40 protein-coding genes and 1 pseudogene are annotated in these 49,889 nt (G+C 45.7%); 15 read left to right on the top strand and 26 right to left on the bottom strand.

Annotation, left to right across the window (positions count from 1 at the left end):
• The 8 genes and pseudogenes from BM082_RS19755 to BM082_RS19725 all read right to left on the bottom strand — a co-directional run.
• Positions 1-224 (bottom strand): transposase (locus BM082_RS19755; RefSeq protein WP_244276057.1); only part of this gene is annotated, 224 nt, incomplete at its 3' end.
• An 84-nt stretch (positions 225-308) separates the two neighbouring features.
• A complete protein-coding gene (locus BM082_RS19750) occupies positions 309-2,183 on the bottom strand; it encodes a hypothetical protein (RefSeq protein ID WP_074928328.1) in 1,875 nt (624 codons plus the stop codon).
• A gap of 37 nt (positions 2,184-2,220) precedes the next feature.
• Positions 2,221-2,661, bottom strand: coding sequence for a hypothetical protein (locus BM082_RS19745; protein WP_074928326.1), 441 nt, complete (start codon positions 2,659-2,661; stop codon positions 2,221-2,223).
• 133 nt (positions 2,662-2,794) lie between these two features.
• Positions 2,795-3,271: a hypothetical protein gene (locus tag BM082_RS19740; protein ID WP_074928324.1), complete on the bottom strand. Its 477-nt coding sequence runs from the start codon at positions 3,269-3,271 to the stop codon at positions 2,795-2,797.
• Between the two features lie 117 nt (positions 3,272-3,388).
• Positions 3,389-3,862: pseudogene (locus BM082_RS19735) on the bottom strand (Shedu anti-phage system protein SduA domain-containing protein); the annotation flags it as partial.
• A 477-nt stretch (positions 3,863-4,339) separates the two neighbouring features.
• A complete protein-coding gene (locus BM082_RS24830; protein ID WP_139218808.1) occupies positions 4,340-4,720 on the bottom strand; it encodes a hypothetical protein in 381 nt (126 codons plus the stop codon).
• Positions 4,721-4,989: 269 nt separating this feature from the next.
• Positions 4,990-5,268: a hypothetical protein gene (locus tag BM082_RS19730; RefSeq protein WP_074928322.1), complete on the bottom strand. Its 279-nt coding sequence runs from the start codon at positions 5,266-5,268 to the stop codon at positions 4,990-4,992.
• A 34-nt stretch (positions 5,269-5,302) separates the two neighbouring features.
• The gene (locus BM082_RS19725; protein WP_074928320.1) at positions 5,303-6,028 is read right to left on the bottom strand and encodes a hypothetical protein; all 726 of its coding nucleotides are present in this window, start codon (positions 6,026-6,028) and stop codon (positions 5,303-5,305) included.
• A gap of 1,006 nt (positions 6,029-7,034) precedes the next feature.
• Here BM082_RS19725 and umuD point away from each other — a divergent pair.
• Together umuD and BM082_RS19710 are read left to right on the top strand one after the other, a co-directional pair.
• Positions 7,035-7,442 carry a translesion error-prone DNA polymerase V autoproteolytic subunit gene (gene umuD / locus BM082_RS19715; protein WP_074928316.1) on the top strand — a complete coding sequence of 136 codons (408 nt, stop codon included), beginning with the start codon at positions 7,035-7,037 and terminating at the stop codon, positions 7,440-7,442.
• Positions 7,430-8,683: a Y-family DNA polymerase gene (locus BM082_RS19710; RefSeq protein ID WP_074928314.1), complete on the top strand. Its 1,254-nt coding sequence runs from the start codon at positions 7,430-7,432 to the stop codon at positions 8,681-8,683. The genes umuD and BM082_RS19710 overlap by 13 nt, the downstream gene beginning before the upstream one ends.
• A 558-nt stretch (positions 8,684-9,241) precedes the next feature.
• On the opposite strand, the gene BM082_RS19705 is transcribed toward BM082_RS19710, so the two are convergent.
• The 4 genes from BM082_RS19705 to cra form a co-directional block, all read right to left on the bottom strand.
• A complete protein-coding gene (locus tag BM082_RS19705; RefSeq protein WP_074928312.1) occupies positions 9,242-10,594 on the bottom strand; it encodes a DUF4397 domain-containing protein in 1,353 nt (450 codons plus the stop codon).
• A gap of 679 nt (positions 10,595-11,273) precedes the next feature.
• Positions 11,274-11,489, bottom strand: a complete 216-nt coding sequence (locus tag BM082_RS19700; protein ID WP_074928310.1) for a TIGR02450 family Trp-rich protein — start codon at positions 11,487-11,489, stop codon at positions 11,274-11,276.
• Between the two features lie 144 nt (positions 11,490-11,633).
• Positions 11,634-12,134 (bottom strand): opioid growth factor receptor-related protein, encoded by a 501-nt coding sequence (locus BM082_RS19695; RefSeq protein ID WP_017007789.1) that lies wholly within the window; start codon positions 12,132-12,134, stop codon positions 11,634-11,636.
• A 42-nt stretch (positions 12,135-12,176) separates the two neighbouring features.
• Positions 12,177-13,157, bottom strand: coding sequence for a catabolite repressor/activator (cra, locus tag BM082_RS19690; protein WP_074928308.1), 981 nt, complete (start codon positions 13,155-13,157; stop codon positions 12,177-12,179).
• A gap of 329 nt (positions 13,158-13,486) precedes the next feature.
• On the opposite strand from cra, the gene fruB reads away from it, so the two are divergent.
• From fruB to fruA, 3 genes are read left to right on the top strand one after another with little or no spacing between them, the layout of a single operon-like run.
• Positions 13,487-14,602 carry a fused PTS fructose transporter subunit IIA/HPr protein gene (gene fruB / locus BM082_RS19685; protein ID WP_074928306.1) on the top strand — a complete coding sequence of 372 codons (1,116 nt, stop codon included), beginning with the start codon at positions 13,487-13,489 and terminating at the stop codon, positions 14,600-14,602.
• Between the two features lie 3 nt (positions 14,603-14,605).
• Positions 14,606-15,565, top strand: coding sequence for a 1-phosphofructokinase (pfkB, locus tag BM082_RS19680; RefSeq protein ID WP_074928304.1), 960 nt, complete (start codon positions 14,606-14,608; stop codon positions 15,563-15,565).
• Positions 15,566-15,570: 5 nt separating this feature from the next.
• The gene (gene fruA / locus BM082_RS19675) at positions 15,571-17,304 is read left to right on the top strand and encodes a PTS fructose transporter subunit IIBC (RefSeq protein ID WP_074928332.1); all 1,734 of its coding nucleotides are present in this window, start codon (positions 15,571-15,573) and stop codon (positions 17,302-17,304) included.
• Positions 17,305-17,426: 122 nt separating this feature from the next.
• Here the strand turns inward: fruA and BM082_RS19670 are convergent, their stop codons facing one another.
• From BM082_RS19670 to BM082_RS19660, 3 genes are all read right to left on the bottom strand, one after another.
• Positions 17,427-17,888 (bottom strand): hypothetical protein, encoded by a 462-nt coding sequence (locus BM082_RS19670; RefSeq protein WP_074928302.1) that lies wholly within the window; start codon positions 17,886-17,888, stop codon positions 17,427-17,429.
• A 98-nt stretch (positions 17,889-17,986) separates the two neighbouring features.
• Positions 17,987-18,676 (bottom strand): DUF3334 family protein, encoded by a 690-nt coding sequence (locus BM082_RS19665; protein ID WP_017007782.1) that lies wholly within the window; start codon positions 18,674-18,676, stop codon positions 17,987-17,989.
• A 78-nt stretch (positions 18,677-18,754) separates the two neighbouring features.
• On the bottom strand, positions 18,755-22,138 hold the full coding sequence (locus BM082_RS19660; RefSeq protein WP_074928300.1) for an ATP-binding protein: 3,384 nt from the start codon (positions 22,136-22,138) through the stop codon (positions 18,755-18,757).
• Positions 22,139-22,432: 294 nt separating this feature from the next.
• Between BM082_RS19660 and BM082_RS19655 the strand changes: the two genes are divergently transcribed.
• From BM082_RS19655 to BM082_RS19640, 4 genes are all read left to right on the top strand, one after another.
• Positions 22,433-22,777, top strand: coding sequence for a DUF3802 family protein (locus BM082_RS19655; RefSeq protein WP_017007780.1), 345 nt, complete (start codon positions 22,433-22,435; stop codon positions 22,775-22,777).
• Between the two features lie 158 nt (positions 22,778-22,935).
• Positions 22,936-23,664: a tRNA-uridine aminocarboxypropyltransferase gene (locus BM082_RS19650; protein WP_017013592.1), complete on the top strand. Its 729-nt coding sequence runs from the start codon at positions 22,936-22,938 to the stop codon at positions 23,662-23,664.
• Between the two features lie 176 nt (positions 23,665-23,840).
• Positions 23,841-24,752 carry an N-acetylglucosamine kinase gene (gene nagK / locus BM082_RS19645; protein WP_017007778.1) on the top strand — a complete coding sequence of 304 codons (912 nt, stop codon included), beginning with the start codon at positions 23,841-23,843 and terminating at the stop codon, positions 24,750-24,752.
• A 241-nt stretch (positions 24,753-24,993) separates the two neighbouring features.
• Complete coding sequence (locus BM082_RS19640) at positions 24,994-26,277, top strand: GGDEF domain-containing protein (protein WP_017013594.1); 1,284 nt, start codon at positions 24,994-24,996, stop codon at positions 26,275-26,277.
• Between the two features lie 72 nt (positions 26,278-26,349).
• Here the strand turns inward: BM082_RS19640 and BM082_RS19635 are convergent, their stop codons facing one another.
• The 4 genes from BM082_RS19635 to BM082_RS19620 form a co-directional block, all read right to left on the bottom strand.
• Positions 26,350-27,441, bottom strand: coding sequence for a ketoacyl-ACP synthase III (locus BM082_RS19635; RefSeq protein ID WP_017007775.1), 1,092 nt, complete (start codon positions 27,439-27,441; stop codon positions 26,350-26,352).
• Positions 27,442-27,656: 215 nt separating this feature from the next.
• Entirely contained in the window at positions 27,657-29,027 is a 1,371-nt protein-coding gene (locus BM082_RS19630; protein WP_017013596.1) for an SLC13 family permease, read from the bottom strand.
• A gap of 209 nt (positions 29,028-29,236) precedes the next feature.
• A complete protein-coding gene (locus BM082_RS19625; protein ID WP_074928298.1) occupies positions 29,237-29,983 on the bottom strand; it encodes a SanA/YdcF family protein in 747 nt (248 codons plus the stop codon).
• 111 nt (positions 29,984-30,094) lie between these two features.
• Positions 30,095-31,786, bottom strand: coding sequence for an NAD-dependent malic enzyme (locus tag BM082_RS19620; protein ID WP_017007772.1), 1,692 nt, complete (start codon positions 31,784-31,786; stop codon positions 30,095-30,097).
• 358 nt (positions 31,787-32,144) lie between these two features.
• On the opposite strand from BM082_RS19620, the gene BM082_RS19615 reads away from it, so the two are divergent.
• Positions 32,145-34,535, top strand: coding sequence for a helicase-related protein (locus tag BM082_RS19615; RefSeq protein ID WP_017013598.1), 2,391 nt, complete (start codon positions 32,145-32,147; stop codon positions 34,533-34,535).
• A gap of 44 nt (positions 34,536-34,579) precedes the next feature.
• On the opposite strand, the gene BM082_RS19610 is transcribed toward BM082_RS19615, so the two are convergent.
• The 3 genes from BM082_RS19610 to BM082_RS19600 all read right to left on the bottom strand — a co-directional run bounded on the left by BM082_RS19610 (position 34,580) and on the right by BM082_RS19600 (position 37,708).
• Positions 34,580-35,929, bottom strand: a complete 1,350-nt coding sequence (locus BM082_RS19610; RefSeq protein ID WP_074928295.1) for a DUF7402 domain-containing protein — start codon at positions 35,927-35,929, stop codon at positions 34,580-34,582.
• Between the two features lie 177 nt (positions 35,930-36,106).
• A complete protein-coding gene (locus BM082_RS19605; protein WP_017011918.1) occupies positions 36,107-36,589 on the bottom strand; it encodes a YajQ family cyclic di-GMP-binding protein in 483 nt (160 codons plus the stop codon).
• 54 nt (positions 36,590-36,643) lie between these two features.
• Complete coding sequence (locus tag BM082_RS19600; protein WP_017011919.1) at positions 36,644-37,708, bottom strand: 3-deoxy-7-phosphoheptulonate synthase; 1,065 nt, start codon at positions 37,706-37,708, stop codon at positions 36,644-36,646.
• 336 nt (positions 37,709-38,044) lie between these two features.
• On the opposite strand from BM082_RS19600, the gene BM082_RS19595 reads away from it, so the two are divergent.
• On the top strand, positions 38,045-38,848 hold the full coding sequence (locus tag BM082_RS19595) for a putative PEP-binding protein (protein WP_017013600.1): 804 nt from the start codon (positions 38,045-38,047) through the stop codon (positions 38,846-38,848).
• A gap of 220 nt (positions 38,849-39,068) precedes the next feature.
• Positions 39,069-39,905 (top strand): CvfB family protein, encoded by an 837-nt coding sequence (locus BM082_RS19590; RefSeq protein WP_017013601.1) that lies wholly within the window; start codon positions 39,069-39,071, stop codon positions 39,903-39,905.
• Between the two features lie 375 nt (positions 39,906-40,280).
• On the opposite strand, the gene rsmF is transcribed toward BM082_RS19590, so the two are convergent.
• The 3 genes from rsmF to BM082_RS19575 all read right to left on the bottom strand — a co-directional run bounded on the left by rsmF (position 40,281) and on the right by BM082_RS19575 (position 45,705).
• Entirely contained in the window at positions 40,281-41,714 is a 1,434-nt protein-coding gene (rsmF, locus tag BM082_RS19585; RefSeq protein ID WP_017011922.1) for a 16S rRNA (cytosine(1407)-C(5))-methyltransferase RsmF, read from the bottom strand.
• Positions 41,715-41,876: 162 nt separating this feature from the next.
• Positions 41,877-44,501 (bottom strand): PqiB family protein, encoded by a 2,625-nt coding sequence (locus BM082_RS19580; RefSeq protein WP_017013602.1) that lies wholly within the window; start codon positions 44,499-44,501, stop codon positions 41,877-41,879.
• The gene (locus BM082_RS19575; protein ID WP_026024864.1) at positions 44,488-45,705 is read right to left on the bottom strand and encodes a paraquat-inducible protein A; all 1,218 of its coding nucleotides are present in this window, start codon (positions 45,703-45,705) and stop codon (positions 44,488-44,490) included. Before BM082_RS19575 ends, BM082_RS19580 begins: the two co-directional genes overlap by 14 nt.
• A 434-nt stretch (positions 45,706-46,139) precedes the next feature.
• On the opposite strand from BM082_RS19575, the gene BM082_RS19570 reads away from it, so the two are divergent.
• The 3 genes from BM082_RS19570 (at position 46,140) to prc (ending at position 49,385) form a co-directional block, all read left to right on the top strand.
• Positions 46,140-46,598 (top strand): GAF domain-containing protein, encoded by a 459-nt coding sequence (locus BM082_RS19570; RefSeq protein WP_017007602.1) that lies wholly within the window; start codon positions 46,140-46,142, stop codon positions 46,596-46,598.
• A 114-nt stretch (positions 46,599-46,712) separates the two neighbouring features.
• Complete coding sequence (proQ, locus tag BM082_RS19565; protein WP_017013604.1) at positions 46,713-47,369, top strand: RNA chaperone ProQ; 657 nt, start codon at positions 46,713-46,715, stop codon at positions 47,367-47,369.
• 18 nt (positions 47,370-47,387) lie between these two features.
• Positions 47,388-49,385: a carboxy terminal-processing peptidase gene (prc, locus tag BM082_RS19560; protein WP_017013605.1), complete on the top strand. Its 1,998-nt coding sequence runs from the start codon at positions 47,388-47,390 to the stop codon at positions 49,383-49,385.
• Between the two features lie 91 nt (positions 49,386-49,476).
• On the opposite strand, the gene BM082_RS19555 is transcribed toward prc, so the two are convergent.
• The coding region (locus BM082_RS19555; RefSeq protein WP_139218807.1) for a transposase at positions 49,477-49,889 on the bottom strand (413 nt) is incomplete at its 5' end.

Genomic DNA, 49,889 nt, shown 5'->3' with positions numbered 1-49,889 from the left:
TCGCCCTCTTCGGTTTTGACACGTTTGCTGCTCGTGCCATTCCGACTGTTGTTTGATGGCGACTTTTGATGTTTTTCGTAGCCTAGGTGCTCATCCATTTCAGCATTCAACGCTGCTTCGACGGTGATTTTTTTCAACATCTGGCTAAATTCGTTCAAGTCCTCAGGTGTTTTGATACCTTTGGCTGCTTCCTTTGCGAAAGCTTCGAGTTCTTTCTTGTTCATGCGCATCTGCCTATCCTTAACTCTCATTAGAGTATGGTGTGATAGCCAGTTACACAAAATTAGTTACAGTCTCCCTTAGTAACTTTAACTCGTAACTTCTCTTTCTGGTAAGGGTGGTTTTTCTCTGCCAATCTTTGATTTAAAGTTGAGAGCGTCATTCTTCAAGCCCTTAAATTTATTGCGATCGGAGAATCCAATAACCCCATCTATAAATGTTTCCAAATTCATTGAGTTTGTCCAACGCTCATGCTTCAATATGGTGCCGAACAACAAGTCACTGTCAATAGGGAGATACATTACACCCGTGTAATCATGATAGTTAATATATCTAGCGTTGATTCTTTGCCTATGTGCGAACTGAATTCTGCAATAGTCTCTTAGTATAAGACCGACGGTAGTTGATAGTAGCTCTTTATCCCCATAATCAAAGCGTTCTGCGGTTTCTAGTATGCCTTCTATATGTGCTGACAAAGATGTGAAGTCTTCGCTACTAAAAAAACGCAATGATTCTATTACTAGATTTTTGAAATTCGGCTCCTGATTTTCAACAATACTATTAAGAAGAGCATATAGATCATCGTCATTAAAATTTAGAGTATAGGTCTCACCTAGTGCTTCTTTTAAGATCTCAATAAAATCATCAAATTTCACCCCCAACTCCAATGAAGGATTTTTAATAAGAGCTAGTTCATCAGGGAAGTGATTCAAAGGAAGCAATGTGCTAAGCTTTTTCTTACTTAATGAGTCTATATTATATTCAATATATGCTTCTCTTCTAACCGGTGACTGAGATAATCCCAATAAGAATTTATATGATAGTTCAGGGGATTTAGCGCCTACAACCACGTTTATCATAGAAGACAGAATTCTTTTCTTAGACATTAAATCGAAAAGAGTGTGAGTGACCATATTGGCTAACAAGAACTCAATTGTTGTAACTAATCTGTCACTTTGTCCTGTGAAATATAGGTAATTTATGCCATCAACAATGTTCTGAACAACTTGAGAGCTATTATAGATTGAGGTGTCGTTTGCTATCAACTCCCATGCATGGGAATAGGCGCCAGATATTATTTCAGGGTAATATTTTACTAATGAGAAATCATTTAGATAATTGTAAATCAGGTCATTTTGTTCCCGATCCAAACTGCATCTATTAAGCTCAATTATCCTAGATTTCTTCCAATCTGATAATGACTGTTCAGCTTTTGGGTTATTGCGGTCTCTAAATAATCTAGGAGTGTATAAAGGTAGCTCATTAACTTTAAATCTATCTCCTGTGAAATTAAAAATACTTGGCTGATATAGTTTAACCTCATCGTTGAAATACTCTGTTGATTGCGCAATCACAAAGCCGATGTTGTCATAATGGCTATATGGCTTCCCATTATTACCTGTGTTTGGTTGAGTCCAAGCGGGAAAAACGGACTTTATTTCCTTACCACGATGTTGAATAACTATCTTCATTTTGGATAGAGGATCATCTTTGTTGATGTAACCAACGATTTGGCCTTTCTTCCTTTGTGTAATATCTTCGTTCGCTAAAGCTTCTTCTACGACCTGTATGATTTTTTCGCGATCATAGCCTATAGGAAAAAGAGTCTTCCACAAATAACCTGATTTATAGTAGTCATCAGGGTACATGGTTATGCTTGCCGCTTTTCCCGAAAATAATTCTCTCGGAAGTCTTAAAGTTACAACTCCATTCCCCAACTCTCTGGCATAGTACCAAAATGAATGCTGTGAACTATTATAGAAATGAAGGTGTTCCAGTTTATTTCCATAGCAATTTCTAAAATCAATCCACGCTTCACAGGTATGAAGTCCACCACTAAGAACCTTCATATCTTCTCTATCTTTCATTGGGCGAATAACGAAGTTACCCTTTAAGACATGCTCGAGCGCGTGTTCTGTAAGTTCTAGTTTTTTGCCATCTTCTTGTATGAACTCTAATAACATCCACTTATCCTATACTTGTCGACGAAATTTTTATAACTCAATCACTCTGTTGGAGTATGTGAAGAAGAATGGCTATATTTTTCTCGGTTCTTAACTCTTCATTTGGAATGCACAATTTTATCTCAGCAATACTTTCATTACTTGTGATGTGATACCAGTCGGCGGCAGTGCTTGGACCAGAGAGATGAATCCAATCTGCGGCAGTGCTTGGACCAGACACAAAGATCAAGTCTGCATATGTTGGAGAAGAATCTAGAAGTTGAATTGGACTTTCATGACAATTATCGGTGGTATACACATAAGTAGCTGCTGGTGACGGCCCAGAAAAGTGTATCCAATTAGCAGCTGTCGAAGGGCCAGAGAAGTGAATCCAATCAGCAGTAACAGATGGGGTTTCTGCTATAGCTAGCTGTTTGTCGGCAGCGTAGACTAGACTTGTTGACGCTAATAACAGTGTTATTAACAATATTTTTTTCATAGACGCCTAATCCTCTAAATGCATACGCACAATTGATGTCTGGGTTACACAACTACACCACTCAAAAAATAACGTGGTAGCTATTAATTCTAGTGCCAAAAAACAAGCGTGACTAATCAGCTTAAATGAGTGGTTAGAGGTTTTTTATCGTGTATAAAAGCTTCTTGCCTTGTTCTGTAGGGATATAGAATCCTTTGTTATTTCTTTGTAGTAAGGATAAGTCTTCGAATTTTTCAAGCACTAGGCGCTCTGATGTACACCCCACATAGCCCTCGTCACCCATAGCCCGAGCTACATGCCTCATAAACATGACTTCTTTAGTCGAAAGTTGAGAAACAATACGAGCAAAATTTAATGCTAGAAAATCGTTTTCATGTTGCGTCTCGCCGGCATCCTCAATCTTATGAGATATAGCCGCCTCATTGGCTAGTTTCTCTAGTGCTTTCAATTTTACGCGTTGTCCTAAAACATCTATTTCAAGTTCATGTGACTTAAGTACTTTCTTAAATAGTTCTTGAAATTCTTGCTTGAAGTGAAAAAGTACAACTAAAGTAACCAGTGGCCAAACTAACACATCAAAATATTTAAGGACTAACTCTGCGATTTCCACCAAACCTCCAACGTCATTTTATGGGAAAAAGTACTACACCCAAAGCTCCTGCTTTTACAACTAATACTTAAGCTGAGTTAAATCGCGTACTTGTTCTTTTCATCATCCAAACCTTTGTTAGTCACGGTTTGTAAACACTTTTTCTTTAAGCTTCCTCAATAGTCGAGAATAGGATATTACTTGAACATTTGGATGCATCCGATTCCAAGCAGCTTTAAATTCTCTAATCATTTCTAAATCTGACTCTTCTTCCGTCCCTATCAGGATAATGCCCCTAGGCTCACGAAAACCATTAAGGCCTAACTCATCACGCAGATATGCTTGGGATTTAGATGCATTATCAATGTAGCTAATTAATTGGCAGATCCCCTTGTTAGAATCTGCGGAAAGATAGACTCTTTTACCTTTATGAACAAAAGCTTTTTGCCGAGGACCTTTTAACTCGAGTATAAACCACTGCAAACCATCACTATTTGCGCCAGAAATGACATAATCTGGAATCATTCCGCCTTTTGCATCCCCCGCAGAAGGGCGCAAAACTAATTTAGGGTATATCCAAGTCGCGTGGTGGCCTGTGGAAAAAAGAAAAGCAGTTAAAGCTAATACTTCAGGATTGCTGGAAAAAAACTTTTCAACTTCAGTTTCACTTGCCTTGTTATTTACTAAAGATTCAAATTCAAAGTATTGTTCTTTCGTAACACCATGTTGCGATACATAGTTTTTTTATTCGGCCAATGCTTAGGCCAGTTTTCAAAAATAGAATCTATGCTTGCTGGTCTTATTTTTATCATCCAAAATTCCATTACAGTCAACAGCGTGAAAATTTCACGTTTATTTCAATGCTACCGCCCTCAGCTTCTCGGCATGCAATACGCCATCATTGTCTAATTTTTCTAGCGTGAATGTACGACAGAGTACATAAGGGTAGTCATGATTTAGTTCGCAGTTGTGGTGTGATTTGTGGGAATTTGTTCAATTTAATTAGGTGCTTGCGTGGTTAGAAGGTTGGCTGCACATGGCAGCCAGAAGATTACTATTTCCCCTTGGTCGGAGAAGGGCTCATACGTGTTATAGCAATCCATGTGACAACTGTTCTAACGGAGGATATGACTTCAAGTTATATTCACTTCTAACTGATTGAACATCTCTATATGTATTTGCAACTTGGTCAAGTGATAGTTTTCCTAATGGATTGTACCCGCCAGGTTGGTAATCTTTAGTTTTGTCTGGTAAATACCCTAAAAAGAATTTATCACAGCTTTCCATATGTGAAGTTGTTTCTGAGATTGTTGTGGGAAGACAATAACCAAAATCTGAAATGCCGTTGTAGTTTTGATATTGCTCCTCGGTCATTTCAATTGTTACCTTCAAGTAGATCCGATACCAAACAGGGTATCCTGCAACACCTAAAATAAAACACAAAACCCCAATGCCAAACTTAGTTCCCAAGTTGATACTCCTCGCTGCTATAACGTTCAAATAACGGGTGTTTACTAGCCAAACCTGAGTAATTGCCCAGTTAGGTAAAGCTACCACCCTTCGCTTATCGGCATACAACACGCCATAACTGTCTAAATTATCCGGTGTAAATGTACCACAGAGTGCATAAGGGGAGGCATGGTTTACTTCGCATTTGAGGTGCAAGTGGTGAGGTTTTGTTCAAGGGAATTAGATGGTTGTATGGTGAGAGGGTTGTGTGTGTGGCAGCCCGGTTTAAGTCAGCCAGCTAAAGTAAGATCCGTCACTCTCAATTTATCCCAGTGGATTTGTATAACAGGTTTTGTTTTTTGGCGGAAGTCGTGAGCTGACATATCATTTTGTACTTCGATGATGATGGCTGCACCAACAGGCGTCGCACTAGCAATAACGTCGACTTTTTCTAGGTCCTGAGCAAGAGCGGCAACATACTCTTGGAAGAATTCATTATCAGGCGGGAAGGGACATTCAACATTGATATCCGATTCAGTAATCTCGCGTAATGTTAACTTATATTTCATTTAGTTCCTCTCTTATAAAGCTTCTCAATTGAGCTTACGCTGCGCTTTTTGCATTAAGTCCAAGTTCTCGTAAAGTGTACTCATAGTCTTCACATTGCTTGTCCCACAATAGGTTCAGCTGGCGAAGGACTCTAAAGCAAAAGGCAAAGTCATCAATATTGTCGGCTGCTTTGACTACAAACTGAAACTTGCTTGAGGAAAGTTCATTTCCAATGATTTTGATTTCTGTTGTCTCGCGTACATACTGTATTTTTAAGTCTGCTACTCCAGACTCGACCTCATAGCAATCGAAGTCGCACCCAGCCGCATCGAATGTACCTAACTCAAGTAGTTGTACAATAGCGGTAATTAGATCGAAATAAACCTCTATATCCTCAAAGTCTGGGATTGAATAGTGGTGCTCCACTTTATTTCGAACATTGTTTAGTCGTACTAAATAGCGGGAATTAAAAAAACCTATAGCACCTATAAACTGCAGTTTTTTCTCTATCTTTATGTTGCGTTTCTTAAATAAAGTTCGGAGGTTATAGACTTCAAAAAATGTATCGAGCTGGCAATCAAGTGCTCGTTTTAGATGTGAAACACAGTTGATCAAACTTACAGGAGTATTTCGACTCAACTCATCTTCAGCAAACCTTAGGTATTCTCTGGGCGTTACTTGGAATTCAGTTTTCACACTAAAAGGGTTTTCTTTCCCTGAACCCTCAAAATTATGGATATTCTCTGCAAGGAACTTCTTAAATTCATCGATACTATTCAATCTGTATAAATCCTACAAAAACACATAACAGTGTATTGGATGAAAAATTTTCCGGTTCGTACATGACATTTTATATCTAAATAAAATATAGCTACACCGATCGTCCGGTTAGATATTGATTCAACGCTACCGCCCTTCGCTTCTCGGCAAGCAACACGCCATCACTGTCTAAATTTTACGGCGATAATATAACACATGGTGCATAATGGGGGCATGATTTAGATCGAAGTTGAGGTGCAAGTGTGGGTTTTGTTCAATTGAATTAGATGATTGCAGAGTGAGAGGATCGGTGGCTTTTGCATTAACCATTAAAACTTCGCTCAATTCTTTGAACGACCAATTCCCTCACTTTGGCTGAAAGAAAATGTGAGGGGATGTATCTAAGGCAATAAGAGTGACGCGTTGGTCGAGATGTTTGCTTGATGTAATTCAGAATAGCCTCTGCGTGCTCTTTGTCCCATGCCCACAGCAATTTACCTCGGATTTCCCATTGCCAATATGCATCAATTGGCCAGTTCAACTTATGCTTTCTATTTGAGTGGCAATGAGAACATAGAACTAAACCATTAGTAAGCAGTGGGTAACCGGCATCACCTGAGTCACCGCCACTTCTTAGAAACTGTCTGGAGCTTGATGGAGGCTTCCAGCTTATCTTAGAAGGAAACCTTTCGAGAACCCGCCAGCTACCCCATCTATGAATCGGTCTTGTCTCATCAGGGTGAATCTTACGGCTCGATAAAAACTTAAACGGCTCTTCGAATTTAGCTAGCTCACCACAATCAGGGCACTTTATGTCTATTGGCTTGTCATTCATTTGGTGTTCAAGTTTGAATTATCATTCATGTAGGACAGCTTACGTGAGCAAAGGACGTACATCAAAGGAGGCAGTCCGCGCCGTGACTTGGATTAAACGCTTGCTCAAATTCCCCGCTGTCAGAAAACCTAGATCTTGCTTATGAGACGAAAAACTCTAGAATAAATACTGTATAAATGAACAGTATAAAATATGAACATTATCCCTATGTTTGCCAGTGCCGGTATCACTGGCTTTGAATCTCCAGCCAGCGATTACCGCCAACTTCCTCTAAGCCTGGATGAACTGCTCGTCGAGCATCCAAGCGCGACCTTCATTGGTAAAGCGTCGGGTGAGTCTATGCAAGGTGTGGGGATTTTCGACGGCGATATCTTGGTTGTTGATCGTCACGTTACCGCCAGAGACGGCGATGTGATTGTGGCGAACTTAAACGGGGAGTTTATCTGTAAGCTTCTTGATGTCCCGCGTCGACTTCTGCTTTCAGCCAATGACAAGTATTCCTCTGTCGCTATCACCAAACATGACATCTTCACGATAGAAGGGGTTGTGATCCGCTCAATTCGTTGTCACCGTCAGAGTCCGCTTCTGTGTTCGCGTTAGTCGATGCTAATTCCTTTTACTGCAGTGCTGAACAGGTGTTTAGGCCTGATTGGCGGGGCAAACCGGTCATCGTGCTTTCTAATAACGATGGCTGTGTCGTTGCAGCGAACCGCCAAGCAAAAGAGGCGGGTATCGAGAAGTTCAAACCTTACTTTCAAGTCCGCGCGCGTTGTGAGGCGGCAGGGGTGATCGTCTGTTCATCAAACTATGAGCTTTATGGCGATTTGTCAGAACGCATGATGCAGGTGATAGGGCGCTTTGCACCCGAGCAGCATGTGTATTCCATCGATGAATCGTTCCTGTCATTTCATCGTTGCAGTGCGGTACCTGATTTGCAAAAGCAGGGACAAGCATTGCGCCAAGCGGTATGGAAAGAGTGCCGATTAGCTGTAGGCGTAGGTATGGGCCAAACATTAACCTTAGCGAAGGCGGCAAACCATGCGGCGAAGAAGATAGCAGGATACAAGGGTGTCTGTGTGTTGGATTCAGAAACAGCGCGTATTGAGGCGCTTTCGCACATGGAAGCTGGGGATGTCTGGGGCGTTGGCCGAAAGATTGCTGCACGGTTGAAGTTTCAGGGGGTGAACACGGCGCTGCAGTTATCCAAGATGCCTACGGGTCTTGCGCGTAAGGAATTCAACGTTGAAATGGAACGCACCGTCAGGGAGCTAAATGGCGAGGTGTGCAAAGGGTGGGACGTGGCCCGCGCGGACAAGAAGCAGATCTTCTCAACGCGATCGATGGGTGAGCGAATTCAGGATGAAGAATCGCTACGCCAGGCATTGTGTAAACACGCGGGCATTGCGGCGGCGAAGTTGCGCGCACAAGGGTCACTGTGTTCGGTGTTGATGGTGTTTGCGGGTAACTCACCGTTTGATGAAAGGCCAAAGAGCTTTAAGCAGATGGTGCACTTTGCGTTTCCGGCAGATGACACGGCGGTGATTACGTCGGCAGTAGCGTCAATGGTACCCAAGCTATTTCAAGAAGGGGTGCGGTATTATAAAGTTGGCGTCGGGTTACTGGATTTGGTGAATGCAAAACACGTACAGCCAGATTTGTTTAACTCTCAACCTGGTAATCCAGCGCTGATGCAGGCATTCGATGGGCTAAATCAGCGTTATGGTACCGGCGCGGTGTTTATGGCCGCGCAGGGGATCGATCCGAAGTGGGGCATGCGACGCGAATTCTTGTCACCTCAGTACACCACGCGGTGGGATGATGTGCCGGTGGTGAGGTGTTGAAGATGCTGTTTTCAGTGTGCATCCTCAATACTGACCTCTCTTCGCTTGTTGCTAACGCATTGTGTTTGGTTTCTTTCGATTTATATGCCAGGCGCTTTCAATTCATCCCATCTTGTCTCTGGCCAAGAATGGCATCTGCTTGTTTAGAAGACGTCTTGATTTTCTTCAATGCACCCTCAAGCTTCAGTCTACTGTGTCGACGCTTTTTGCTCGGCGGAAAAAGATCGGCTAATAATTTTTCCCTCTGGGTGATTTAGTTGTCATTTCAACACTTTTCTATTTCAGTAATCACTGGGTAATTAAAGAAAAATCTATTCTAATAGGTTATACCCTTTAGGCTGAGCGCTGGCGCCATAATAAATCTTTATTAAGTTTTTGATGGGGGTAAACGTTGGTGTCGAAAACTTCGATAATCAGATTTTGGGTTTGGTGTCTTTTTTGGAAAAGAAAAGTTATTAATACACAACCTATAAAAATGATGTGAAAAAGCGCTGACGTTTATCAGCGCATGTTGGTCAAATTAATTTAACGGCGAGTAGAAAATATTTTTACTGAGCATTAGTTCAACTCATCAAAACCATTTACTCCTAAAGGTGCACCACCACCACTCGCATCCTGAGCGACTGCACCATAGAGTTTGCCGCCTTCTAAATTAAGTGTGACGGGTCCAATGGCCACTGTTTTTGAACCCGCAGGTGTAATTGATAAAACAGCATTGCCTGGCATAAAACCAACACCTGTTACGGTTTGCTTGTAGGTGAAATTACTGATGTTTGGATCAATGTTTGATATGTCGTTTGTCGGCGTAATATAGACATCTACTGTTCCAGCAGATACTGATCCATGAACTAACGTTATTTTCGCTTCCGTGGCCACTTTTCTTCTATCTTCTTCGAAAGGCAGGAGTTCAATATCAAACGCATCGGAAGCATCCACGGAACCTAGAACCACCGCATTGTAGAATTTGCCTTGTTCCAATGATACGGGCACATCGCTGAGTACATCTGTGCTGAGTGAAGGCACATTAACAGTGATGTTCTGTTGTCCTGATGGCACGGGTAAAAAAGCCGTCTCATTTTCATATGTTAGGTTGCTTACTGCAGGTGGTGTGCTGTTGTTCAGCAGAACATTCACTGCAGGTGCATCAGCGACGGCGTGCACTGCACGCAAATCAGCGCCTGTTGTTTGGTCAAAAAGTACTGATGCACTTTCACCTGAGGCGGTTAGCAAGACAACGGGAGAGGTGGAGTTACCGCCATAGACATTGGGGGCAGCAGTAACAAGAAGGTCGCTACCGGATGTTAATGATAATGTACCACTGTCAAAGACGACATTCTGAGTGCCGGCGGGTGTAATGCGAATTTGATAATCGCCAGCTGGAACGGTGAGTTGATCACTAAACTGTCGGTAATTCAACGTTAATGTAGGGGTTGTCGTGGTGAGATCTTCTGCCGGCGTTGTTATATAAACATCAACTGTTGGGGCTGCGGGCGAACCATGTACAGCTTGCAGTCGAATATAACCCTCAGCGATTGGAGAGTCAGCATTCTCAACGACTAACACTTCTAAAGAATTATCGGCGATGCTTCCGATAGCGATGGCTGAATAGTTACGTTCAGCTTTTAAATCATAATTTTCTGTTAATACTGTCGGTGTGGTGTTATTTGGAAGTTGAGCATTAACATCCACACTGTAGTTTTGTGCAGATACTTTCTTGAATCCACTACTTTCGCCGTAGTCTAATCCTTCAGTTATTGAAGTATTGTTTGCCAATATATTAACTTTTGGCGCATCAGATCCTGCATGAATTATTCTTAGTGAAGATTGATTGTGTGAATTATTGTTGTCGCTACCACAACCATACAAAGCGGTACCAGATAATAGAACAATTAAAGTCATCAAGTTTTTCATCCCGTTACTCCTTCTTTTTTCAACGAGTAGTGATGTAACGTGGTCGATTTTGTTGACGATCACATGGCTCAATTATATGTGTTGGTGTTTTATGTCAACATAAGGACATTATCATGAATGATTGATCTGATTTGATGATTAAATATTTTATTTAAGATGTTGAAAGCTCGGTATTTAATTTAAATTGATGGTGATTAAGGTTTTTTTATATTTGTTTTTTTAATTAATTTTAATTCCCAAAAATGAAACTGGATTCTATTTAATGATTATTGTTTTTATGATATCGAATGCTTATTACTTTTTAAATTGTAAACATGTTGAGGTTATAAAATTGGATGTGAAACATTGGTTTTCTAGACAGTATATCATTACGAAAAGGTAATTAATGGAGATTGGCCAGGAATGGGAGGGAGGAAGAAACATAATCTATGTAGAATGGTTAATGTACCTGTTCATAAGCTAAATAAAAAAGCCACACTGATTACGTTGTATGAGAGTAACAAGTATCGATAGAACTCGAAAGCGTCAGAGGACATAAGAACGGTTTGACCCGATATTCACGCCAAAGTACATAACGCGTGACAATCCAATTACACACTGAGAGAAAAAGCCAGTCTGGTGACGCTAACACGAGCATTAACTGCATTCTTAGCTGATGGGTATCAGAGAAGTGGAAGCATCACTTCCAACCCTGTATCCATTTCTCGTTGTTTTTAAGCTCAGTCCAATCAATGGGATAGTGGTTTTTCGAAAGAACAGCTTCCAATTGACATGAAATCACCACGCCTTCTTCATCAAACTCGATGTCAGAGACGAGAAAATGTTTCTCTCGGTTCCTAGGTGTTACTGCCGTCCATTTGCTGTTGCGAAGCTTGGCTGGGTTAATTCGGTTCACGCTCATTCCTTGATGTTCACGTTGTTGTTGCGAATAGAAGCATACGGCGTTCGCTATGCTTCAGTTCAATAGACTGTGAGTAGGTGATGCTTTTCCCCAGAGGGAAACAGCAGTCATTGAAGGCTTTTTGTGTCACGTGAAGGTTTAACCCCTGAGCGCATTGCGCCAGAAATCGAGGGTTTTGTCTGAAACGGTGCCCAACTCGGTCGCAGCATCAACTACAAACTGGCAAAGGTTGGCAGCAATGCGTTGATTGCCTAACAGGTGAAGGCTTCTGATCGCACGCGTGAGTCTTAGTTGATTATGATCGTGGGGTTTAAGCCAGATATGATGCTTCGGTGAAAACGGCAATTCTGACGTGATGGTTTCCCCAGTTCGCTTCATTCCCCAAAACTCAAGCATCAGGTCTAAGGCTTGCAAGTGAGCGCGTTGGAGCGATTCGCTACTTTCAAATAATGCACTGTCTTCGGGTGTCACCAAAGGTGCGTGTTTATTGAACTTCGTTCCTTCATCAATCGGGAAAAAGACTTGGATGTATTTGTGGTCATGCTCCAACCAGAAATGGTTGTAGGCCAGCAGTGCACTGATGTGCCTGCCAAATGCGTCAGGGATTTCCCCTGAAAGAAAACGCGCGATGTCACTCATTGTTTATCCTAACAAGCGCTTAAAGATGATCCTTAAAACTGTTTATTCACGCCATTTGGGTTTGCGCGGCACGACTTCAACACCACATTGATAGCGTTTTGCAATGGCATTCAACGTCAGTTCGAGTGCGTGCTCGCTGATGAGCTCGAATTGCTGAGGCAAGGAGTGCACTTTCAGTGGGAGGAAGTCCAACATGCGGTTATCACCGAAGGTTGCGAATTTCATCTTCTGACCGATTTCAGGGTGCACCAACAGCGCATCAAGCACGCCTTCAAACAGTGTGTATGACGTCGTGAGAATGGCGTCAGGCAGCAATCCCATTTTGTACCAGTCAATGACGATGCGTTTTCCTTCTTCTTGTGAGAAGTGATCACCGTAAGCGACTTGGGTCAGCACATTGCCTTTTCGTGCAGCGGAGAGAAAGCCTTGCTCACGTTCTTTTGATACGCCTAACTCAGCAACAGCGCCAACCAGCCCGACGGAAGCAACGTCGTGGGTGATGAGCTTTTCGGTCAATGAGAATGCGCCGTCTAAATCCTCGCTGATCACACTGGCAAAGGTTTCGTCATCTAATGCGCGGTCAATGGCAATAACTGGCGTACCTGATGCTTGAATAGATGGATAGAACTGCGTATCGGCGGGCAGGGCAGTAGCGACAATCAGGGCGTCTATTTTTCGACTCACTAAGGTATTCACCACCTGCATTTCGGTGTCAGGATCGTCGTCTGAGCAACTGATGATGAGCTGATAGCCTGCTTGACGAGCATTGCGTTCAAGCAACTTGGCAATTTTGGCGTAACTGGTGTTTTCAAGGTCTGGGATCACCAAACCGAAAGATCGGCTGGTGCCTGCGCGAAGGGCGCTCGCGGCGTGGTCTGGGCGGTAGTTGTGTTGATTCACTACTTCCATGACTTTCTGTTGTGTGCGTTCACTGATGCGATATTTCGCTGACTTTCCATTAATCACATAGCTTGCGGTGGTTCTCGACACACCGGCTAAGCGCGCAATTTCATCTAATTTCATTCGATGACGATCCTTGTTCTGTGCGCATGATCATAAAACGCGTTAAGGAAGATTAAGACTCTTTGCATTATAGGCTGAATGGATTCAGCATTAAAGCTGAAAGGTTTCAGCAAGATTCTAAAATGTGCGAGAAGCCTATTTTTTCGATTAAAAGCTGAAACGATTCAGCTAGATTTCAAGCTACGTTTTCAGCTGAAGATGTCAGATAAAGGTTTTCACTAACGGTGAAAGCAGTATCCGAATCGAAAACACGGTATTGGATACGAATCAGTAAACACGACGATGAATTCGAAAGGGTTGAGATTTCTGCCCAAGGTTGAGGAAAGAACATGTTGGAACTGACCACGCAAGACATCCTTTTAGGAAAGCATGCCAGCAACAAAGAAGAGGCGATAAAGCATATCGCGACCGATCTCGTGTCCAAAGGCCTTGTGGCTGACGGCTACGAACATGGCATGTTGGCGCGGGAACAACAAAACTCGACGTTTTTGGGGAACGGTATTGCGATTCCTCACGGCACGACGGATACCCGTGACTTGGTGAAACAAACGGGTGTGCAAATTCACCACTTCGCCAATGGCGTTGATTGGGGAGACGGTAACACTGCATTTTTGGCCATTGGTATTGCAGCAAAGTCTGGTGAGCACCTTGGCATTTTGAAACAACTGACGCATGTGTTGTCGAGTGACGGTGTTGAAGAATCGCTGAAAAATGCAAAAAGCGCTGAGCAAGTGTTGGCGATATTGACCGGTGAAAACCAGCAAACACTGCTGTTTGATGAAGCCTGCATAACACTGCATTTCCCGGTCACAGACTTAACGTCAATGAGTGCTGTGTGCGCAGGGAAACTGAAGAATGCGAGAGCAGTAAATCATGAGTTTGTCGCAGATCTTGTCGCTAAAGCGCCAACCCATATTGGGCAGGGCATGTGGGTGACATCTTCGTCAAAGGGCGTAAATCAAACCGCGTTGTCTTTGGTCACTGTCGAGAGTGAATTCCATCAATATGGGCACCCAGTGAAAGGTTTGCTGACCGTTGCGGGGAAAGGCACGGAATACATCGAAGCACTGAACAACGTCACCAACTTACTTATTAGCAACAAACTGGGGGATGTGTTCAACGCTTCTGCTGCTGATGCGGTGAAAATGTTGCTTGAAGTGCGTCAATCGGGCTTGAGCGAAACGTTCAAAATCAAAAATGCTCACGGTTTGCATGCGCGTCCTGGTGCGTTGCTGGTGAGTGTGGCGAAGACGTTTGATTCGCAAATCTGGGTAACGAACGTGACCGCTGAAGGTAAACAAGTGAACGCGAAAAGCTTGATGAAAGTGATCGCACTAGGCGTGAAACAAGGTCATGAGTTGGCGTTCGTTGCAGAAGGTGCTGATGCTCAACAGGCGTTAGACGCCATCGGGGTTGCGATTTCAAATGGTTTGGGCGAGGGGTAAGTCATGAGCACATTAAATGTCGTTACCGTGACGTTAAACCCAGCGCTGGATATGACAGGCGCGATGGGAGAGCTCAACGCCGGCAGCGTTAATTTGATTTCATCTTCAAATCTGAACCCTGGCGGCAAGGGCATTAACGTTGCAAAAGTGCTGGCTGACCTCGGTGCAAATGTCACCGTGACAGGGTTCTTGGGGGATGAAAACCAAGATCCGTTTTTGCACCTGTTTGAACAGCAGGCGATCACCGACAAATTTGTCCGCGTTGCCGGCGCGTCTCGCATCAACGTGAAGTTGGTTGAAGAGAGTGGCCGTGTCACTGATCTGAATTTCCCCGGCGTAGAAGTCAGTCAGAAAGACGTTTCTGCCTTTGAAGCAACCTTGTTTTCTTTGGCTGATACGCACGATGTGTTTGTGATTGCAGGCAGTTTACCGCGCGGCATGACGCCAGATACCTTGAAGGGCTGGATCCTCGCTCTGCATGAACAAGGCAAGAAAGTCTTCTTCGATAGCAGCAATGCCGCGTTAACCGAAGGGCTTAAAGCGACCCCTTGGCTCATCAAGCCTAACGATGAAGAGTTGTCGCAGTGGGCGGGCCAAGAACTGACATCACAACACGCGTTGATGCAAACCGGTGAAGCACTTGCTGAAACAGGCATTCAAAACGTGGTGATCTCTCGCGGCGCTGACGGTGTGCTTTGGTTTGCCAACGGTGAATGGCTTCAAAGCCAGCCGCCAAAAATGCAGGTCGTAAGCACGGTTGGCGCGGGCGATACCCTCGTAGCAGGGATGTGCTGGGGCGAATTGAACCAATGGCCGCGTGAGCAAACCCTTGGCTTTGCAACCGCGCTCTCTGCGCTGGCAGTGACACAAGTGAATGTGGGCCTTGAGAACATGAATGACGTTGACGCTCTGAAAGATCAGGTCAGCGTGAAGCAAATTACCAACGAAAAAGAACAGGGATAATGCAGATGAAAGCAGTCATCATTACAGCTTGCCCGAGCGGTATAGCGAATACCATCATTGCAGCAGGTCTGCTTGAGAAAGCCGCCTCAGCGTTACAGTGGCCCGTTTCTATCGAGTGCCAAACGAGCGTTAAAGCCGTTGAAAAGGCGTCGCTGGAAACTATCGACAACGCAGAGTTCATCCTTGCAGTGGGTCCCGTTGCTGATATGGTGCGCTTTGCGGGTAAGAAGATGTATCAGGCATCGCTTGACGCGGTTTATCAAGACGCTGCCGCACTGTTGGAAACTGCCGCATCAAATGCCACACCGTATGTCCACACGGAAGTCAGGACTGAATCTGTTTCTTCTGCACAAAAACGTATTGTGGGTATCACGGCGTGTCCTACGGGTGTTGCTCACACCTTCATGGCAGCAGAAGCGCTGGATGAAGAAGCACGTGCACAAGGCATGTGGGTAAAAATTGAAACCCGTGGTTCTGTGGGGGCGAAAAACCAATTAACCGCAGAAGAGATTGCGGAAGCGGACTTAGTGTTCATCGGCGCTGATATTGAAATCGACATGGCGCGTTTTGACGGCAAACGTGTTTACCGCACTAGCACCGGCGCAGCATTGAAGAAAACCAAGCAAGAACTGGCCGCCGCTTTTGAGCAAGCCGAAGTGTATAAGCATGGCGGCGCGAAATCTGAGCAAGGCAACAAGCAAGAGCGTACAGGCGCATACAAACACCTTATGACGGGCGTTTCCCACATGCTGCCATTGGTTGTTGCGGGTGGTCTGTGTATTGCACTGTCGTTCGTCTTCGGCATCGAAGCGTTTAAAGAAGAAGGTACTTTGGCTGCCGCATTGATGGAAATCGGCGGTGCGAGTGCATTTGCGTTGATGGTCCCTGTGCTGGCGGGCTTTATTGCTTTCTCGATTGCTGATCGTCCGGGCCTTGCGCCAGGTCTTATTGGCGGTATGTTGGCAAGCTCAACGGGTGCAGGTTTCCTTGGTGGTATTGTGGCGGGCTTCCTTGCGGGCTACACCGCGAAGTTCATTGCTGACAAGTTAGTGCTGCCGGATTCCATGTCAGCCTTGAAACCGATTTTGATCATTCCTTTGCTGGCGAGCTTGGTAACAGGTCTGGTGATGATTTTCGTGGTGGGTGGCCCTGTGGCCGACATCATGAACAGCCTCACTGAATTTTTGAACAGCATGGGCTCGACCAATGCCGTATTGTTAGGCGTGATCCTCGGTGCAATGATGTGTTTTGACTTAGGTGGCCCCGTTAACAAAGCTGCTTATACCTTTGGTGTTGGTTTACTGGCTTCTTCTACCTACACACCGATGGCGGCGGTGATGGCGGCTGGCATGGTGCCCGCAATGGGCATGGGCTTGGCAACCTTTTTAGCGCAACGTAAGTTTAACCCTCAAGAGCGAGAAGCAGGTAAAGCCTCGTTTGTTCTTGGCTTATGTTTTATCTCAGAAGGTGCGATTCCTTTTGCCGCACGTGATCCTATGCGTGTTATCCCTGCCTGTATGGCCGGTGGTGCGCTAACAGGTGCGCTGTCTATGCTGATCGGTGCAAAATTGTTGGCACCTCACGGTGGTATGTTTGTGCTCTTCATTCCGAATGCTATTACGCCTGTGTTCTTGTATGTAGGCGCTATTTTGGCGGGTACTTTGGTGACGGGTTTCTTGTACGCGGTATTGAAACGATCGGAAAGTACGACGGAAAGCAAGGTTGTGCAGACCGCATAAGGGCCCAGTGGTGGGAGAGCGATTTCTCGCCTTACGGATGATAAAAAACCGACCTCAGGTCGGTTTTTTTGTGCCGTTTTTGCTCGACGATTTTATACATCGCTAACGTTGGATGGTTAGCGTTAGATACCCTGCGCCAAATGCAGGTTTCGTTCGTTTTGGCCGAGCATGAACGTAATATGAAGCTCGACCAATTGCTCACTTTCTTGAAGCCAACTGTCTTTGCCTTGGTGTTGGCAAAATTCCATCATAGTGACAATGCACTGATCGAGCTTTTTTAGGCTCCATCGTTTTACGTCGCTTTCTGCTTGTGTATCGGATGCCAAGGCTTGAAGTTTGGCATAACAATATTGCATGTAGCTATATGCATCGTCGACACGGTCGATATGTTGGTAGTGACGTTGAAGAAGTTGGCAGGCATCGACAAAGTAAGCGATGGCATCGCTTTTTTCTTGCGTGATTGGCGAAGAGAAAAGGGTGGCTGGAGTAGCAGACAAAAGGTTCGCGAGGGAATCAAACTGTCGCGTTTCTTTGTTTTCGTACCACTGCTGTATGCTCTCAAACCACAAATCAAGACGTTCCATGTTTATGTCTCCTGATCCTGTGTTTGAAATGGCGAATTGCGTGGAAAAATCACTGAGGATGCAAAAGCGGCGGCCGAAACCGCCGTTAAGTCTGTGCCTTATATACCAAGGTCATCCATCAATGAATTGGAGTCAGACGCTGCGGATTTTTTCTTTTTCGATACGTCTTTGCCTTCAAGTTGTTTCAGGATTTCAGTTTCAAGGATCGCATCAGGGTTAACTTCTTCACCTTCTTCGAATTCTTCAAGTTGAATGAACTCTGTGCGTTCCATTGAAAGCTCAAGGTAGAAGATGTTGTTGTCTTCGGTATCAAAGCTTACACGACGCGCTTGAGGGCGTTCTATGTTGCTATCGATGGTGACATTGATGTTCTTATTGATCGCCATCATCTTAGGTTGGTTTTGAGTGATGTTGGTGTGCAGAGAGCGTTTGATCTTACCCGTAAAGTCACCCACGATTTGGTTCATGAGTTCTCCTAACACATCGGCGACTTCATCTGAGGTATGCAGGGTAGCAAGTTCTTCTTTCGGGATTCCCATATGGGACATGTATTTCGTGTATAACTCTAGCGCGGCCTTCGCGTCAAAGTTAATGACAACGAGCCCTGAGAATCCTCCGTCAAAGAGGACAAAACAGCCAAAGTCAGGCTTCAGGCTCGTCTTCGTGATCTTTTGCACCATTGCAGAATGGTGAACTTGAGAGTCGGTTGCTTTTGTTAATACTGCAGTAACGGACTGACAAAGCTTCAGCAGAATATCTTCCGTCGTGACGATTTTTGTTTTTCTCATAGTTAACCCACTTGATTTGTATGCGGAACATCAATACAAGTGTGGCACTAAATTGATAAATCTGCCGAATTCTGGCCGTTATGAGGCCTTAATTTTATCTTGCTGCAACTCCGCAGCCAAAAACTCACGTTTAACGTTAACTGCATCCGTGCAAGCAAGTAATTGTGCGCCCATTTTTTTCACCAGTTCTTCAACGTCGATATTCTGTTCTGATGCCGCAATTTCCAGCGATTTACAGGTGTCAGATAAGTCACGCGCTCCTATGCTTCTGGACGACGTTTTTAGCTTATGTGCTGTGTCTTTGAGCGCGTTGTAATCATAAGGCGGTAAAGCATTTGCCATTTCTTGAAGTTCTGGAATGCAATGCTTCTGGAACTCACCTAGCACTTCGTCGTACGTTGCTTTGTCACCCCAAAACAGTTTTTTCAGCACGCTTGGATCAAGCTCCATCGGCGCAATGTTTTGGGGGGGTGTGTCGCTAGAAGAGATAATGTTTGTTGAGGCAGTGCTTGTGTGATGGTTCGAAGGCATTTGCTGCGTAGCATGCGCTTGCTGTTCAGCTTGATCAGCGTGAGAAGTGTCAGATGGTGTTTGAGTAAGGCCACCATCGACGTAAGAGTCTGAATTGGCCATAGAGAGATGCTCGTCAGTAGGGCGACTTTGAAGACGCCATTTGTTCAGGACTTTTTGAATTACATCCATTTCAACCGGTTTCGCGATGAAATCATTCATGCCGGTTTCGATGCAACGCTCTGCTTCACCCACAAGGGCATTCGCGGTGAGCGCGATAATAGGGACGAATTCGTTGCGTTCTTTTTGAATCACTCGAATCGAACGAGTCAGTTCATACCCATCCATATTGGGCATGTGACAGTCGGTAATCACGAGGGTGAAAGGCTGTTGTCGATAGGCGCGAAGTGCATCTTGACCGTCGGCGGTCATGACGACTTTGTAACCGAGGTACGTTAGCTGCTTTTCTATTACGGTTTGGTTGGTGATGTTGTCTTCTGCGACCAGCACAGTGCCCCGATGTTCTGACACACGCTCTATGAACGCTTCGCGGCCAGAAGTGTCAACAACGGGGTAGTCTGGACTTTCAAGGCCAATACAAATGCGTAATCCGCTTAAAAGCATGGAAAGCTTTATGGGGGACGCGTAAATCGCAAACACGTCTTTCCCTTCGTATCGGTGGACGGGTAACGACATGTCGAGTTCGAGATATCGAATGTTGTTAGATGCTGTGATGAACGGTGCAGTCAATTGCTTGGCCTGCATGTAGTCGCGGCAGATGATCACAAATTTTGTGTCTTTGTTGCTACCAACAAGCTTGTGTTGGTGAAGCACATCAAGCGAGACAGTCTGACTGCGGATATTCATGTTATCTAGGTAGCTATCAATACTGGTTTTTAAAGGACCATTTTCAAGCGTATTGAGACACACAACATTGTTCAATGTTTTCGCCGCTTCTGTGAGAAGCAACATATTGCTGTCATCGGGTACGTTGATGGTATTGGAGTGCGGCAGTTTAATGTCCACATAGAAAGTCGAACCAATCCCTTCTTCACTGCGCGCATCAATGCTGCCGCCGAGCAGTGAAATAATGTTCTTACTGATCGCCAGACCTAAACCGGAACCGCCATATCGGCGAGTGGTAGAGTACTCCGCCTGCGTGAAGGGTTTAAAAATACTTTCCAGTTTATCGGCGCTGATACCAATGCCATTGTCTTTGATTTCAATAGAAATCGGCACAACGCTTTTTCCTTTGTCATTGATAGTGTCTGCGTCGCTCTTGATCCAAACCTGCACTTCACCAACATGAGGTTGACCGCCGGAAAACTTGATGCCGTTACCGATCAAGTTAAACAGTATCTGCTTGATGCGTGTCGGATCACCCAGCAGAGAGCTGGGAACCTGTGGGTCAACAAACAACATCAGTGATACGTTCTTTTCGTTGGCTTCTGTCGTGAGGTTATCCATTACTTGTTCAGTAATATGACGAATAGAAAGGGGTACTTCATCAATCCGCATCTTTCCTGCTTCAATCCGTGAAAAATCGAGAATGTCATTAATTATAGACAGCAATGACAAAGCCGATTCACGAACTGTGTTAGCAACGCCTTTTTGTGTTGAATCGAGGTTTGAACGGCGAAGAATATCAATCATCCCGATCACGCCGTTCATTGGGGTGCGAATCTCATGGCTCATGGCCGCCAAAAACTGTGCTTTGGCCTTAGACGCTGATTCCGCGCGCTCTTTTTGGTACAGCAATTGTTCTCTTGCTTGGTTGCGAGAAATGATGTGATCACGGAAAGAACTGAGTGCATGTGAAATCTGTCCAACCTCATCCGGGCGCTCTTTATAGAGAATAGGAATTTCCGTGTTTCCATCAGACAATTTGAGCATGGTGTCGGCTAAGCGAGCGATAGGCAGCGTAACGCGTTTATAGATGTAGACCGTCAACACGATGCTCACCAATGTCATGACGCCGAACAAGGCAAAGAATGAGAGCTGATTCGTTTTGAGCACTTTGTGTAGGCTTGCCATTGAGTTGGCAGCGCGGAAACTGGTTTCCCGCGAAAATTCTGTGAGGGCGGTTTCGAGTACTTTGTATTCTTCCGTACTGATGATTTTCAAAGATTCGATAGCATGTTGCTTGCTGTAAGGGTTGTAACTATCAAATACGCTTTCTATACGACTATAAAAGGCTTGATAGATGATTGATATATCTTGGAGTTTCTCTTTTTCTCCCGTACTGCCGGCATTGTCTTGCAGCAACGCAAGGTATTCTTGGAAGCTTTGTTTATTACGTTCGAAGCGTTCTCTTTTAAAGGCTTCGCCGCTGAGGTAGAAAAAGAGCGAAGAACGCATATCATCGGTTTGCTCTCGAAGAAGCCACAGGTAATGCTGCCTGTCTTCTTCACTCAAGCCACCATTGGTATCATCCTTAGAGGCGAGGGCGCTGATCTTACGATCAAGTTCCGTCACGATGGTGGTGGAAATATACCGCTTTTCGTCAAGCGCCCATGCTTCTCTCTTGGGGTTATATTGTTCGATGACCTCTGTACGTATTTGCTGATAGAGCGACTGATATACATCTTCAATACGCTGCAAGTTGCCGCTCTTTGTGCCATGGATCTTTTTCAATTCCTCTAGAGACACTTCAAATTGGTTCTTATTGCGGTAGTAGGTATCCAAAGAAGCACTCGACCCCAATGCGTAGCTCAGCATGCTTCTGTTCATTTCACCGGCATAGCGCAACATGGAGACTGAAAGGAGGGCGCTCGGGATTTCTAATCGGCTGGTGTTTGTGGTGTCCGTACTGGCGTTGTCGTGCATAACGTAGGTGGACACGGAAAGAAGCATTGCAGTGAGTGTCATTGCGGCCATGATCAGGCCCACCTTACCCACAATACTTTTTGAAAACGGGAATTGATTGGCCCGTTGGATGTTTTGATCAGTCATCGTTTTTCCTTGGTGGCTAACCTGGCCCTTAGAAGTCTTTTCAGTGCGATTTTTCACCGAAAGGGATGAGAGGGTGGTTGCTCTTTATTGTGTTTACTGACGCGTTGAGTTGCTGCCGGATGGCGACAAGGTCATTCAAAATGATCAACTCTGTTTGGCAACATATACTTTAGTTGTTGCTATGATGCTAAGTGCGTATATGTTCCATAAAAGTGACATGCGACGAAGAAAAGATACTAATGCTTGTGCAAAGACAATAAAATCGCATGAATATTTGTTGTTCTGGGGGAAATGATGGTTGTTGAATCAGATGGGTACGCTGCACTGGTTGAGTATTTCGTAGAAAGTTTAAGCGTGTTTTCTTCCACTGATGACAAGATTGGGTCAGAAACCATTGATGAGCTTGTTCATGAACTCGTCGCTTCCCAAATTATGGTGATTTGTGAGCAAAACAAAGACATGCCGCAGAAGCTTCGCTTCGAGGTTATGTCTGAAGCTGACAAAGTGGTCAGTGATTTGGAAGAAATTCTGAGTTCTGTCTGGCACCAAAAGCCAACGTTTAGCCAAATCAACTTTCTTGATGAGTACGTTGGCTTAGTGAAGAACCTGTTTGATTCCGTCGTCTCTGAATGTGCTTAGCACTGAGCGTTTTTGCGGTTAGAGCGTTGCTCAATGAGCAAACCGTCCGTCAGTGATGTGTGGAAAAGTTACCCTGTTACTAAATAGCTCGTGAGTTAGAGGTTGCACGTCTCAAATCCCCCATTAAAATGCGCCTTTACTCTTTTTAGGCGCATTCAATGAAACTCCACGCAATACACCGACTTTACGATGAACGTTTGGCGCAATCGACCAAACCTTTTCGCGCCCGTGGTGCAAGCGTCGAGCGTTGTCGTCATTGCATGGTGAATGCCCATTTGTGTATCTGCGCGCATAATGTCAGACGTGCATCTCATGCTGGCTTCTTGCTGGTGATGTATGACGATGAAGTGCTTAAACCAAGCAATACTGGCCGCTTGATTGCTGATGCTGTCGAAGACACGTACGCCTACATTTGGTCACGTACTTCTCCCAATGAAGAGATGCTTGCTCTGATTAAGGATCCGATGTGGCAACCCTTTGTGATCTTTCCTGAACAGTATTCAACGCCAGAGCGTGTCGTCAATATACCTGTCGTATCACAAGGTAAAAGACCACTGTTTATTTTAATTGATGGAACTTGGTCGGAAGCTAAGAAGATATTTAGAAAGAGTCCTTGGATTGATAGCTTGCCTGTGTTGAGTATTAAGGCAGATGATGCCTCTCGATATAAAATGCGCGAGGCGTGTGGTGAAGGACAATTGGCAACGGCGGAGGTCGCTGCCAAAGTGCTCGCCTTAGCGGGTGATTTGAAAGCGGCAGATTGTTTGGACGCATGGTTTGATGTGTTCAAAGAGCATTATTTAACCGGCAAAAAACAGCGTCAGTTGCCAATTCCAGGCGCTCTGGATCGTTATAAAGACGTCGTTGCGCGTTGTGAAGTGGCATAATGCGACTATTCGGTTTTTCTGTGCGCAAGGGAATTGCGAGCAGCTTCTCAGTAGTGAATTTTGGAACGCCCGTATCTCGGGGTTATTTTGTTTTTAATCACATTCATAACCCTGTGAAATGGGGATAATTTCCGCCATTACTGCAAAATATAAAATTTGGAACAATGGAGTAAAGGATGTATTACGGCTTTGACGTGGGTGGGACCAAAATTGAGTTTGGCGCTTTTGACAGTGATCTTAAGCGACAGGCAACAGAACGTGTGCCGACGCCGGGTGATGACTATGGACGTTTAATTGAGACGCTCGCTGAGCTGGTGGCTAAGTACGACGCGCAGTTTAATTGTGAAGGGTCGGTTGGCATCGGTATCCCTGGTATCGAAAAAGCAGAAGATGGCACTGTTCTTACTGTTAATGTCCCTGCAGCAAAAGGACGCACGTTGCGTGCTGACCTTGAAGCAAAAATTGGCCGCAAGGTAGCGCTGAACAATGATGCAAACTGTTTTGCACTTTCTGAAGCGTGGGACGAATCTCTTCAAGGCGAAAAAGTGGTGCTGGGTCTTATCTTAGGCACTGGCTTTGGCGGTGGTATCGTCATCGACGGACAAGTCGTTTCAGGCAAAAACAATGTGGCTGGCGAACTTGGCCATATGCGCATGCCGATTGATGCATGGCTTCACCTTGGTGAAAACGCGCCGATTTTTGAATGCGGCTGTGAAAGCAGAGGCTGTATTGATAACTATCTGTCAGGTCGTGGTTTTGAAATGCTATATACGCATTACTACCAGACTGAAAAGAAAGCCATCGACATCATCACTGAGTACCATGCAGGCGAAGAAAAAGCGGTCGCATTTGTCGATCGTTATATGGAAATGCTTGCCATGGTGTTTGCAGGATTGTTTACAGGAATTGATCCAGATGTTGTTGCTTTGGGTGGCGGTTTATCAAACTTCGAACTGATTTACGAAGAAATGCCAAAACGCTTGCCAAAATACCTACTTTCGATCTCTAATCCTCCAAAGATCATCAAAGCGAAACACGGTGACTCTGGTGGCGTTCGTGGTGCTGCGTTCTTAAATATTCAACGCTAACCCGCACAAAGCGTCCTCATTGCATGGGAAAGCACTGGACTGATGTTCGGTGCTTTTTCGTTCGTAAGAAAGCCCATGGTCAAGCCTTCCAACAGACGGGTTTATACTGGGTGTTTGCAGGCTGTTTGGTACCTACAATAAATAGAGCTTCTTACTGTTCACTTCTCGTTTATTTTTCTGTTGCCATTTTAAGAGTAAAAAGCCTGTTTTGAATCGGAAATTCTCGCGAACCATGTTCGCTATGCTCATCCTTTTTTTATTTTCCTTGTCTGCTGTTGTTTGGTTTTATGCGGGTGGCGCATCGTCGCACTACGTCATCTCTAGCGACGAGGTTCAATATCGGTACATTGATGACAAAGGTGTAGGTGGAAACACACTCGGAGCTGTCACCCAAAATGCTGATAAATCGGTCACCTTGGGTTGTCAGTTGGGCGAGAAACACCGCTGGCCGTATTGCGAAGTCGCCATCAGTCTAAGCGATGATATTCGCGATGGCATCGATCTCACTCATTATCATTCGATGGTCATTGAAGGCTCTTACCTTGCGCCGCAGCCTGATCAGCGTCTACGTGTTTACCTGAGAAACTACAACGAGGCGTACTCATCGGTTGATGATCCTGTGTCGTTGAAATTTAATGGTTTGGAATACAACCCGACGTTGGAAAATTCGGAAGTCGCTCTGCCGTTAAAAGCATTCCAAGTGTTGTCATGGTGGATTTCTGATCTGGCCGTGCCGTTGGAGCATGCAGGTTCAGAATTGACCAACGTGTCTGTGATTGAGATTGCCACAGGAAGTGCACCTGTTATTGGGGAGCACAGACTGAATATTGAAAGCATACGTTTTGAAGGTGTGATGATTTCTGAAGCGCAACTGTTCAAAAATCTTACCTTCATGTGGCTTGTCGCTGCTCTCATTGTGCTTTGCGTGAAATATTGGCAAAGCCTCAAAGTCTACAAGGAAGAACGTGTACGCAGTGCTCGTCTTCTTGCCATTAATGAACAGTTAAAACAGCAAAGTGAAACACTGTCCATTATGGCGACGACAGATCCGCTGACGGGGTTGAGAAACCGCATGAATGTCCATCGCGACTTGGAGCAAACCATGTCTCGAAAAGCCCGTCGCGAATGTACGGCGCTGGTTATCGATATCGATCACTTCAAACGCATTAATGACACCTTCGGCCATGAGATGGGCGATCGCATTTTGATTGATGTCGCTGCGCTCTTAAAAAATCGTTCTATGTCGACGGACATTGCTGTTCGTTGGGGAGGCGAAGAGTTCGTGTTTTTCTGTCCTGATAGAAACCTCGCTCAGGCGTCATTCTTGGCGGAAAAAATCCGTTCACGTTTTGAAGATAATGCTTGGCCTCATGGTGAGACGATGACATGCAGCATTGGTGTGGCATTACTCAGGAATGATAGCGTGGCAGGGATGTTGGCAGATGCCGATGATGCGCTTTATCAAGCCAAGCAATCGGGCAGAAACCGTGTAGAAGTCTATTCCGATGTGCTGGTAACCGCTTAGTATTCTTTGACGTTACGGAAGAAAACAAAAAAGCAGCCGAGGCTGCTTTTTTTAGGTCTGAACGTGGCGTTTTTACTGAGCTTTACGCTTTGCGTTTTCTTGGCAGCATGTAATGGCCTCATTCAATAATTCCAGTGCTGTTGCATCAGATTCTGGTAAAGCTGCATCACTGGTATTGATTGGCGTTACACGGTCACCCCAACGTAGCACACCTGCGCCCCACGTTAAGCCCGCCCCAAAGGCAGCCATAAGCAGGGTGCTGTTAGGCGTCACTCGGCCTTCTTCAACGGCTTCACACAGCGCAATCGGAATCGTTGCTGCGGAAGTATTGCCGTATTTATGGATGTTAATGAATGCTTTTTCCAACGGGATCTTGGCATGGTCGCAGAGGGCTTCAATGATGCGCTTATTGGCTTGGTGAGGAATAACAAGGTCAATGCCTTCCGGTGTTTTCCCTGCGCGCGAAAGCACAGCTCCTGCTGCAGAACCCATACCTTTCACGGCGCGTTTGAATATCTCGCGACCCACGAAGTTGAATTCAAAATACCCATTGTCTTGGGCAAAGCGTGGCATACCTGTACCGAACTCTGGAATTGCCAACACATCGCGGCCTGCTGAATCACAACCGAGTTGCGCTTCCAATAGGCCCACTTCTTTGTCGGTTTTGCTAAGAATAACGGCGCCAGCTCCGTCACCGAACAAGACTGCAGTATCGCGTTTGCTCCAATCGAGGTACCAAGTGAGGCGCTCTGCGCCAATCACCAACGCATGCTTATACGCACCAGCTTGGATCATGCGTGTTGCGGTTTCTAATGCGTAAAGGAAACCTGTGCAAGCCGCGTTTAAATCAAAGGCTGCGGCTTTCTTCGCGCCCAACTCAAGTTGCACCTTAGACGCGATGTTTGGAATTAATGTATCTGGCGAGCACGTGGCGACGATAATAAGATCAAGGTCAGAACCTTCAATGCCTGCTGTTGCAAGAGCTTGTTTACCTGCAACCGTTGCTAATTCAGACGTGTTGACGTGGCTGATACGACGAGCACTGATTCCGGTGCGCGACGAAATCCATTCGTCAGAAGTTTCAATGAAAGTGCTTAGATCAGAATTCGTTAGTTCAGCCTGCGGAAGACATTTCCCCCAGCCTGTAATTTCAGCAAATGGCATGATTGTCTCTTGTTTTTATCATTCAAGCATTCAGTGTAACGCTGAAAAATCAATGAAACAATTCAACATGTTGATCAATGTGTGGCTTGCAACACCTCACGCGGGTTGAAGTACGTTAAATTGGACTGGAAAATGAAAAAGTGGCCAGAAAGGCCACTCTGTTTAAATTGTTTAGGCGAAGAATAAAAACACTGCCGCGAAAACAAATGTGATGCTTACCAGAAAATCCACGCGAATATAGCGAGTACGATAATCGACGCAAAATTTAGGTAAAAACCCGCACGCATCATTTCTGACTGTTTGACATGGCCAGATGCAAACACAATGGCATTAGGCGGTGTTGCAACAGGCAGCATGAAGGCACAAGAGGCAGCGATAGCGATCAGTGCCGACAGGATGACTGGCGATACCCCAAGCGCTTCTGCGACCGTTGCAAATACAGGGACAAGCAAGGCGGCACTGGCCGTGTTGCTGGCAAACTCTGTTAAGAACACGACAAAGGCGACAACAGTAAGCAGAGTGAAGAAGATGCCTGCTGACGACAAGAAGCCGCTGAGGGATTCAGCCAAGAAAATACTGGTGCCTGTGGCTTTCAATACGTTACTCAAGCACAAGCCACCACCGAACAAAAGTAATACGCCCCAATCCGTCGATTTTTCAACGTCTTTCCATTTCACTACGCGTGTCGCACCCAGCAAGATGATGGCAGAAATTGCCACGAGCGTATCGAACTTACTTAGGCCACCCAGCATTTGGTTAATCGGTTTGCTGAAAATCCAGCAGAACACGGTTAGGCCGAAGATCATCAAGGTAAGACGACGGGCATTGTTCCATTCGATAGGGGTGTGGTCGAGCTCAAACGTGTGCGTTAGGTTTGGCTTGGTGAGGATATACAGTAATCCAACGGTAATAGGGAGTAACACCATGGTGATCGGCAGGCCAAGCTTCATCCAATCAATAAAGTTCAAATTCACTTCTGCTGCTGCAATGGCGTTGGGTGGGCTACCAACAATGGTAGAGATACCGCCGATACTTGCGCAGTAAGCAATACCCAGCAACACGAAGACATAGGTGCCGCGTTCTTGCTTGGCGTTCACTTTGCTAAGCACTCCTAACACCAGCGGAAGCATCATGGCGGTGGTGGCCGTGTTTGATATCCACATGGAAAGACCTGCAGTGACACCAAACAGCATCATGACCGCCACGCTCATTTTCCCTTTCGCAACGATCAGGACTTTGTCTGCAATGGCTTGGTCGAGCTTTTGAACATGCAATGCAGCTGCCAGCGCAAAACCACCAAGGAAAAGGAAAATTATCGGGTTGGCGAAATTGGCCATTGCCGTGGGTGTTTGGAAAACACCCAAGCCCACTGCGAGCACGGGCACCATCAGCGCAGTAATGCTGACATGCAAAGCTTCTGTCAGCCAAAGCACTGCAATGAAGATAAGCAGGCTCAAGCCAATAACGACATCTTTTTCGTAGGGCAATACATTCAGTAGGACTGCGAAAAGTGCAATGTCCGCTAATAAGATCAGGCTATTTCTGTTAAACAGCCAATCTTTGAAAGCAATAGTTAATGCTGTCATGTCGACTTCCTTTATGGGTATGTAGGGTTATTTTTGTAATTGTTAGAGCTAATCACTCAGAGTTCGGAAGCATTATTCGCAGAGCAGGGCGGGTAAATCGGGCGTAAACACACAAGATTAACAAGATGTTATTTGCGTGTTTAAATTTGAGATGGGGGAAGTTGTAAATGGGTAGAAATCCACCCGTCATTCAGAAAGATGGCGGGAATTTATTGTGCTGCAGAGATGTTTTCTGTGTTTGAATTCGTAGGTTCTGGTTCTGGTTCTGGTTCTGGTTCTGGTCCTGAATCAGGAAGTGTATGGGTGTTGATGCCATCCACAGAGATTGTTTCTTTAGGGCCAAGGAACTTGGGTTGAACATCAAGCACGTAGATATCCAGTAAGGCTTTTACGCGTGCCAAGGTTTCACGGCCGCGAATTTTGAGTCCCGCCAACCCTTTTGGACTTGGAACCGCGAGGCAGATAGCATCAATGTTGTAGTGGTCGGCAATAAAAAGAGCACGTTCGCAGTGGAAGGCCTGTGTGACAATGGTAAATTTGTCAGCACCGAACACTTCTCTTGCGCGGATCACTGAATCGAGCGTTCGAAACCCTGCATAGTCCAACACAATATGTTCGTCAGGAATGCCTGCTTTGAGCATATCTCTTTTCATTGTCCACGGTTCGTTATACGAACGGTGTGCGTTGTCGCCACTCAGTAGAAGCACATCCACTTTCTTCTCTTGATAAAGTGCTTGGGCGGCTTCGACACGGTAGGTGTAATACGGATTTCTGGTTTTACCTATGTATTTGCTGGTGCCGAGTACCAATGCAACATGGCGTGCCGGTGTGTTATCGATGGACGTGTATATCCTTCCTTTCGCCTGATAAGACACCCAGAGATCCATCGCCGCAATACTGAATAGAGATGCGACTATCAGGAGAATCGTGATGATGGCGAGTTTACGAAAAGGCATGAGCAATTAGACGAGGCTTTAATTCTTTGATGAACCAGCAGATTATAACAAAGGAACGTAAATGAAAAAGAGAACAGCCGCAAGCTTGTGAGCTTGCGGCCAACTTTTTAGTTAGAACGATGTACGCTTATATTGGCGGTATTTAGGTTGCCAGAAAATCGCATCGATTTTCTCTTTTAGCGCATCCTCTGCCAATTCGAGGGCAACACCTTGTTCGATGGCTTTCTTAGCAACAGCAAGTGCAATGTGCTTTGACACGGTGTGAATTTCTTCCAGCGGCGGAAGCAGAGCACCTTCGCCGTCTTTCGCCAGTGGTGAACATTCAGAAAGTGCGCGGCTTGATTCCATCAACATTTCGTCAGTGACACGTTTTGCATCCACAGCAAGCACACCCAAACCAATGCCGGGGAAGATGTAGCTGTTGTTACATTGTGCAATCGGGTAGGTTTGGCCGTTATCGAGCACGACAGGGTCAAACGGGCTGCCCGTTGCAACCAATGCTTCGCCGTTTGTCCAACGGAGAATATCGAATGGCGTCGCTTCAACACGGCTGGTTGGGTTTGATAGTGGGAACACGATAGGGCGCGCACAGTGCTCGTGCATCGCTTTAATCACGTCTTCACTGAACAGACCTGGCGCACCAGACACACCGATAAGTACGGTTGGTTTCGCGTTCTTCACCACATCCAGTAGAGAAAGGTTTTGATCGTCCGCTTCCCAATCTTTCAATACATCACGCTTTTGTGTCAGCTTTTGTTGGAAATCCAGCAGGTTTGGCATGGTGTCTACCAACAGACCCCAACGGTCAACCATGAACACACGCTCACGCGCTTCTTCATCGCTAATGCCTTCTGATACCATCTGCGCGATGATCGCTTCTGCAATACCACAGCCTGCAGAACCTGCGCCCAAGAAGGTAATACGCTGTTCAGAGAGGGCCGTACCTGCCGCTTTACACGCAGAAATCAGTGAACCAACCGTGACAGCCGCGGTGCCTTGGATGTCGTCATTGAAACAACACACACGATCTTTATAACGCTCAAGCAGTGGCATGGCGTTCTTCTGTGCGAAATCCTCAAACTGGATTAGCGCATCTGGCCAGCGGCGCTGAACAGCTTGAATAAATTCTTCGATGAAATCATCGTAATCTTGGCCCGTTACGCGGGAATGGCGCCAGCCCATGTACATAGGGTCAGAAAGACGTTGCGGGTTATTGGTGCCCACATCAAGTACGATCGGCAGCGTGTAAGCAGGGCTAATACCACCACAAGCGGTGTACAGTGCCAGTTTACCGATAGGGATACCCATACCACCGATACCTTGGTCACCAAGGCCAAGAATGCGTTCGCCATCGGTGACAACAATCACTTTCACGTTGTGGCGTGAAGCATTGTTTAGCATTTCGTCAATGCGGAAACGGTTCGGGTAAGAGATGAACAAACCACGGCCACGACGGTAGATATCCGAGAAATTTTCACAGGCAGCACCAACGGTTGGTGTGTAAATGATAGGCATCATCTCGGTGACATGGTTGTTCACCAAACGGTAGAACAGTGTCTCATTGGTATCTTGGATATTGCGCAGGTAAATGTGCTTATCCATGTCGTTCTCAAAGCGTTTGTATTGCTTGTAGGCACGCTCTGCTTGCTCATCAATGGATTCAATGGCTTCTGGTAGCAAACCTTCTAGGTTGAAAAACATACGTTCTTCAACGGAAAACGCACTGCCTTTATTCAGTAGCGGCGTTTCAAGTAGCGCTGGACCAGCGTAAGGGATATAAAGAGGACGTTTTTGATTATGCATTGTTAAGTACGACTCAAATCTTTCGGAATTTTATGAATACGTTAACCCTTCGTTATTGGGTATGTCACTTCTGTGTGCATGCTAAGGAAACAAGCAAACAGAGGGCTAACGATGTGCTGAAAGTGTAGTGGTGAAGTCCGCTACTGTTCAACCTTCTTTTGGCAAAAGAAGCGGCGGTGTAGCGTATTTAACGCGTTATACATCCAAAATGGCCTCAAACATTAGCGTTTGAATCACAATGAGAAAGTTTGAACAACACAATTCGAGGGCTAGCGACGCTTATTCGAACATTGGAATGTTTCTTCGTCGGTGCTTTGCGATACACTGCGAACCATTCGAAGTGTTTCAAGATCTCCTCATGCAACCAGACTTTTCATTTCCACTCCCTATTGATGTTCTTCGTGATGAGATAGCGCGTATGCTTCGTCGGCGTAATGTGATCATTCAAGCCGATACGGGGACGGGAAAATCGACACGGGTGCCACTTTGGGCGCGAACTCTTGGTCGTGTGTTGGTGATTGAACCTCGACGTGTTGCGTGTACTTCACTTGCGGGGTTTGTGGCAGAAAGCCTTTCGACGTCGGTTGGTAGACAGGTTGGTTATGCCATTAAGTTTGACCATCGGTTTACTGAAAACACTGAAATTGTGTTTGCGACGCCGGGCGTGGTGCTTCGCTGGTTTAGCGAAAACAAACTGGCGGATTTTGATGTTGTGATGATCGATGAATTTCACGAACGCCGCGCTGAAATGGATCTGCTGGCAGCCTTGTTGCTCAAACATGAACAACATCGCTTGATCGTGACCTCTGCGACCTTGGATGCGGGGAAACTCGCGACCTATTTTGATGCAGAATGTTTAAAAGCTGTCGGTAGGAGTTACGGTGTCACAATATCTCACCACGCTCGAGACCCACAGTTTATGCCGACTGCACGGGATTTGGATGTTCGTATTAAGGCCCTTGTTGTTGATGCATTGGCGCGAGGCGGTGATGTGTTGGTTTTCTTGCCAGGCAAGAAAGAGATTAATCAATGTCAGGCGATACTAAAGGGCATTGAAGCAGAGGTTATTCCTTTGCATGCATCGGTATCTGATCACGATAGACACAGAGCACTGCACCCATCTTCTAAGCAAACTCCGCGTTCTCACGCTAACGCTCAGTCTGACCATGTTCAACGTGTCGTGCTGGCCACCAATGTCGCTGAAACCTCATTGACCATTCCCGGTATTGTCACTGTGATTGATTCTGGGCTAGAGCGCCGAACGCACCAACGTAATGGTCGTACCGCATTGGCTTTACATGCTATATCAAATGCCAGTGCTAAACAGCGTGCAGGACGTGCTGGTCGTGTTGCTGAGGGATATTGTGACCGCATGTATGGAAAGCATGCGCCTTTAGAGGCATTCACGCCACCAGAGTTGGAGCGCGAAGAACTGACAGAAACCATGCTTGCGGCGGCGGCATGTGGTTACCCACTCAATACATTGCCTTTGCTCAGCGTGTTACCTGAAAAATCTTGGGTCGCAGGTACGCAGAGGCTTCGCGCGATGGGGGCTGTTGATGACGCAGGGCTGATTACCGCTCATGGTCATGTCCTATACCCACTACCGATTGATGCATTGTTTGCGCATCTTATTTCGGGCATGAAGGATAAAAGCAATCAAGAAGCGATGTGTGATTTAGCCGCAATGCTTCAAACACCACAAAAGGTTTGGACGCGTAAAAGCGGTGATGAATCCCTCGACACGTTTACCCAATGGAATAAGTATCAATGTGACGTTGTCACATCACTGGCGGTCATTCGAGAAGAACAGCCGGACGTCATTGACGTTGATGCGCTTGCGCTTAAAGAAGCGAAGCAACTTTCTGCCTCGTTACGTGACGCCTTGGCGTTACCACAGCGAGAAGTGGCGAGTCGATTTAAACGTGAAGCCTTTTTGAAGAATGTCATTGATGTCGCGCCAGAATTGGTTTTTGTTCGCCGCGAACGCAGACAGCAAGCGTTTGGGAATGGCATGAGCGAAGCCGTGCTGAGTCGTGACAGTGATTTTCCTGATAAAGGGCATGCAGCAATCATCTTTGATCAATTTCATTTGGCGGGAAAAGGGTCAAAGCAAACCACGTCATATGCGACCTGCACGGCACCTATTTCACTTACTTGGATCGCAGAAGCTGGCTTAGGCGAGGAACAGATTGGAGAACGACAAGAACAGAACGGGCAGTTCGTTGATCTCGTTAAAACTGTGTATGCCGGTCGTGTTGTCTCAGAAACCGCAAGGTTTGCAGAAGGCGACAGTCTGATTTCAGCGTTCGCAGAGCGCATTCTGTCAGGCGACCTTATTGAGGGTGCAGGAGAGGCGATCACCCGACAAGTTACCTACTGGAACCTTTATCAATCCTTAGATAACAGAGCGTCGAGCGAGACTGTAAATGCACAGGCGTGGCTTCAACAAGTGCTTGTCGATTTGGGGGTGGAATCTGCGGAAGATCTAGCACTTCTCGACAGTGATGATCTTCACTTTGATGGCATTCCTGAATGGGAGTTTGATGATTTTGCTCAAAAATACCCGTTAATGCTTCAGCTTGCGCAGTTAAACCTGACGGTCGAATACAATAAAGCAAAACGCACTGTGATTCTTCATCACCACAGTGGGCTTCGAAAAGAGGGGCCAAAACGGTGGGAACTACCAGCATGGCAAGGCTGGCGTGTTCAATACAAAAAAGCCAGCCGTGTGGTTGATGTGAAATAGAAAGGATAAAAACGCCTCAACAGGCGTTTGTATTCGTTCGACGGCTACTCGAATGGCGAGAACATTTCCACTTCCGCTAAGCCAGTGTTTGCGGTGCGTTGTGACGTTGATGTTACTCGAATGGTAACGGCGTTCACCTGCTTTGAATTGAAGCGTACAGGGACGGCGAAGCCGTTGTTTGAAAGTTGATTAAACGGCAGTGTTGTCGAGTTGTTTCCGTCATGAAATACAATTTCACCGCCCGTGATGTGATCAACGAGATTTGGTCGGTCATAGAGAGTGATTTGGTCGAGCGTGACTGACTCATCCCATTCATATTTTATCCAAGCACCGCTCTTCTCTCGGTTACTTGCCCATTCTGCTTTTTGGGTAATGTTGTAGTCTGTTGGGTAGCCTGAATAGACACCATCAACCGTATTATCGGCGGTTTGTCCTGTTGAGTTGTTCTCTGATGACGCGGTAATGGTTGCATCTTTAGCGATGTTTCTTCTCGTCTGACACGCTGTATTGGTATTCAGTTCGCGTCGGTACATGCGTGTGAGCCATGCATTGTGGCCGTGATCCCACGTACTGCTGTGATAGTTATCGGCAATACTTCCGGTTGTTACTCCCCATGTCCTTGCATTGACAATAAGTTCGCTGTCGGACACGTTTCGCGCTAAGGATGCCGTTCTGTAGTTTTGATAAAACCGAAAATCAAAGCAATGCTCTTTCAAACTGAATGTTTGAATGTCTTGCATTAACCAAGATACGGCCTGGTGATCTGAGTGGTCTCCATGATTGCCATGCTCGGCAATGTTGGTTTCAGCTGCGTGTATCTGAATAGTAGAGAATCCAACGGCTTCTTCTGCAATAAGTTGCTCGATGGTCCAGACTAAATCTTTCCAGCCGTCGAAGGTATCCGCACCATCCACCGATAGAAGTTGGTCTATATCGCCATTTCTGAGCTTTTCGAGTGATGAATATCCTGTGAAGTTATAACCACTGCCATTACCTGAGCCGTCCGGTAGACGGAAAAAATAGGACACGGTGTTGCTGTAAGCCGATCGTTCTAAGGTGTGGTCATTCACTGTAACAGTGGACACGCTTTCTTCTCTCCCGCGCGCGCCATTTTGAGTGTTCACCATAAATCGAATAGCACTCTTTGCTCCCTCTTCTCTCGCAATGTATTTGGGGTGCTGGAGGGGCCCATCTCCCAAGCCCGCATCACCTGCAGTGAAGTGAAGGAAAACGACTTTATTACTGGGGTTTTTCACATCGTTGTAGGCACTGGGATTCATAAAAAGCTGCCAGTCGTCCGCATGTGCAGCGACATAGATACTTAGGGTTGATGAATGTGCAAATTGACTAAACAAACAAAGGGCAAGAGAAGCGCCCAACGCCGCTTTTTTCATAGGAATACTCTCAAGTGGTGGCTGTGAGCATTTATCCGAAGGATAACGCGTAAAGAACTTGTTTTAGCAGTAAGCCTTTGAGAGAGCGTGTATTAAAGTTTGAAAAGAGATTGAAATGAACGAAAAAGCGCCCGAAAGGGCGCTTTACAGTGTTTATATGTGGTGTTCAGACGTGTATCAGTCGCGGAAATTATTGAACTGAAAAGGCTGACCTAAATCGGATTCTCGCGCCAATTGCATAACCGCTTGAAGATCATCTCGCTTTTTGCCCGTAATGCGCAATTGCTCACCTTGGATTTGCGCTTGAACTTTGATCTTTGCATCCTTGATCATTTTCAACAGCTTCTTCGCAATCAATGCTTCGATGCCGTTTTTGAAATGAACATCTTGCGACCAGGTTTTGCCGGTGTGAACGACGTCTTTAGGTTCCATGGCTCTTGCATCTACGCCGCGCTTCGCCAAATTACCACGAAGAATATCGATCATCTGAGTGACTTGGAAATCTGAATCAGCAGACACTTTGACGACTTCTTTGTTTAGCTCGAAGCTGGCGTCAACACCACGAAAATCGAAACGAGTGGCGAGTTCTCGCTTTGAGTTGTCTACGGCGTTTCTTAGTTCGACGTTATCAATTTCAGAGACGATGTCAAAAGAAGGCATAGTATTATCCTGATGTTTACTTGAGAAAATTAGACAAATTTTACAACAAATTGCTTAGTTGTCGTTATTACGTTTTTCTATCGCGTTTGCCAACATATCCAGCATGTCGCAGGTATCATTCCAACCCAAGCATGGATCTGTGATGGATTTACCGTAGGTCAAGCCGCTGATGTTGTCTTTTTCAACCGCTTGGTTGCCTTCCTCGATAAAGCTTTCTGCCATGATGCCGGCAATGAAAGCGTCGCCATCGGTGATTTGCTCACAAATGTCTTTCGCGACATCAAGCTGACGTCTGTGTTGTTTTTCACAGTTAGCATGGCTGAAATCAACAACCAATTTTGGCACCAAATTGAAACTGTTAAGGTCTTCAGCCGCACTGGCAATATCTTCACGCTTGTAGTTAGGCTGGTGGCCACCACGTAAAATAACATGACCGTATGGGTTACCGCTGGTGCGATAAATGGTCATTACACCTTCTTTGTTTGGCGAACAGAACAGATGAGACGTTTGGCTTGAACGAATCGCATCAATGGCGATCTTGATGTTGCCATCTGTGCCGTTCTTAAAACCGACAGGGCAAGAAAGGGCGGATGCCATTTCACGGTGAATTTGAGATTCAGTTGTACGCGCACCAATGGCCCCCCAAGTCACCAAATCAGCAATGTACTGACCTGTGATCATATCGAGGAATTCAGTGGCGGTTGGCATGCCAAGTGCATTCACGTCGAGTAGAAACTTGCGTGCTTTGAACAGGCCTTCACGTAAATGGCAACTGCCGTCCAAACGTGGGTCATTAATCATGCCTTTCCAGCCAACAACGGTACGTGGCTTTTCAAAATAGGTACGCATAACAATGTGCAGATTGTCTTTGTGCTGTTCTGCTTTTTCTTTTAAACGGCGGGCGTAATCAAGTCCTGCTTCTGGATCGTGAATCGAACAAGGGCCGACAACAACAAGAAGGCGGTTGTCTCTGCCTGCAAGAATATCTTCTGCTTGTCTACGTGATTCTGCAATTTGCTGGGCAATGCTGTCAGTAAGCGGATGTTCATTTTCCACTTCTGAAGGCGTTGGCAAAGTGTCAACAGGTTGTGTTCTGAGTTCGTCTGTTTTGATTGGCATGGACACTGCCTTCCTTACTTCAGTTTTTCTGCAAAGGCAGTAAGATAGCAAAAATTCGCGGACATAAAAGCGGGGAAGCGATCTTTGCGCAATTAAATGTGTTTATTGCTTTACATTTCGTCTGTTCTCGTTGCCATTGCTGGTATTTTGCGCTGTGGATTTCAAGGTTTTAACGTTGACGCTAGAAATTGATATTTTCGCTTGTATCCCCGAGTGTCTCTGGGTATGTTTTGAGGCAGATAGAGACAAATCTGTTGTTTGGATAAACCTTCGATTTGTTTCAAGAAAATTTGCCTCTTTGGCAGCTCAATCATCACAAGGCAGTATTGGTGCGCTATGTCTCAAATGGAATTGACTTACTCTCACGTTCTTAAAACCCCGTCTCAGCTCGAAAACAATGACAATGCCCTGGGCTTGATTGCTTTGGGTGATCTCTATGCATCAGCCATCAATGTCCATCCTGCATCTTTAGATGACAGCGCAGAGGCCGTTGCAACGTTGGTTGAATTGATTGAAACAGCACACAAGAAAAACCCCGATCAACCGCTTCGTATCATGTTGAACCACAAAAGCTCACTGGAACTTCGCCAGTTAGTAAACAGCGAGGCTGAAGCGGAAGAGTCAAACCCAGATATGGGATTACGTGGTGTGTCTCGTTACGTGAGTGACATTGGTCGTCCGGGCTTTGTGTTGGAATGTGAAGTGCTTAAAACAGCCATCATGGACAAAAAGCTTCCTGTTGAGATTGTGGTGCCGTTTGTTCGCACATCAAGCGAAGCTGCCACCATGATTGACCGATTGGCAGAGCGTGGCTTATGCCGTGGCGCGAACGGGTTAAAAGTTCACCTCGCATGCCAGCTTCCCGCGAATGCGTTACTCGCCGAGCCATTGCTTGCGTATTTTGATGGGATCGTGGTTGATGTTGATAACCTTGCCGCGTTTACCTTGGGCGTGGATTTTGGAAACGATGCGTTGCCGTATGGCTTTAACAAGCATAATGAAGCAGTGCGTGGTTTGATTCTTGATACTATTCGAAAAGCGCAATTGGCGGAAAAACCAGTTGCCGTGTTAACACAGCAGAGCGATACGCACATTATCCAACTTGCGGAAGGTGCCAATGTGGAGATCCTTTTCCAGTAACGTGCACGTTAGAACAGTGAAAACGCCGCGATGGTTCGCGGCGTTTTTGATCGTAAAGTCTCACGGTGTGCAAGCCTAGTGTTGACTGGCTTACAGAGCTATTCGCACTCGAATTGGATGAAGAAAAGGCAATCACTTCGTTGTATTCAAATAACTACAACGCATGCGCAGCAAATCCCGTATACTGCGCACAATTGAAAAACGAAAGAGCAGAGCATCAATGATTAAAATTGGTCAGTTGAATACCTTAACCGTGGTGAAAGAAGTCGATTTTGGTATTTTCGTCGATGGCGGCAGTGAATACGGGAACATTTTGTTGCCGAAGCGCTATGTACCAAAAGACACTCGCCTCGGTGATGAAATCGAAGTATTCATTTATTTTGACTCTGAAGACGACATTATCGCGACGACAGAAACACCTTTGGCCCACGTTGGTCAGTTCGCAAAACTGAACTGTATTAATACGACGCCAGTCGGTGCGTTTCTTAACTGGGGCTTGCCGAAAGACTTGTTGGTGCCGTTCAGTGAGCAGCGCATTCGAATGCAAGAAAACCATTCGTACCTTGTTTATCTTTACTTGGATAGTGCATCAGGTCGTATTGTTGGCTCAACCAAGTTTAACAAGTTCCTTGATAAAACGCCGGCGCGTTACAAAGTAGGCGAGCAGGTACATATCACTGTTGTTGAACAAACGGATCTGGGCTACAAGTGCGCTATCAACGATAGCCACTGGGGTTTGATCTTCAAGACAGAAGCATTTGGTAAGCTGTTTGTTGGTAAGTCGCTAAAAGCCTTCATTAAGCAAATTCGTGAAGACGGCAAAATTGACCTGTCTTTGCAGAAGTTAGGCAAGGGTAAAGTGGATGATCTCTCTGACAAAGTCATTCGCACTCTCGAAATGAAAGGCGGCTTCTTGCCAGTGACAGATAAGAGCAGCCCAGCGGAAATCTTTGAGATCTTCCGTACAAGTAAGGCGACGTTTAAGAAAACCATTGGTAGCCTGTACAAAGAGCGTCGAATTCGCATTGAGTCTGACGGCATTTACTTGATCAAGTAAACCAGTCAACGGCTGATTCAAGCAAAAAACCTTTAAAAAGGAACCGAGAGGTTCCTTTTTTTGTGTCTCTTTTTCAGGCGAAGAAGTCTTATCTTTGACCTTGCAAAATGGTCGTGTGAAACGGTTTCTTACGATGCATATTGTAAGGCATACAAACCACGCGAGTTTGGCTAGGTATAAAACCTATAAAGCAATGCATGATAAGGCGAGGGACCGCCGAATAAAAAGAGCCCGGAACGATTCCTGTTCCGGGCTTAGGGGAATGGCTCGTAAGAGCCTTGCGCTAACTGGTTTAAATGGAGATTTGTAATCTCTTACAAATTTAGCTTCTGCAAGGCGCTTACGGCGTTTCATCATTGAGAATATGAAAAGTATTCAGTTAACAAATAAGTTCACGTCTCTAACTAGTTCTCTTGGAAGGCCATTTTTAATTTTATTGCCTACCCATTTACCTATTCCGATAGGTTGACCTCGGTAACATACAATCACTTCACCTTTCCCTGTGAGATCTTGCGGCCTAATATCTCGGCCCATATACCACTCTTTAGCGTTTTCTGCTGAAAGGTCGAGGCAGACCGCTTCTTTGCCAGTGGCCAATGCCATCACGGTTTCGTGTTGCCAGCGATAACCATTTTTGTGTGACTCAGCAAGTTTCAATCCGATGCGATCGAATTTAATTTCTGGAAGTAAGCGTTCAACGGCTTTCGGGAACAGCCAAACCTCTTTGTCACGAAGCCACACGGTTGAATTTTGCGGCACGACGATGCCCAGTGATGATTCGACAGCAGCAATGATTTCGGCCGAATCTTTACGTGTCGCAGGCTTAAACGGGAAATTACGTGGGCGCTTTCTCACCATTTCGCTGTTCACATTTTCGGTTTTTCGAATACGCGCGACGAAGAAGCCTTCGCTATCGAAGATTTGCGGAAACACGTGGAGGAAGCCTTCTTCTGTGCAGGCTTTCTCTGCGCCTTCAAACAAATGGCCTAGAGGTTCAAACGCTACTGCATCGCCAAAGGTTTCTTTCAGAAAGTGGCAAATGTGTTGGTTTTCTTCGTGGTTCAATGTGCAGGTTGAGTAAACCAGAGAGCCGCCTGCTTTTAGCGCGTGAAAGGCGCTCGTGATTAAATCACGTTGTGTGTTTGCAATCTCGGTAACAGATTCAGGGCTCCAATTGCTCATTGCATCGGCATCTTTACGGATTGTGCCTTCGCCCGAGCAGGGTGCGTCGAGCAAAATGGCATCAAAGCTCTCTGGAAGCCACCCACCAAACACACGGCCATCGAAGTTCGTCAGAGCGGCATTATGAACACCACAGCGGAGTAAGTTCGCGTGAAGCACTTTGACGCGGCTTGCTGAATACTCATTGGCGACCAATACACCTTGATTATTGAGTGCAGCAGCAATCTGGGTTGTTTTTGACCCTGGTGCTGCAGCCATGTCTAACACGCGCTCGAGATCGGTATTGTTCTCAAGCAGGGCGGTGACAGGCAGCATGGAGCTGGCTTCTTGAATGTAAAAAAGCCCTGCCATGTGTTCGGCAGTGTTGCCGAGTGGCACGGTATCGGCGTTCTCTTCACGTTCAATCCAAAATCCGGTATCACACCAAGGAACAGGAGATAGTGTCCAACCTTTCTCTTGCGCGCGGATTTTAAAATCTTCGACAGAGTTCTTGAGCGTGTTTACGCGAATGCTTCTGCGTAACGGGCGCTTACACGCGTCGATGAAATCGTCCATGGAGAGATGAGATGGAAGGATTTGCTCAACTTGTTTTAGGAATAACTCTGGCAATTCGATATTTGGATGCACTTGAACGTGTCTCTTACTGAAATTTCTTGATGGCGAAGTGTAAAAGGAAAGTGGTGCAGACGCCAGATTCTCTCAACGTTCGGCAAAGAAAAAGCGCGATCCTTTATAAAGAATCGCGCTTTTCGGGGTGCTTGTGTTCGGTTTTAACTTGGCTCTGCCGTGTTAGAACTCAGGAATGGCTGTGCGCCATGATTCCCATTCTGACTTTGCTTCACGGTGTAGCAAGTAATGCTGATCAGAACGCGCTGGTGCCGCTAAGGCTTCGCCTTCAGGTGTTGCGAACGCGATGCCACCTTTGAGGATGCTCTCAATGGTGCCACTGCGAACTGTCGCGCCCGTTAAGCCGATTGAAACATCCACGCCAGAACGGTTCCAGAATACCGTGTTGTTGCGAACCAAATGTTTGTAATCATCACTGATCTTCACTTCAATCAGGACGCGGTCAGCGAAACGGCCAAGACGCACATCGGTGACGGTACCTACCTCAAAATCGCGGAATAGAATCGGGGTTCCCACGTTCACAGAGCCACGATTTTCGCTCTCTAGAACCAGTGTGAGGCCGCCTTTGTATTCCGCAGCGTTGTGAAGTTGGAATTCCTCACGCAGCTTGCCATTGCCCGGTACGACGGAAATATACGCGCCAAACAGAGAATCCAAGTTTTCGGTTTTGGTTAGGCTCAATGTAGGCTGCGCTACCCAAAAATAGCTCGTCGCTTTAGCAAGTTTGCTGGAATACTCAGGGTACAAAATGGCATTCACGATCACGCCTTCATATTGGAAGGCTGGGGAGAGATCTGTCACTTCACCGACATCAACGCCTTGATAGCGGATCTTGCTGCCTGCTGAAAGGCCATTGGCTTCATCTGCTGTAAAGGCGATTTTTAGCCCGTAGTTTTGTGCATCAGTCAGACTGTCATATAGCTTCCAATGACGGCCGTTTTTGTTGTCGATACCTTGAATGTCGCCAAATGAAATACCGCCAGATACGATAGATTTCAACGAACCTGTATCGATATGTACGCCGGACAAGCTCGCTTTTATGTCGACACCTGATTGGTTCCAAAACACGGTTTTATCAGAGATCAGGTGGTGGTATCGATTCTCGATTTTCACCTGAACTTCGACGCTGTTTTTCGCCAATTGGAAGCCTTCGACTTTGCCGACGGTGAAGTTCTTATACATCACGGGGCTGCCTTCGGAGACTGACGGCAATTTTGCAGCGATAAGGGTTAGCGTTCGATAGCCCTTTAAGCTGTCTTGCGCGTTTCGTGCTTGGATTTCAGATTTAAAGAGGGTGTAGTCATCGCGTACTTTTGCTTCGCCTTCGCTGGTAAAGCTAATGGCTGGCTCCGCCATTTGCGCGACAGCCGGTACAATAAACTCAACACCTTCTGAGGTGATTTGGCCAGTGACACCACCAACGATGAAGAAGCGTGTCTGACTCTTCACCAGATGTTTGTATTGTGGATCGATAATGACATCGAGGCTGACTGAACCGTCATTCAACGCTGTCTTGTTAACGAAGCCCACTTGCATACCGCGGTAAAGGATCTTTGTATTTCGCCCTAACCCCCACGCGTTTTCGGCACTTAATGACACCGTCAGTGCACGAGGGTCTGAGGCCATGATGGAATCTGTGCTTTTCGCCGTGAATTCATGCGTTTCATCACCATCACCAGGGGAGATAGACAGGGTGTTCCCTGTAAACAAATTCGGTAGATTTTTCAAACCATCGAAATTGAGTTGCGGGGCTTCAATGATGAACTCACTGTTGCTCTTTAATAGCCATGCCATTGCGGGATCAATGTTGGCTTTCGCGATGGTGCCCGTGAAGTCTTTATTGAATGAGATATCGTTCAAGCGACCGACTTCTAGCCCTTGATAGACGATAGGGGCCTCATGGTTTTTGATGTTGTGGTTCGCAGGCAAGTTGATAGTGATAGGGATGCCGCGGTCTGTATCGTTAATTGATCTGTAAAGTTGGAACGTTGTCATGTCAGGTGCTTGTGTCGCTGCCATTGGCGAGTCAAACGCAACACCGCCAGCGAGAACAGAGGCGAGGTTTTCAACTTTGACGTCGACACCCGATAATGACACATCGGCACTCACGCCACTCACGTTCCAGAAGCGCGATTTTTCTGTAACCAGACTTGCGTGTTCTTTCTTCACTTTAAGTGAGACTTTTACGCGGGTTTTGTCTTTGGTTAAACGGTAGTCATAGACTTCGCCAACACGTATTTTCTTGTAATACACACCCGAACCTATGCTCAATGACCCTAAATCGGGTGCTTCAAGCACAACGTGCATGCTGTCGTCATCAAAGGCAACAGGCGGTGCTTCTTCTGCTGCAACAAATCGTGTTTGCGAATCACCCGCGCCCGGGAATACAGCAATATAATTACCGGAAACCAGCGCATCGAGCCCGCTAATGCCAGTGATTGAGGCTTTGGGCTTTACCACCCAAAACACCGTGTCCTTTTTAAGGATCTTCGTTGCTTCGGGGTAAATGTCCGCTTCTGCCGTGATGCTTTGAAGATCATCTGCCAGATTTATCTTACGGATCATTCCGACTTCTAAGCCTTGATAACGGATGGTGGTTCTTCCCGCTTCAATGCCTTGTGCATCGGTAAATTGAATTTCAATGCGTTCACCAGCTTCACTGACGGAACGATAAAGAAGCCAACCTGCTAACAAGAAAGCAAGGGCGGTAAAAATCCACAAAGGGGAGATCCCTCTGTCTTTTTTAATCGTCGGCTCTTTGATTTGAGGTTGTTCAACGTTGCTCATATTTATCCCAAATAAGACGAGAATCGAGGCTTTCAGCAGCAATCATGGTTAACACCACAACCAAGCCAAAGGCAATAGCGCCAGGACCAGGCGTAAAATCGAGAAGGCGTCCTCGATCGATGAGGGACATCATGATAGCGATAACGCATAAATCCATGACTGACCACTTACCAATCCACTTAACGAAACGATACATTTTCATGCGTTGCTTTCTGCCTGATTCCACTTTGAAGTGAATGCAAATCAGGATGTAGGCGAGGCTAACGATCTTAGCAACGGGCACGATGATGCTGGCGGTGAAAATGATAATGGCGATGCCATACATGCCTGTTTTAATTAGATGGGCGACGCCAGAAAATATGGTGTCTTCTAATCGCTTGCCGTTAGTAAGCAAAATGGAAATCGGGAAAAAGTTCGCCGGAAAGATAAAGATAATTGCGGCGATTAAGCAAGCCCACGTTTTCTGAATACTCTGGAAGATACGTTTTTCGAGCTTGGCGCCACAGCGGGAGCAATTCGAATGCTCCGCATCTTGAGCAAGGCCACAATGCTTGCAGCCAATCAAATGCGTATCATCGACATGTAATGCAGTATCAGCGCATTCGTTGGTTGGAATATTGGCAGAATAGGCATCCCAGTAGCGCTTTGGTGACACACGAGAAAGCAGGGTTGCCATGAGTATCTGAAGTAGCACAAAACTAAAGAGCCCGCTGCCCACCGATATTTCAGCAATGTCTGCGACTTTGAAGCCTGCAATACCGAGGCTGACAAGAAACACATCGACCATTACCCAGTGTCGAATTACCTTCAATACATACGTCGTGTAGTAGAGGCTTTTTGCATGGCGGTAATGAAGTGCGACATTTGATAGCAATATCGACAAGAGAAACACAAAGGGTGAAAAGACGGTGCAGAAGAGGACTAACAGACCAACAAAAGGAAAAGTAGAAAGCAGAGTGACAGCGCCACTTCCAACCGTTGTTGAAAGGTTAACGCCAATCAACTCAATGCTGATCAAAGGAAACAGTTGTGCAGGGAAGAACAATGCCAGCGCAGCAAGCCCCAGCGCGATTTCGCCTGAAAAGCTGAGTGATGTATTTTTAGCCACCCGAGAGTCACATCCCGGGCAGCATGCGCTGTAGCCTCGCGCTACAGACACGTTACGCAATATCAAGTCACAAGATGTGCATCGCAGCACGCGCATGGCTGATTCTACCTTATATAACGTTGAGTGTTTCTCTTGATAGGGCGCTCAAGCTGTACAGCTTAGTACACTAAGTGTTGAGTCTGATAGACGGCTATGTGTGTTCATATTCAAGACAGCGTCATCGTTAAAGTGAAAGCATCATAAACTTTCTCGTTCTTTTGGGACATGAAATTATGTATAAAACACGGATATCTCAATGAATTTGTTCAAATCTTCGTCGTTCATTTTGTAGGTTAATGCCTCATGCTGAATTCATCACCTTAACTAGAGATTCGAACGTCCTGTGTTTAGCCACATAACTTTCATGATTTCATCGGGATAAATTCTTAGTCATCTTGAAGCAGTTTGGAATTTTAGGGCGATTTCACTATTGAACCTCAGATAAATACATTATACGGTTATTGCCTCCTTCATACGGATGCTGTAAATCAATGGAAAACAAAGCCGCGTTCTACAACCTTCTTACTCGTCAAGCGTTAGCCTTGATAGAAGGGGAACCTAACCTCATTGCAAACCTTGCTAATGTCAGTGCGCTTCTTTACCAAGAACTTGAATGCATTAACTGGGCAGGTTTTTACCTTGATGATGGCAATGAATTAGTGTTGGGTCCGTTTCAAGGTAAGCCAGCTTGTGTGCGTATTCCCTATGGAAAAGGTGTGTGCGGCACTGCGTTTAGTGAGGACTCTGTCCTACGTATAGAAGATGTGCACCTCTTTGAAGGGCATATCGCCTGTGATGCAGCCAGTAATTCAGAAGTTGTTTTACCGTTATATGTGAAGGGTAAACTTGTTGGTGTTTTGGATATAGATAGTCCAGAAAAGGCAAGATTTGATGAGTATGATGAAACCGGACTCACTTTATTGGTCAATGAATTGCAAAAACACCTCTAAATTTAAGGTTCTCTGTGGTTTTTCGTACTCAGGTATCTATAATACGCAGCACTTATTTTGTTAACTCGTACACAATCTCTATTGTCGCCTTTGCGCAAAGAGACAGGAAGAAAAATGGAAAACACTGAAAAACTGGCCAACAGCAAACAAGTTATTGCATATATCGCTGAGCGTTTCCCGAACTGTTTCACTCTTGAAGGTGAAGCGCGTCCTCTGAAAATCGGCATTTTCCAAGACTTGTCTGAACGTCTTGCTGATGATCCAAGGGTCAGTAAAACCCAACTTCGTGCCGCATTGCGTCAATACACGTCTTCCTGGCGTTACCTATATGGCGCTAAAGAAGGTGCTGTTCGCGTTGATCTAGACGGTAGTGATTGTGGCGCGCTTGAGCAAGAGCACATTGAGCATGCTCAAACTGCGTTGGCTGAAAGCAAAGCGAGAGCTGCTGAACGTCGTAAAGAGCAAGCTGCGAAACAAGGTGACAAAAAGTCTAACGCGAGAGACAAAACAGCACCAAAAGCAAATAAATCAACGGTTAACCAAGCAAAATCTCGACCAGCTAAGGCAAAAAATACTAAGCTTACTAAGAAGCCAGTTGAGCCACGTCGTGAACTCAACGCCGAAGATATTGTCGTAGGTAAGGACGTTAACGTTAATATGGGTAATGGCAACATGCCCGCTACGATTGTAGAACTTAATAAGGACGAGGTTCGCGTACGTTTAAGCAATGGTCTAACCATGCTCGTTAAAGCGGAGCACCTCAGTTCATAAAGGGAGAACCCTCGACGCATGACATGTCGAATCCGCTTTTCTGTGATTGCTGCCAGTATTATGCTGGCAGCATCCGCTCATGCCATTGAGGCTAAGTACGAATCATCTGACTTACCTACTCTGGTGTCTGAACCTCAACACAAGACAGCCAGCAAACGTATTACCCGCCGTTTTGAAAAATCTCACTATAAGCAGTTTCAGCTTAATGATGCATTCTCCGCGGAAGTCTTTGATCGTTATTTAGAAACACTTGATTTTAATCGCTTGTTCTTGACGCAAGAACAAGTCGATATGCTATCCAAGTGGCGTTCAGAATTTGATGATCAACTGCGTTCAGGCGAAACAACAGCAGCGTACGACATTTTCAATGCGTCTTTGCAAAAGCGTTTTGAACGTTACCAATATGCATTGTCTTTGCTCGATAACGAAATTACGTTTGATGCAAATGACGATATGTTGGTCGATCGCAGCGAAGAGCCTTGGGCGAAAAACGACGCAGAGCTTAATGAACTGTGGCGTCTTCGTGTAAAGAATGATGCGTTGAACTTGAAGTTGGCGGGTAAAGATTGGCCTGATATTCGAGATACGTTGAAAAAGCGTTATAACAACGCGCTCAAACGCCTTACCCAAACGAAAAGCGAAGATGTTTTTCAGATCTATCTGAATGCTTTCTCGCGTGAAGTTGATCCTCACACCAGTTACTTGTCGCCACGAAATGCTGAGCAATTCCAATCTGAGATGAACCTGTCTTTGGAAGGGATTGGCGCGGTGTTACAGGTTGAAGATGACTTCACTGTTATTCGCTCTTTGGTTGCGGGTGGCCCTGCATCAAGCTCGAAAAAGTTGTCTCCAGGTGACCGAATCATTGGTGTTGCGCAGGATGACGATAAAGTCGTTGATGTGATTGGCTGGCGTCTTGATGATGTTGTTCAGTTGATTAAAGGTCCAAAGGGTAGCAAGGTAAAACTTGAGATATTACCTGAAGGCGCGAACTCTAAAAGTTACAAGGTAACAATTGTCCGTGACAAAATCCGCCTTGAAGATCGTGCAGTAAAATCTGAACTTATCGAAGAAGGTTCGGCTAAAGTGGGTGTTATCTCAGTCCCTAGTTTCTATGTTGGTCTCGCTGAAGATACTAAGAAAGAAATTGCCAAGCTCAAAAAAGATAAGGTCAGCGGTATTGTTATCGACCTTCGTAACAACGGTGGTGGTGCGCTAAGTGAAGCGTCTGCGTTGACCGGTTTGTTTATTAATGGTGGCCCCGTTGTTCAAGTACGTGACAGTTATGGTCGCGTAAAAGTGAACAGCGACAGCGACAATGCTATTTACTACGATGGCCCAGTGACCGTTTTGATCAACCGTTACTCTGCTTCTGCCTCTGAAATCTTTGCTGCCGCATTGCAAGATTATGGTCGCGCAGTGATTTTGGGCGAACAATCTTTCGGTAAAGGCACGGTGCAACAACACCGTTCACTGAACCATATCTATGATTTGTTCGACAAACCACTAGGCCATGTTCAGTACACCATCCAAAAATTCTATCGAATCAATGGTGGTAGTACACAAAACTTAGGTGTTGTTCCTGACATTGCGTTCCCAACGGCGGTTGATCCTGAAGAAACAGGAGAGAGTGTTGAAGAAAATGCGTTGCCGTGGGATAGCATTAACCCTGCTGCATACAGCACTGTTGGTAATACCAACAGCTTGGTTGTTGAACTTGGTAAATTGCACCAGTCTCGCATCAAAAATGATGAAGAGTTTGGCTTTATTGCTGAAGACATTGCCGAGTACAAGGCGATTAAAGACGATAATGTGATTTCTTTGAATGAGAAATCACGCATCGCAGAACGTGAAAAAGAAGATAAAAAGCGACTTGCGCGTTTAAATGACCGTCAAAAAATGTTGGGGAAAAAAGCCTTTAAGACATTGGATGACGTGCCAAGCGATTATGAACAGCCAGACGCTTATTTGAATGAAGCGGCTTTGATTACGCTAGACATGGCAAGGGCTAAGTAGTGTTGAGTTGTTACTCAATGATGAATTAATTAGTGATTTATCAATAGTTAACAGAAATTAAAAAGCAGGCCTCGAGCCTAATGCATGTGAATTAAGCTGAATTACGCCTTCTAGAAGGCCTGGTCGCATAGCGACTGGGCCTTTTCTTTACTGCTCTTGGATATGTCCTCTCCATCCTCTCTGGAAGCACAAAGCTCTCTGCCATATCGAGGATATACCTGAGCACTTCTGGATATCTTCCGGGCGCGACAGCCGGGAGCATCTGCAACTGACTCACCAAAAATATCGATGCCTGCTTAAAACCTATTTGGTATGGCATTACCGTATTCAAGGAATACGCCATCTGGCACATCATAAAACGCAGCAGGTTGTAGGCAAGCAACATCCCCCAAAGCTCCTGCTTGACCAACGCCGGCGTTTTACTTCTTAGTGTCAGGCTATTTTGAAGCATGTACTGTTTCATCTCTCGGTAACCTAATTCGATTTCCCAGCGATGACTGTAGA

Origin of the sequence: Enterovibrio norvegicus DSM 15893, from assembly GCF_900115495.1 — a bacterium.
In the GTDB taxonomy this organism is placed as follows: domain Bacteria; phylum Pseudomonadota; class Gammaproteobacteria; order Enterobacterales; family Vibrionaceae; genus Enterovibrio; species Enterovibrio norvegicus.
This window is presented reverse-complemented; position numbering and strand designations above follow the sequence as displayed.

What these genes read in the sequence shown, in the direction of transcription:
- BM082_RS19750 (WP_074928328.1), bottom strand. Translation starts at nt 2,183, where the DNA reads ATGTTATTAGAGTTCATACAAGAAGATGGCAAAAAACTAGAACTTACA.
- BM082_RS19745 (WP_074928326.1), bottom strand. Translation starts at nt 2,661, where the DNA reads ATGAAAAAAATATTGTTAATAACACTGTTATTAGCGTCAACAAGTCTA.
- BM082_RS19730 (WP_074928322.1), bottom strand. Translation starts at nt 5,268, where the DNA reads ATGAAATATAAGTTAACATTACGCGAGATTACTGAATCGGATATCAAT.
- umuD (WP_074928316.1), top strand. Translation starts at nt 7,035, where the DNA reads ATGAACATTATCCCTATGTTTGCCAGTGCCGGTATCACTGGCTTTGAA.
- BM082_RS19705 (WP_074928312.1), bottom strand. Translation starts at nt 10,594, where the DNA reads ATGAAAAACTTGATGACTTTAATTGTTCTATTATCTGGTACCGCTTTG.
- BM082_RS19695 (WP_017007789.1), bottom strand. Translation starts at nt 12,134, where the DNA reads ATGAGTGACATCGCGCGTTTTCTTTCAGGGGAAATCCCTGACGCATTT.
- cra (WP_074928308.1), bottom strand. Translation starts at nt 13,157, where the DNA reads ATGAAATTAGATGAAATTGCGCGCTTAGCCGGTGTGTCGAGAACCACC.
- fruB (WP_074928306.1), top strand. Translation starts at nt 13,487, where the DNA reads ATGTTGGAACTGACCACGCAAGACATCCTTTTAGGAAAGCATGCCAGC.
- pfkB (WP_074928304.1), top strand. Translation starts at nt 14,606, where the DNA reads ATGAGCACATTAAATGTCGTTACCGTGACGTTAAACCCAGCGCTGGAT.
- fruA (WP_074928332.1), top strand. Translation starts at nt 15,571, where the DNA reads ATGAAAGCAGTCATCATTACAGCTTGCCCGAGCGGTATAGCGAATACC.
- BM082_RS19670 (WP_074928302.1), bottom strand. Translation starts at nt 17,888, where the DNA reads ATGGAACGTCTTGATTTGTGGTTTGAGAGCATACAGCAGTGGTACGAA.
- BM082_RS19665 (WP_017007782.1), bottom strand. Translation starts at nt 18,676, where the DNA reads ATGAGAAAAACAAAAATCGTCACGACGGAAGATATTCTGCTGAAGCTT.
- BM082_RS19660 (WP_074928300.1), bottom strand. Translation starts at nt 22,138, where the DNA reads ATGACTGATCAAAACATCCAACGGGCCAATCAATTCCCGTTTTCAAAA.
- BM082_RS19655 (WP_017007780.1), top strand. Translation starts at nt 22,433, where the DNA reads ATGGTTGTTGAATCAGATGGGTACGCTGCACTGGTTGAGTATTTCGTA.
- BM082_RS19650 (WP_017013592.1), top strand. Translation starts at nt 22,936, where the DNA reads ATGAAACTCCACGCAATACACCGACTTTACGATGAACGTTTGGCGCAA.
- nagK (WP_017007778.1), top strand. Translation starts at nt 23,841, where the DNA reads ATGTATTACGGCTTTGACGTGGGTGGGACCAAAATTGAGTTTGGCGCT.
- BM082_RS19640 (WP_017013594.1), top strand. Translation starts at nt 24,994, where the DNA reads ATGCTCATCCTTTTTTTATTTTCCTTGTCTGCTGTTGTTTGGTTTTAT.
- BM082_RS19635 (WP_017007775.1), bottom strand. Translation starts at nt 27,441, where the DNA reads ATGCCATTTGCTGAAATTACAGGCTGGGGGAAATGTCTTCCGCAGGCT.
- BM082_RS19630 (WP_017013596.1), bottom strand. Translation starts at nt 29,027, where the DNA reads ATGACAGCATTAACTATTGCTTTCAAAGATTGGCTGTTTAACAGAAAT.
- BM082_RS19625 (WP_074928298.1), bottom strand. Translation starts at nt 29,983, where the DNA reads ATGCCTTTTCGTAAACTCGCCATCATCACGATTCTCCTGATAGTCGCA.
- BM082_RS19620 (WP_017007772.1), bottom strand. Translation starts at nt 31,786, where the DNA reads ATGCATAATCAAAAACGTCCTCTTTATATCCCTTACGCTGGTCCAGCG.
- BM082_RS19615 (WP_017013598.1), top strand. Translation starts at nt 32,145, where the DNA reads ATGCAACCAGACTTTTCATTTCCACTCCCTATTGATGTTCTTCGTGAT.
- BM082_RS19610 (WP_074928295.1), bottom strand. Translation starts at nt 35,929, where the DNA reads ATGAAAAAAGCGGCGTTGGGCGCTTCTCTTGCCCTTTGTTTGTTTAGT.
- BM082_RS19605 (WP_017011918.1), bottom strand. Translation starts at nt 36,589, where the DNA reads ATGCCTTCTTTTGACATCGTCTCTGAAATTGATAACGTCGAACTAAGA.
- BM082_RS19600 (WP_017011919.1), bottom strand. Translation starts at nt 37,708, where the DNA reads ATGCCAATCAAAACAGACGAACTCAGAACACAACCTGTTGACACTTTG.
- BM082_RS19595 (WP_017013600.1), top strand. Translation starts at nt 38,045, where the DNA reads ATGTCTCAAATGGAATTGACTTACTCTCACGTTCTTAAAACCCCGTCT.
- BM082_RS19590 (WP_017013601.1), top strand. Translation starts at nt 39,069, where the DNA reads ATGATTAAAATTGGTCAGTTGAATACCTTAACCGTGGTGAAAGAAGTC.
- BM082_RS19580 (WP_017013602.1), bottom strand. Translation starts at nt 44,501, where the DNA reads ATGAGCAACGTTGAACAACCTCAAATCAAAGAGCCGACGATTAAAAAA.
- BM082_RS19575 (WP_026024864.1), bottom strand. Translation starts at nt 45,705, where the DNA reads ATGCGCGTGCTGCGATGCACATCTTGTGACTTGATATTGCGTAACGTG.
- BM082_RS19570 (WP_017007602.1), top strand. Translation starts at nt 46,140, where the DNA reads ATGGAAAACAAAGCCGCGTTCTACAACCTTCTTACTCGTCAAGCGTTA.
- proQ (WP_017013604.1), top strand. Translation starts at nt 46,713, where the DNA reads ATGGAAAACACTGAAAAACTGGCCAACAGCAAACAAGTTATTGCATAT.
- prc (WP_017013605.1), top strand. Translation starts at nt 47,388, where the DNA reads ATGACATGTCGAATCCGCTTTTCTGTGATTGCTGCCAGTATTATGCTG.